General features: G+C 38.7%; 55 protein-coding genes, 2 tRNA genes and 1 rRNA gene (1 of these 58 running past the window's edge). 14 read left to right on the top strand and 44 right to left on the bottom strand.

Annotation, left to right across the window (positions count from 1 at the left end; all coding sequences use genetic code 11):
- The 9 genes from htpX to DV434_RS08910 form a co-directional block, all read right to left on the bottom strand.
- Positions 1 to 391, bottom strand: partial view of a protease HtpX gene (gene htpX, locus DV434_RS08950; RefSeq protein ID WP_421800595.1) — the 5' end (the start) only. The gene continues 464 nt to the left of window position 1, outside the view; 391 of the gene's 855 nt are visible here — the first part of the coding sequence; its start codon is at positions 389 to 391; its stop codon lies off the left edge, out of view.
- Between the two features lie 163 nt (positions 392 to 554).
- Positions 555 to 944, bottom strand: coding sequence for a RidA family protein (locus DV434_RS08945; protein ID WP_005630808.1), 390 nt, complete (start codon positions 942 to 944; stop codon positions 555 to 557).
- Between the two features lie 57 nt (positions 945 to 1001).
- Positions 1002 to 1754 (bottom strand): MlaA family lipoprotein, encoded by a 753-nt coding sequence (locus tag DV434_RS08940; RefSeq protein WP_118785778.1) that lies wholly within the window; start codon positions 1752 to 1754, stop codon positions 1002 to 1004.
- A 127-nt stretch (positions 1755 to 1881) separates the two neighbouring features.
- The gene (locus tag DV434_RS08935; protein WP_005643940.1) at positions 1882 to 2634 is read right to left on the bottom strand and encodes a DeoR/GlpR family transcriptional regulator; all 753 of its coding nucleotides are present in this window, start codon (positions 2632 to 2634) and stop codon (positions 1882 to 1884) included.
- Between the two features lie 29 nt (positions 2635 to 2663).
- Positions 2664 to 3242 (bottom strand): rhomboid family intramembrane serine protease, encoded by a 579-nt coding sequence (locus tag DV434_RS08930; protein ID WP_118785779.1) that lies wholly within the window; start codon positions 3240 to 3242, stop codon positions 2664 to 2666.
- A gap of 26 nt (positions 3243 to 3268) precedes the next feature.
- Entirely contained in the window at positions 3269 to 3928 is a 660-nt protein-coding gene (gene rluA / locus DV434_RS08925) for a bifunctional tRNA pseudouridine(32) synthase/23S rRNA pseudouridine(746) synthase RluA (protein ID WP_118785780.1), read from the bottom strand.
- 2 nt (positions 3929 to 3930) lie between these two features.
- On the bottom strand, positions 3931 to 6702 hold the full coding sequence (gene rapA / locus DV434_RS08920; protein ID WP_118785781.1) for an RNA polymerase-associated protein RapA: 2772 nt from the start codon (positions 6700 to 6702) through the stop codon (positions 3931 to 3933).
- A gap of 110 nt (positions 6703 to 6812) precedes the next feature.
- A tRNA-Arg gene (locus DV434_RS08915) sits at positions 6813 to 6889 on the bottom strand.
- Positions 6890 to 6937: 48 nt separating this feature from the next.
- A tRNA-Pro gene (locus DV434_RS08910) sits at positions 6938 to 7014 on the bottom strand.
- 178 nt (positions 7015 to 7192) lie between these two features.
- On the opposite strand from DV434_RS08910, the gene folD reads away from it, so the two are divergent.
- Entirely contained in the window at positions 7193 to 8041 is an 849-nt protein-coding gene (gene folD / locus DV434_RS08905; RefSeq protein WP_118785782.1) for a bifunctional methylenetetrahydrofolate dehydrogenase/methenyltetrahydrofolate cyclohydrolase FolD, read from the top strand.
- A 105-nt stretch (positions 8042 to 8146) separates the two neighbouring features.
- Here the strand turns inward: folD and DV434_RS08900 are convergent, their stop codons facing one another.
- The 3 genes from DV434_RS08900 to menA form a co-directional block, all read right to left on the bottom strand.
- On the bottom strand, positions 8147 to 9532 hold the full coding sequence (locus tag DV434_RS08900) for a DASS family sodium-coupled anion symporter (protein ID WP_118785783.1): 1386 nt from the start codon (positions 9530 to 9532) through the stop codon (positions 8147 to 8149).
- A 154-nt stretch (positions 9533 to 9686) separates the two neighbouring features.
- Positions 9687 to 10184: a ribonuclease E activity regulator RraA gene (gene rraA, locus DV434_RS08895; protein ID WP_118785784.1), complete on the bottom strand. Its 498-nt coding sequence runs from the start codon at positions 10182 to 10184 to the stop codon at positions 9687 to 9689.
- Positions 10185 to 10235: 51 nt separating this feature from the next.
- Positions 10236 to 11147: a 1,4-dihydroxy-2-naphthoate octaprenyltransferase gene (menA, locus tag DV434_RS08890; RefSeq protein WP_118785785.1), complete on the bottom strand. Its 912-nt coding sequence runs from the start codon at positions 11145 to 11147 to the stop codon at positions 10236 to 10238.
- Positions 11148 to 11208: 61 nt separating this feature from the next.
- Here menA and tsaA point away from each other — a divergent pair, with 61 nt between their 5' ends.
- Positions 11209 to 11928, top strand: coding sequence for a tRNA (N6-threonylcarbamoyladenosine(37)-N6)-methyltransferase TrmO (gene tsaA, locus DV434_RS08885; RefSeq protein WP_118785786.1), 720 nt, complete (start codon positions 11209 to 11211; stop codon positions 11926 to 11928).
- 51 nt (positions 11929 to 11979) lie between these two features.
- Here the strand turns inward: tsaA and tehA are convergent, their stop codons facing one another.
- From tehA to DV434_RS08815, 13 genes are all read right to left on the bottom strand, one after another.
- Complete coding sequence (gene tehA / locus DV434_RS08880) at positions 11980 to 12924, bottom strand: dicarboxylate transporter/tellurite-resistance protein TehA (RefSeq protein ID WP_192881505.1); 945 nt, start codon at positions 12922 to 12924, stop codon at positions 11980 to 11982.
- Positions 12925 to 13118: 194 nt separating this feature from the next.
- Complete coding sequence (rpoC, locus tag DV434_RS08875; protein ID WP_118785787.1) at positions 13119 to 17369, bottom strand: DNA-directed RNA polymerase subunit beta'; 4251 nt, start codon at positions 17367 to 17369, stop codon at positions 13119 to 13121.
- Positions 17370 to 17494: 125 nt separating this feature from the next.
- A complete protein-coding gene (gene rpoB / locus DV434_RS08870; protein WP_118785788.1) occupies positions 17495 to 21523 on the bottom strand; it encodes a DNA-directed RNA polymerase subunit beta in 4029 nt (1342 codons plus the stop codon).
- Positions 21524 to 21904: 381 nt separating this feature from the next.
- Positions 21905 to 22594 carry a 50S ribosomal protein L1 gene (rplA, locus tag DV434_RS08860; RefSeq protein ID WP_118785789.1) on the bottom strand — a complete coding sequence of 230 codons (690 nt, stop codon included), beginning with the start codon at positions 22592 to 22594 and terminating at the stop codon, positions 21905 to 21907.
- 4 nt (positions 22595 to 22598) lie between these two features.
- Entirely contained in the window at positions 22599 to 23027 is a 429-nt protein-coding gene (gene rplK / locus DV434_RS08855; protein WP_005627653.1) for a 50S ribosomal protein L11, read from the bottom strand.
- 170 nt (positions 23028 to 23197) lie between these two features.
- Entirely contained in the window at positions 23198 to 23914 is a 717-nt protein-coding gene (gene deoD / locus DV434_RS08850; protein ID WP_118785790.1) for a purine-nucleoside phosphorylase, read from the bottom strand.
- 69 nt (positions 23915 to 23983) lie between these two features.
- Complete coding sequence (locus DV434_RS08845) at positions 23984 to 25237, bottom strand: NupC/NupG family nucleoside CNT transporter (RefSeq protein ID WP_114908531.1); 1254 nt, start codon at positions 25235 to 25237, stop codon at positions 23984 to 23986.
- A 103-nt stretch (positions 25238 to 25340) separates the two neighbouring features.
- Complete coding sequence (locus tag DV434_RS08840) at positions 25341 to 26129, bottom strand: 4Fe-4S cluster-binding domain-containing protein (protein WP_118785791.1); 789 nt, start codon at positions 26127 to 26129, stop codon at positions 25341 to 25343.
- Between the two features lie 8 nt (positions 26130 to 26137).
- Positions 26138 to 27682 (bottom strand): YjjI family glycine radical enzyme, encoded by a 1545-nt coding sequence (locus DV434_RS08835; protein WP_118785792.1) that lies wholly within the window; start codon positions 27680 to 27682, stop codon positions 26138 to 26140.
- Positions 27683 to 27893: 211 nt separating this feature from the next.
- Positions 27894 to 28934: a glycosyltransferase family 9 protein gene (locus tag DV434_RS08830; RefSeq protein WP_118785793.1), complete on the bottom strand. Its 1041-nt coding sequence runs from the start codon at positions 28932 to 28934 to the stop codon at positions 27894 to 27896.
- A gap of 66 nt (positions 28935 to 29000) precedes the next feature.
- Positions 29001 to 30080 carry a class II fructose-bisphosphate aldolase gene (fbaA, locus tag DV434_RS08825; protein ID WP_118785794.1) on the bottom strand — a complete coding sequence of 360 codons (1080 nt, stop codon included), beginning with the start codon at positions 30078 to 30080 and terminating at the stop codon, positions 29001 to 29003.
- A 110-nt stretch (positions 30081 to 30190) separates the two neighbouring features.
- The gene (gene pgk, locus DV434_RS08820; RefSeq protein WP_118785795.1) at positions 30191 to 31351 is read right to left on the bottom strand and encodes a phosphoglycerate kinase; all 1161 of its coding nucleotides are present in this window, start codon (positions 31349 to 31351) and stop codon (positions 30191 to 30193) included.
- A 95-nt stretch (positions 31352 to 31446) separates the two neighbouring features.
- A complete protein-coding gene (locus DV434_RS08815) occupies positions 31447 to 32217 on the bottom strand; it encodes a ribonuclease T2 family protein (RefSeq protein WP_118785796.1) in 771 nt (256 codons plus the stop codon).
- A 77-nt stretch (positions 32218 to 32294) separates the two neighbouring features.
- On the opposite strand from DV434_RS08815, the gene DV434_RS08810 reads away from it, so the two are divergent.
- Positions 32295 to 32555 (top strand): YfhL family 4Fe-4S dicluster ferredoxin, encoded by a 261-nt coding sequence (locus tag DV434_RS08810; protein WP_118785797.1) that lies wholly within the window; start codon positions 32295 to 32297, stop codon positions 32553 to 32555.
- Positions 32556 to 32697: 142 nt separating this feature from the next.
- Here DV434_RS08810 and DV434_RS08805 read toward each other — a convergent pair whose 3' ends face one another.
- From DV434_RS08805 to tsaD, 3 genes are read right to left on the bottom strand one after another with little or no spacing between them, the layout of a single operon-like run.
- Positions 32698 to 33918 (bottom strand): aromatic amino acid transport family protein, encoded by a 1221-nt coding sequence (locus DV434_RS08805; protein WP_118785798.1) that lies wholly within the window; start codon positions 33916 to 33918, stop codon positions 32698 to 32700.
- Positions 33919 to 33954: 36 nt separating this feature from the next.
- Positions 33955 to 34536: a thymidine kinase gene (locus tag DV434_RS08800; protein ID WP_005627636.1), complete on the bottom strand. Its 582-nt coding sequence runs from the start codon at positions 34534 to 34536 to the stop codon at positions 33955 to 33957.
- A gap of 8 nt (positions 34537 to 34544) precedes the next feature.
- A complete protein-coding gene (gene tsaD / locus DV434_RS08795; RefSeq protein WP_118785799.1) occupies positions 34545 to 35573 on the bottom strand; it encodes a tRNA (adenosine(37)-N6)-threonylcarbamoyltransferase complex transferase subunit TsaD in 1029 nt (342 codons plus the stop codon).
- 231 nt (positions 35574 to 35804) lie between these two features.
- On the opposite strand from tsaD, the gene rpsU reads away from it, so the two are divergent.
- The 3 genes from rpsU to rpoD all read left to right on the top strand — a co-directional run bounded on the left by rpsU (position 35805) and on the right by rpoD (position 39890).
- Positions 35805 to 36020: a 30S ribosomal protein S21 gene (rpsU, locus tag DV434_RS08790; RefSeq protein WP_005627632.1), complete on the top strand. Its 216-nt coding sequence runs from the start codon at positions 35805 to 35807 to the stop codon at positions 36018 to 36020.
- A gap of 133 nt (positions 36021 to 36153) precedes the next feature.
- On the top strand, positions 36154 to 37935 hold the full coding sequence (gene dnaG / locus DV434_RS08785; protein WP_118785800.1) for a DNA primase: 1782 nt from the start codon (positions 36154 to 36156) through the stop codon (positions 37933 to 37935).
- A 71-nt stretch (positions 37936 to 38006) separates the two neighbouring features.
- Positions 38007 to 39890, top strand: coding sequence for an RNA polymerase sigma factor RpoD (rpoD, locus tag DV434_RS08780; RefSeq protein WP_118785801.1), 1884 nt, complete (start codon positions 38007 to 38009; stop codon positions 39888 to 39890).
- 101 nt (positions 39891 to 39991) lie between these two features.
- Here the strand turns inward: rpoD and rplI are convergent, their stop codons facing one another.
- The 5 genes from rplI to infA all read right to left on the bottom strand — a co-directional run bounded on the left by rplI (position 39992) and on the right by infA (position 41806).
- Complete coding sequence (rplI, locus tag DV434_RS08775; RefSeq protein WP_118785802.1) at positions 39992 to 40441, bottom strand: 50S ribosomal protein L9; 450 nt, start codon at positions 40439 to 40441, stop codon at positions 39992 to 39994.
- 16 nt (positions 40442 to 40457) lie between these two features.
- Positions 40458 to 40685 (bottom strand): 30S ribosomal protein S18, encoded by a 228-nt coding sequence (gene rpsR, locus DV434_RS08770; RefSeq protein WP_118811589.1) that lies wholly within the window; start codon positions 40683 to 40685, stop codon positions 40458 to 40460.
- Between the two features lie 12 nt (positions 40686 to 40697).
- Positions 40698 to 41024, bottom strand: coding sequence for a primosomal replication protein N (gene priB, locus DV434_RS08765; protein ID WP_005630861.1), 327 nt, complete (start codon positions 41022 to 41024; stop codon positions 40698 to 40700).
- A complete protein-coding gene (rpsF, locus tag DV434_RS08760) occupies positions 41011 to 41388 on the bottom strand; it encodes a 30S ribosomal protein S6 (RefSeq protein WP_005627620.1) in 378 nt (125 codons plus the stop codon). The genes priB and rpsF overlap by 14 nt, the downstream gene beginning before the upstream one ends.
- 199 nt (positions 41389 to 41587) lie before the next feature.
- Entirely contained in the window at positions 41588 to 41806 is a 219-nt protein-coding gene (infA, locus tag DV434_RS08755; protein WP_005627617.1) for a translation initiation factor IF-1, read from the bottom strand.
- Positions 41807 to 42133: 327 nt separating this feature from the next.
- Between infA and DV434_RS08745 the strand changes: the two genes are divergently transcribed.
- Genes DV434_RS08745 through DV434_RS08730 form a run of 5 tightly spaced genes read left to right on the top strand, consistent with a single transcriptional unit; the run spans position 42134 to position 45812 of the window.
- Positions 42134 to 42811 (top strand): glycosyltransferase family 25 protein, encoded by a 678-nt coding sequence (locus DV434_RS08745; protein WP_118785803.1) that lies wholly within the window; start codon positions 42134 to 42136, stop codon positions 42809 to 42811.
- Positions 42804 to 43835, top strand: a complete 1032-nt coding sequence (locus tag DV434_RS08740; protein WP_118785804.1) for a glycosyltransferase family 9 protein — start codon at positions 42804 to 42806, stop codon at positions 43833 to 43835. The genes DV434_RS08745 and DV434_RS08740 overlap by 8 nt, the downstream gene beginning before the upstream one ends.
- Positions 43836 to 43875: 40 nt before the next feature.
- Positions 43876 to 44739 (top strand): 16S rRNA (adenine(1518)-N(6)/adenine(1519)-N(6))-dimethyltransferase RsmA, encoded by an 864-nt coding sequence (gene rsmA / locus DV434_RS08735; RefSeq protein WP_118785805.1) that lies wholly within the window; start codon positions 43876 to 43878, stop codon positions 44737 to 44739.
- A 40-nt stretch (positions 44740 to 44779) separates the two neighbouring features.
- Positions 44780 to 44920 (top strand): hypothetical protein, encoded by a 141-nt coding sequence (locus DV434_RS10830; RefSeq protein WP_192881506.1) that lies wholly within the window; start codon positions 44780 to 44782, stop codon positions 44918 to 44920.
- 1 nt (position 44921) lies between these two features.
- A complete protein-coding gene (locus DV434_RS08730) occupies positions 44922 to 45812 on the top strand; it encodes a glycosyltransferase family 8 protein (protein ID WP_118811588.1) in 891 nt (296 codons plus the stop codon).
- A 146-nt stretch (positions 45813 to 45958) separates the two neighbouring features.
- Here the strand turns inward: DV434_RS08730 and DV434_RS08725 are convergent, their stop codons facing one another.
- Positions 45959 to 46807 (bottom strand): glycosyltransferase family 25 protein, encoded by an 849-nt coding sequence (locus DV434_RS08725; RefSeq protein WP_118785807.1) that lies wholly within the window; start codon positions 46805 to 46807, stop codon positions 45959 to 45961.
- Between the two features lie 161 nt (positions 46808 to 46968).
- Between DV434_RS08725 and apaH the strand changes: the two genes are divergently transcribed.
- The 3 genes from apaH (at position 46969) to DV434_RS08710 (ending at position 49866) form a co-directional block, all read left to right on the top strand.
- A complete protein-coding gene (apaH, locus tag DV434_RS08720) occupies positions 46969 to 47796 on the top strand; it encodes a bis(5'-nucleosyl)-tetraphosphatase (symmetrical) ApaH (protein ID WP_118785808.1) in 828 nt (275 codons plus the stop codon).
- A 9-nt stretch (positions 47797 to 47805) separates the two neighbouring features.
- Positions 47806 to 48429, top strand: a complete 624-nt coding sequence (locus DV434_RS08715; RefSeq protein ID WP_118785809.1) for a glucose-6-phosphate 1-dehydrogenase family protein — start codon at positions 47806 to 47808, stop codon at positions 48427 to 48429.
- A gap of 102 nt (positions 48430 to 48531) precedes the next feature.
- Positions 48532 to 49866, top strand: a complete 1335-nt coding sequence (locus DV434_RS08710) for an NAD(P)/FAD-dependent oxidoreductase (RefSeq protein WP_118811587.1) — start codon at positions 48532 to 48534, stop codon at positions 49864 to 49866.
- Between the two features lie 40 nt (positions 49867 to 49906).
- Here the strand turns inward: DV434_RS08710 and rseB are convergent, their stop codons facing one another.
- The 10 genes from rseB to rrf form a co-directional block, all read right to left on the bottom strand.
- Positions 49907 to 50854, bottom strand: a complete 948-nt coding sequence (gene rseB, locus DV434_RS08705) for a sigma-E factor regulatory protein RseB (protein ID WP_118785811.1) — start codon at positions 50852 to 50854, stop codon at positions 49907 to 49909.
- A 79-nt stretch (positions 50855 to 50933) separates the two neighbouring features.
- The gene (locus DV434_RS08700; RefSeq protein ID WP_118785812.1) at positions 50934 to 51521 is read right to left on the bottom strand and encodes a sigma-E factor negative regulatory protein; all 588 of its coding nucleotides are present in this window, start codon (positions 51519 to 51521) and stop codon (positions 50934 to 50936) included.
- Positions 51522 to 51538: 17 nt separating this feature from the next.
- Positions 51539 to 52117 carry an RNA polymerase sigma factor RpoE gene (rpoE, locus tag DV434_RS08695; protein WP_005627595.1) on the bottom strand — a complete coding sequence of 193 codons (579 nt, stop codon included), beginning with the start codon at positions 52115 to 52117 and terminating at the stop codon, positions 51539 to 51541.
- A 108-nt stretch (positions 52118 to 52225) separates the two neighbouring features.
- Positions 52226 to 52483 carry an FAD assembly factor SdhE gene (locus DV434_RS08690; protein ID WP_032803407.1) on the bottom strand — a complete coding sequence of 86 codons (258 nt, stop codon included), beginning with the start codon at positions 52481 to 52483 and terminating at the stop codon, positions 52226 to 52228.
- A 95-nt stretch (positions 52484 to 52578) separates the two neighbouring features.
- The gene (gene mscL, locus DV434_RS08685; RefSeq protein ID WP_118785813.1) at positions 52579 to 52965 is read right to left on the bottom strand and encodes a large-conductance mechanosensitive channel protein MscL; all 387 of its coding nucleotides are present in this window, start codon (positions 52963 to 52965) and stop codon (positions 52579 to 52581) included.
- 74 nt (positions 52966 to 53039) lie between these two features.
- A complete protein-coding gene (gene trkA, locus DV434_RS08680; RefSeq protein WP_118785814.1) occupies positions 53040 to 54416 on the bottom strand; it encodes a Trk system potassium transporter TrkA in 1377 nt (458 codons plus the stop codon).
- A 12-nt stretch (positions 54417 to 54428) separates the two neighbouring features.
- On the bottom strand, positions 54429 to 55781 hold the full coding sequence (gene rsmB, locus DV434_RS08675; RefSeq protein WP_118785815.1) for a 16S rRNA (cytosine(967)-C(5))-methyltransferase RsmB: 1353 nt from the start codon (positions 55779 to 55781) through the stop codon (positions 54429 to 54431).
- Positions 55781 to 56737, bottom strand: a complete 957-nt coding sequence (gene fmt, locus DV434_RS08670; protein ID WP_118785816.1) for a methionyl-tRNA formyltransferase — start codon at positions 56735 to 56737, stop codon at positions 55781 to 55783. The genes rsmB and fmt overlap by 1 nt, the downstream gene beginning before the upstream one ends.
- Positions 56738 to 56812: 75 nt before the next feature.
- A complete protein-coding gene (gene def / locus DV434_RS08665) occupies positions 56813 to 57322 on the bottom strand; it encodes a peptide deformylase (protein ID WP_005633001.1) in 510 nt (169 codons plus the stop codon).
- A 223-nt stretch (positions 57323 to 57545) separates the two neighbouring features.
- Positions 57546 to 57660 (bottom strand): 5S ribosomal RNA (gene rrf, locus DV434_RS08660).
- Between the last annotated feature and the right edge of the window lie 11 nt (positions 57661 to 57671).

The following is a 57671-nucleotide window of genomic DNA, read 5'->3' as shown; positions in this document are numbered from 1 at the left end:
CTGTCATGTTGTTTAATAATCCCGTACTCACTGCTACCAAAGAATTGCTTTTCGTTGCACCTGTAGCAAAAGCATTCACATCGGGTGAATGATAAATCGCCACGTCTGGCATGGGAATACCCGCTTTCTGCGCTTGGCAACTAACGGTATCAATTAACCAACGTTCAGTTTGATTACGAGGTTGAGTAATCACCTCTCCATCTACAGAACGCAATGCCATCGTTTTAGACAGGAATAATGAAATTAATGAACCAGCAAAACCAAATAGCAACGCCATAATTAAAATGCCACCAGTGCTATTTCCTGCAATACCAGTCACACTTAAAATAATACCTAATACCAGCATTACAGCCATATTGGTTGCCAAGAAAAGAAGAATACGCATCATAATGTGTTCTCTCAAAATTAGGGTTAAGTATTTCCTTAGTGGGGAAAATTCACAAAAATTCAAGGTGTAATGTAAAATTTTTGTTATCAGTATACAAACAAAAAGTGCGGTCAAAAACATGCGAGTTTATGACCGCACTTTTAAGCAGAAATTACCAAACAGAAAATTATTTTCTTACAGCAATCGCTTCAATTTCTAATCCCACATCTTTTGGTAAACGCGCTACTTCTACGCAAGAACGAGCAGGGAAGTTAGGATGATTATTTTCTTTAAAGAAACGTTCATATTCTGCATTAACTGCTGCAAAATCATTAAGATCTTTCACAAAAACTGTCGTTTTTACAATATCTGCGGCAGTTAAACCCGCTTTCTCGATAATCGCTTTCACGTTTTCTAAAGATTGTCGCGCTTGCGCAACGATGTCAGCTGGCACTTCGCCTGTTGCAGGATTCACGGGAATTTGTCCTGAGGTTAAAACTAAATTGCCAAGATCAACCGCTTGAACATAAGGGCCGATAGCTGCAGGTGCTTTTTCAGTATGAATAATTTGAGTCATCATTTTCTCCTTGGTTGATAAAAAGTGCGGTTATTTTTCACCGCACTTTTTTGTTTATTAATCAATTTCTTTTAGCACGTCATCAGAAAGCGATTCTTTATTTTCTGTTGATTTGCCATCACTTACTTTAAATTGTAAATTTTGGTAATACGCTTCTCTAAAGGTTACATATGGATCTTGTGCTTGGCGTAACAACTCAGCGTTATCAATATTTTTCGCACGAGCATCCACTGCTTGCACACCATATTTCACTAACGACCACGGGCCGCCAACCCATTCCCAGAATGGATACATATAAGCAGCATCAACCACAGCACCGGTTAATTGACGTGGCGTTGTTGCATTATAAATCGGTAGCACAATATAAGTGCCTGCATCTACGCCGTAACTACCTAAAGTTTCCCCAAATCCACGTTGGTTATCTACGCGTAGCTCTTTGCTTACGCTCGCAAAATCAATAAAACCGCCTAGACCAAATACGGTGTTAATCCAAAAGCGATTAAAGTGAACAAATGCTTTTTTCGGTTCACCTTCAATTAAGCGGTTCACAAAGCTTACCGGCTCATCAAGATTATTGGCAATGCCAGCAAGACCAGAAGAAATCGGCTTAGGCACATAGTTATTCCAACCTTTTGCAGCGGGTTCTAACACATAACGATCCATAACATTATAGTTAAATTTCCACATGGTTCGATTGAACCCTTCAAGGGCATCGTTACGCTCACTTGCTTGTTTCGTGTCGTTGTTATTTGCACAATCTGTCAGCACAATTACGCCGAAAAGTGCGGTCAGAATCGTCTTTATTTTCATTTTGAATCCTTATATAAATATGGGCTTATTCTACCTAATTTGCCAAGTAACAACAAAATAAATCTTACCCATAAAACATATAAAAAGTGCGGTAAAAACACGTTATTTTTACCGCACTTTCTCATTTCTAACATAAAACTAATTTCGTTTTCTGACCTTTCAGATAATTGACAATTCCCTCGGGAACATCATCCGTAAACAAATATTCCACATCACTTAATTCGCCCAATCGAACAATTGCTTGGCGCGTAAATTTAGAGTGATCGGTCACTAATAAGGTCTGACGTGAACTTTCAATAATCGCTCGTTTTACTTGTACTTCATGGTAATCATAATCCAATAATGAACCATCAGCATCGATCGCACTAATCCCTAAAATCCCGAAATCTAGGCGAAATTGAGAAATAAAATTCACCGTAGCTTCGCCGATAATTCCACCATCCATTCGTAATGATCCGCCCGCCATGACAATATCAAAACTTTCATTTTGGCGTAAAAGATGAGCGGCATTCAAATTGTTCGTCACAATTCGGAGTTTTTCGTGGCCAAGCAATGCATTGGCGACAGCCTCAGGCGTGGTACCAATATCAATAAACAAAGATGCACCGTTAGGAATCAACTTCGCGACTTCCTGTGCAATATTATTTTTTTGTAATGAAAAGAATTGCTTACGATCCACGTAATCAGAATTTTCAGCAGAAGATGGCGATGCCGCACCACCGTGATGACGACGGATTAAATCTAACTCCGCCAAAATATTCAAATCACGGCGAATTGTTTGAGGGCTAACATCTAAGGCAGCAACCAGTTCTTCCGTGCTTAAATAGCCGGATTGTTCCACCAGTTTAATAATTTGTTGATGCCGTAACGATTGTTTCATAGCGAATCCTTTATCCAAATTAAACGGACTTACTCTAGCGAATTTTTGCGCAATTTGCTATCAATAAATCCCCAAAGAAGACCGACAATCAAGCCTGAAATATGTGCTGTATTTCCCATTTCAACACCAAATAAGGGGCTAATAAAACCTAATGCGATCCCCACCAATAACATGGTGAAAAAACCTTCTGGCAGATCAAATAAATGATGATTCAATTTATCGCATATAAATACATAACCCAACACAGCATATACAACACCAGAAAGCCCAAAGAAAGCGGGGCCAGACACATAATTTTGCACATACCCTGTTATAGCAGATGCTACAACATACAACATCAATAATTTGACCGAACCAAAAGTGCGCTCAATCATGCCACCAAAAATAAAAAACCAAGACAGATTAAACAAAATATGCAAATTAGATAAATGTACCAATGTATGTGAGATATAACGCCACACTTCACTATCTTGCTCTTCGTAAGCGGGGTAATGCATCAAATACATAATATCGTCTTCAAAACCCAGCTGTTGAGCAAGATAAATAAGCGCGCAAAGTGCGGTGAGAATTAAGGTGATTTTTCCTTGTTGAGCTAAAAAGTTTTTCATTCGTGATCTCGTGCTTCTGCGCAAATTTAAAAATCGGACTTCGCATTAAAAGTCATTGTTTCCCCTGTAATGGGGTGGGTAATCGTCAATTCTTCTGCGTGCAAGCATAATCTTGGCGACATAGCTTTAGCCTGAGGATGAGAGTAAAATTTATCGCCTAGAATTGGATGCCCCAATGCTAACATGTGTAAGCGTAATTGATGAGATCGGCCTGTCACGGGCGTCAGTTTCACGCGAGTACTGTTATTGGGCAAACGTGCTAAAACTTCGAATTTTGTGACCGCTCTTTTTCCTAAAACGAAATCCAAACGTTGGCGAGGTCGATGTTCCCAATCACAAATCATCGGCAAATTTACCTCGCCATAATCTTTCTCCAAATGCCCCCAAACAATCGCTTGATAATGTTTTTTCGGTTCACGTTCGCGAAATTGACGTTTTAATTCACGATCTGCCGCCTTACTTAAAGCAAACACAATAATACCGCTCGTTGCCATATCCAAACGATGAGCCGGTTCACAAAAACCGAATTTTTCTTTCACTCGAGCCATTGCGCTATCGTAATATTGTGGTTGATTGCCCGGTACGGAAAGCAAACCGCTCGGTTTGTTCACCACGCACAAATGATTATCTTGATAAATAATATCTAAATAAGGTTCAAGAGGCGGATTATATTCAATCAATGCCATTTTTATTCCTTGTTCGTCACAATGATACGCAAGCAATCCAAACGCCAATTTGCTTTAGAAAGCTCATCCAGTGATTGTGTTCGTTGTTGTTCCAAAATATCAATTTCGCTTTGGCGAATATTTTGATTTACCGCTCGCAAAGCCTGCAAACGATTAATTTCTGCGCTTAATTGTTGATCTGCCTGATTTTTAGCTTCGGTAATAATCGGTTCAGCTAAAGATTTTACGAGTTGATCGCCTCGTGTAATCAAGGCTTCAATATTACTCCGTGCCATTTTCACCATTTGATTAGCAATATTTTTACCAAGCGGTTTCAATTTGCTATGCAATGTTTCAAAGGCAACCTGCTCACCAATGTTATTTCCTTTGTTATCAAGCAACAGGCGAATAGGCGTTGGCGGCAAGAAACGATTGAGCTGTAACCCTTTTGGCGATTGACTTTCCACTATATAAATCAATTCAATTAATAAGGTTCCAGCGGGCAGTTGTTTATTCACAAGCAATGCCATTGTGGCTTTGCCAATATCACCAGAAGCAACAAGATCAATACCTTGACGAATCATTGGATGATCCCAAGTCAAGAATTCCATTTCTTCGCGAGCAAGGGCAAGTTCTCGATCAAAGGTAACCGTCACACCTTCTTCTTTTAAACCAGGGAAATCTGGCACAAGCATTGTCCCTGTTGGGCTAATCACAATACTATTTGCGCCAAGATCTTCTTGCTCTACGCCAATAATATCAAATAATTTTAAAGCAAAATTCACAAGCTCAGGCGAATTATCTTCATCCGCAATTTGATCCGCTAACGCCTGTGCTTGCTCACCGCCATGGGAATTTAGCTCTAATAAACGATCACGACCTTTTTCTAACTCAATCTTGAGTTTTTCCCGAGCGGTTTTAGTTTGTTTTAATAATTCAGAAAATTCATTCTCTGAAAGTGCGGTAGAATTTGACCGCACTTTTTCTAACTCATCAGAAAACTGGGCAAATAATGCCATTCCCATTGGACAAGTTTGTTCAAAAGCATTCAGCCCGTCATTGTACCAATGCGCTAAACGACTTTGAGGCGAATCTTTCGCACAAGGCACATAAATTTGTACATCACGTTTTTGTCCAATACGATCTAATCGACCAATACATTGTTCCAATAAATCAGGATTTGTCGGTAAATCAAATAACACTAAATTTGCTGCGAATTGGAAGTTACGCCCTTCCGAGCCAATACTCGAGCTCAGTAAAACCTGTGCACCGTTTTCTAAATCCGCAAAATAAGCGGCGGCTCTATCTCGTTCAATAATCGACATTTTTTCGTGAAACACTGCGACGCGAATCGCCTCACGTTCACGCAAAATTTGTTCTAACTGAATCGCCGTTGCCGCTGTCTGACAAATCACAAAAATTTTTTTATCGCGATGGAGTTTGAGGAAATCAATCAGCCAATCAATTTTATCATTCTCTTCCGAGAGTGTAATTTGGTGGTAAACACGGTGTGGAAAACCTTTCACGCCTTGACGTGTATTGCGAAATAACATTCGACCCGTGCCGTGACGATCAATTAAGGCTTGAATCAATTCCTGACGGGCACGATGCTGTTCTTCATCATTATTTGATGCAATCGCTTTAAAAAGTGGCTCGACATCTTGTTCAAGCAACAAATCAGAAATATGATTTTTTTCTACCGCACTTAATGTCTTATTTGCCAGCAAAGATTCAACAGCATTAACCACAGGTTGGTAGCGTTCCTGCTCTTTCACAAAGGTTTGATAATCAAAGAAACGTTCTGGATCCAGTAAGCGCAAACGAGCAAAATGACTTTCTTGCCCAAGTTGTTCTGGGGTTGCAGTAAGTAACAAGACGGATGGAATGATACGAACAAGCTGTTCAACTAATAAATAAGCCGCACTTGGCGAGTTTTCGGACCACACGAGGTGATGTGCCTCATCCACAATTAAACAGTCAAATTGAGCATTGAGCGCCTGCTCTACTCTGTTTGGATGCGTTTCTAACCAGTTCAGCGAGCAGATAATTAAACTTTCAGTTGTAAACGGATTAACGGCATCAAGATCAAAATCGTTGCAACGTTCTTCATCAAAAAGTGCAAAATGCAAATTAAAACGACGAAGCATTTCTACCAGCCATTGATGTTGCAAGGTTTCTGGCACGATAATAAGAACACGTTGCACTTTCTCAGCAAAAAGTTGATTTTGCAAAATCATTCCTGCTTCAATGGTTTTCCCTAAACCAACCTCATCCGCCAATAACACGCGAGGATTAACTCGATTACCAACCTCTGTTGCAATATGAAGCTGATGGGGAATTAAACTTGCACGCGTTCCGTGTAAACCACGCAATGGCGATTTAAATTGTGCTTGCTGATGACAAAGCGTGCGATAACGCAATGCAAAATGAGTGCTGCGATCAATTTGCGCTGAAAAGAGGCGATCTTTTGCTTGGCTAAAAGAAATAATCGGTGAAATATCACGTTCTTGCACAATAACATCTTCATCTTGTGGATTTTTAACTAAATAAAACAACAAACCGTTCATATTTTGAACGTCTAAAATCTCGCCTTGCCAGCCAGCTTGATGGGATAATGTTTCGCCTTTGCTAAATACAATTCGACTTAAAGGCGCTTGTGCAGCGGCATATATACGCGTTTCATCCGCCGCAGGGAAATAAATCGTGACGGTTCGTTGATCTAATGCGGTAATGATACCTAATCCTAAAGCGTTTTCACTTTCACTTAACCAACGCTGACCAATAGCAAAGGGCATAATTATTCTCTTTCTGATTTACATTGATAAAACTTGGGGGCGTATTGTAGCTTGCTTAAATAGCAAAAGAAATTAATAAAAGAGAATAAAAAATAGATTGAAGAGATAAATGGCACGCCCTAAAGGATTCGAACCTTTGACCCACGCCTTAGAAGGGCGTTGCTCTATCCAGCTGAGCTAAGGGCGCATTCAAAGGATTTCTTTTGTACGGAATTTCAAGACAATATAAAAGAAGTGGTCGGCGAGATAGGATTTGAACCTACGACCCACTGGTCCCAAACCAGTTGCGCTACCAAGCTGCGCTACTCGCCGACGAGTGCGGTCAATTATAGGTTTGTTTTTATCTCAGTCAATTAATTTTTTGATTTTTTAATTTAATTGTTCAAAATTATTCCAGTTTAGGAAAAACGTCCCCTTTTTCGTTGTAAAAAAATCATTGTCCGCTAAAATAGCAAACGCTTTCTTTCCCATCATTCAAAAGGACAGCTCAATGACCGCACAAATCATCTCTGGTACCGCACTTTCAAAAAAGATTAAAGCCGATGTGGCAAATAAAATCACCCATTACATTAAGCAAGGAAAACGCGCGCCTGGACTTGCAGTCATTCTCGTGGGTGCAGATCCCGCTTCGCAAGTCTATGTCGGTAATAAACGTAAAAGTTGTGAAGAAATTGGTATTCTCTCTAAATCTTATGATCTGCCAGATACAACCACGCAAGAGGAATTGTTAGCAGTTATTGACCAGCTTAATGCAGATAAAAATATTGATGGTATTTTGGTACAGCTACCGTTACCCAAACAAATTAATACAGAAGCAATAATTGAAAGAATTGACCCGCAAAAAGATGTGGATGGTTTCCATCCTTACAATGTTGGGCTTTTATGCCAACGCATTCCGACTTTGCGTGCTTGCACCCCTTATGGCGTAATGAAGCTATTAGAAACAACAGGGATTGACCTACATGGCAAACACGCAGTAATTGTAGGCGCATCCAATATTGTCGGACGCCCAATGTCTTTAGAATTATTATTAGCAGGGGCAACGGTCACAGTAACTCATCGATTCACTAAAGATTTAGAAAGCCATATTCGCCAAGCAGATATACTTGTCGTCGCGGTAGGTAAGCCGAATTTGATCCCCGGAGATTGGATCAAAGAAAGTGCGGTAGTCATTGATGTCGGAATTAACCGCCTAGATGGAAAATTAGTAGGCGATGTAGAGTTTGACAAAGCAGCCGAAAAAGCAGCCTATATTACCCCCGTTCCTGGCGGTGTTGGACCGATGACCGTTGCTATGTTAATGAGCAATACGCTTTACGCTTATGAACACAACAAATAGCTTTGTATAAAAGAATCTTATCACAAGAAAAATGGGTTAAAGCCTTATTTGCTTTAACCCATTTATTTTAATCACTAAAGAATTCTGTAAATAATCAAATCTAAATTAGTTCAACCAGAACATATAACCGACAGTCGCAATCACAACGATACACACTAAATTCAATACGAAACCAGCTTTTACCATTTCACTTTGTTTCACTTGACCAGAACCGAATACAATAGCATTTGGTGGCGTTGCAACCGGTAACATGAAGGCACAAGATGCACCAAGACCAATAATTAATGCTAAACCAATTTCTGGCATACCCAATGATTGGGCAATAGAAATAAAGATTGGAACGAGCAGTGCCGCACTTGCTGTGTTAGAAGTAAATTCAGTTAAGAAAATAATGAACACCGCAACTAACAAGCCAATAAGATAGAAATGTTGTCCTTCAATCATAAAGACAATGCTATCAGCTAAAATTTTACTTGCTCCGGAATCCTTCAATACCGCACTTAATGTTAATCCACCACCGAAAAGCATTAATACGCCCCAATCGGTACTTTCTTGAATTTGTTTCCAGCTTGCAATGCCCGTAGAACAAATCACAATAGCCGCTAATAAAGCGACAACACTATCGAAGCTCGCAATATTTTTCTGCAAACCAAGTAAGCCTGAAATCAGCGGATTAATTTGCCCACTAAATACCCAAGTTAAAGCAATTACAACAAAAATAACAAGTGTTAATACACGCACTGAATTCATTTCAATGTTTTCAAAAGATTGCTCAAAATTAAGATGGAGTTTTGGTTTGAAAATAATATAAAGCGTACCAATCATAATTGGTAACAAAATAATCATAATAGGTAAACCATACCATAACCAATCTGCAAAAGTTAAATGTAGGTTACTTGCCACGATGGCATTCGGCGGACTACCTACAAGGGTTCCCATACCACCAATTGATGCACTATAAGCAATCCCTAACAACACAAACACATAAGTATTATGTTCTTTCTCACGATCAAGTTGGCTTAAAATCCCCATTGCGAGTGGTAACATCATAGCTGCAGTTGCCGTGTTACTCATCCACATAGAAAGGAAGGCTGTAATCAAAAAGAGATAAATAATGGCAATAAATAAATTACCGCGCGCTAACGCCATAATCTTATTAGCAATCATTTTATCAAGTTTTTGAATATGTAAGGCTGTAGCCAAAGAAAAGCCACCAAAAAATAAAAAGATTGTAGGATCAGCAAAAGCCACTAAAGCTTGCTTAGTACTCACTAAATCTAGCGCAATCGCCAATAATGGCACCAATAATGCGGTAACCGTAACATGCAATGCCTCAGTTAACCAAAGCACTGCGACAAAAGCCAATAAAGCTAAACCAGCATTTGCTTTTGGCTCATAAGGCAGCACTTTTAATAACACAAAAAACAGCACTATATCTAAAATAAAAATAATGCCATTTTTGTGGTTTTTGAAAGATTTCATCTCACTCATAAAGTTCCTCCGTTAGTGTTCTAACTCAAACAGCCTATAATGTTAAATGAATGTTAATAAGTTGCAACGCCCAATTTTCAGAAATGTGATCTAGTGCAATAAATTTCGATAAAAAAAGTGCGGTTATTTTTAACCGCACTTTTGCTCTTTCGTATTATTCGTCCGAATCTTCTAAATCTAGAGGCTCTTGCGAAAGTATAATTCCTGTCAGATCTGCGTAAATATAATCTTCTGGAAAAAAGGTGACACCACCAAAATTTACTGGAACATCACTCTCACCAGCGCTGCTTTCATCTGCACTGACTGGAATTGGTGCAAGAGCATGAATACCAATATCGAGGTTTTCTAATTGCTGAATTTGGCGTACTGCACCATATACAATAATGCCTTCCCAACCATTATCAACGGCAAGTTGAGCCAATTCTGCATCAATCAAACCACGGCGTACAGCACCGCCACCATCAACGACAAGCACTCGACCTTCGCCGTTTTCCTCTAATACTTCAGCAATTAACCCATTACTTTCAAAGCATTTTACCGTAGTGACTTTACCGTAAAAATGACTTACGCCACCAAAGCTTGAAAAAATTGGCTCCACTACATCCACTTGTTCTGCATAAAGATCGCAAAGTTCTGAAGTATCAATAAACATAACTTTCCCCTATCGATTGTTGAAATTTTGTTTGCTTTAGTATATGCCGATTTAGCCGATAAGCAAGCCTAAACTAAACAAGATATTGATTAATAACGAAATCATAGACATTTGAGCCAACATTGGACGCAATTCACTTGGCTGCTGACTGCGATAAACAAAGATCGCATGTTTAGCTAACAGCGGCATTGCCAATACAAATAAATAATTTGTCCAAGAAATGGCCGTTGTTAAAGCAAATACTAAATAACATAAGGCCGCCACACTTAATAAAATACAATGATAAACTCGCCCTTTATACGCACCTAAACGAACGGCTAGGGTATTTTTGCCAGCTTTCACATCCTGTTCAATATCGCGTAAATTATTGATATTTAATACCGCACTTGCCAATAAGCCAGAACCAATAGCAGGCAAAATAATGTGGCTATCAATACTGTGAGTTTGCAAATAATAAGTGCCGCCAACTCCAAGCAAACCAAAAAATACCAATACGGAAATATCGCCCAATCCCATATAGCCATAAGGTTTAGCCCCAACCGTATAAGTAATGGCAGCAACAATAGCTAAAATGCCAAGCGCAGCGAAAACGAATAAATCGGAGAGGCTTTCATAAGCGATTCCAATCAAGAAACTTCCTGAAAAAAAACTTGCCATCACCATTAGAATTAATCCCCATTTCAGTTCTTTTGCTGAAATGGCGCCTTTTTGAATGCCACGTAATGGCCCAATACGCTCTTCAGTATCTGAACCTTTTTGATGATCCCCATAATCATTGGCAAAATTAGAAAGCACCTGTAATAAAATTGTCGTGAGTAAACAAAGCGCCATTACAAGCCCATTAAAACCTTGTGGATTCGCCCAATAACCTAATGCCGAACCCGTGAAAATCGATGCCAACGCTAAGGGCAAAGTTTTCGGTCTAGCCGTCTCCCACCACATTTTCAATTTTTCATTTGTCATTTTTTTTGACCGCACTTTTGATTACAATAAGCCGCGTATTCTACACTAAGACACCCAATTTATGAATGATTTAACCTTATCGCCTATCGCCATTATCCACACGCCTTATAAAGAAAAATTCTCCGTACCACGCCAACCTAATTTAGTTGAAGACGGAGTAGGCATTGTAGAACTCTTACCACCGTATAATTCGCCTGAAGCCGTGAGAGGATTGGAACAATTCAGTCACCTTTGGTTAATTTTTCAGTTCGACCAAATCCAACAAGGAAAATGGCAACCCACCGTACGCCCTCCGCGGTTAGGCGGTAATCAACGAGTTGGCGTGTTTGCCTCACGCGCAACGCACCGCCCAAATCCTCTCGGTTTATCCAAAGTCGAATTACGTCAAGTAGAATGCATCAACGGTAACGTTTTTCTCCATTTAGGTGCGGTGGATTTAGTGGATGGCACGCCCATTTTCGATATCAAACCCTATATTGCCTATGCGGATAGTGAATCCAATGCGCAATCGAGCTTTGCCCAAGAAAAACCACCAGCAAAATTGACGGTTGAATTTACCGAGCAAGCCCAAAGTGCGGTAAAAAAACGAGAAGAAAAACGACCGCACTTAAGTCGTTTTATTCGCCAAGTGCTAGAACAAGATCCGCGCCCCGCCTACCAACAAGGTAAACCTAGTGATCGTATTTATGGAATGAGTTTGTACGAATTTAATGTGAAATGGCGAATTAAAGCGGGCACGGTGAATTGTGTAGAAGTGATTGAAATAGAAAAAGACAAATAGATGACATATATAAATAAGGCAGGGAATCCCTGCCTTAGTCGATTTAATGCCTTATTTTAAGAAAAACTGCCCTTTAGCTAATTTAATAACTGTCATTAGAACTAATAAGCCAATCATTAAATTTGAGAAAACAAAGGCAAAAATAGACACGCCTTGTAAAACATTGCCATGATAGAAAGCGATAGCACTGTTTGCCATAGACGCTAATCCGAATGAGAATCCCCATAAGCCAATGTTAAGTCCTTTTTCCACAATCCAAGGGAATAATCGCAATAAGAAAAATAATTGCAAGAATCCATATCCCCAAAGAATTTTAACTAAAGTATCCACTTCGCCATGATTGAGTGACAAATAAGCGGATGCGCCCACAAATGCTGGTGCAAGAATAATGCCCATTGTGGCTCTAAATGGTGGCTCAAGAGATGAAATTCGCAAATGTTGTAATAATACGGGCTCGAAAATAATCCATGCAACCATTCCTGCGCCGAAGAACAAATAACCTAAATCATAGTAACCGAGTAATGCCAATGAGCTTGCACTTGTGAAATTTGCTGCTACCGCAGGCAAATAAAACGGAGGACGAGTGGATTTTTGTTCAAATACACCACCTTGCCATAGTTCACTGATACGCAATGATGAGAAAAGTAACTGTCCTACAGTACCAATCCAAATCATCACTTCAGCTATTAAAGGATTCCAACGATAAATAATATCGCCCACCAACATGGTTGTAATAGGAATCAACGCAATAAAGGAAAAACGAACTGGGCAATGATACTCTGCACGAACTTCATCAAAGTAATAACGAAGTTTATACGCATACATTAAAATAAATAAAATCCAGACCGCACTTGCTACGATACCAAGAACATCACTTACCATTCGCGCAGCAGGAAATAAGTTTTCTAGATGAAACCAAGCCAAAGATAAAGCTGCTAAACCAAGAGGAATACCGAAATATCCCGTTGGAAGAGGAAAAGGTTTTGTTGTACTCATAATATTATCCTTATTTTGAAAAATTTGAGCGAAGTGTAGCACAGCCATCAACAACGGACTTTTCTAAAAATCTCAAATTTTTGTGAAATTTCTATAAAGAAACAAACTTATTGTTATGGAATAAAACGTCTACTAATTTTCATTCAAATAAAAAACCCGAACTTTCATTCGGGTTTTCTCATATAGGGAATTAATTATTCCGCATCATCTGCCATATTAAGCATTTCAGCTAAGTTTGCACTTGCATCATCTGCAGTCATGACAAACTCATCAGCAATAGCAGCTTCATCTTCTTCAGATAATTTCGCTACGACATCATCAACTAAACGATGTTTGTGACGATTTTGATGATACGCAAAACCTGTACCCGCAGGAATTAATCGACCTACGATTACGTTCTCTTTTAAGCCACGTAATTCATCACGTTTACCTGCCACTGCTGCTTCGGTAAGAACACGAGTAGTTTCTTGGAACGATGCGGCAGAGATGAAGGATTCAGTCGCAAGAGACGCTTTGGTGATACCCAATAATTCGCGCTCAAACTCAACTGGTGGTTTGCCTTCTGCTTCACGTTGACGGTTAACGATTTTCACGCGAGCGACTTCGACTTGTTCCCCTTCTAGGAATTCTGAGTCGTAAGCTTTAGTAATTACCGCTTTACGTAACATTTGACGAACGATAACTTCGATATGTTTATCGTTGATTTTTACCCCTTGTAAGCGGTAAACATCTTGTACTTCGTTCACAATGTATTCAGTTACTGCACGCACGCCACGTAAACGTAAAATGTCATGTGGTGTTTCAGCACCATCAGAAATTACGTCACCACGTTGTACCATTTCACCTTCAAATACGTTGAGCTGACGCCATTTTGGAATCATTTCTTCGTAAGTTTCGCCTTCCGCAGGAGTAATTAATAAACGGCGTTTACCTTTGGTTTCTTTACCGAAAGACACAATACCAGAAATTTCAGCCAAGATAGCTGGTTCTTTTGGTTTACGTGCTTCAAATAAATCCGCAACGCGCGGTAGACCACCGGTAATATCTTTAGTACCCACAGATTCTTGCGGAATACGTGCTAATGGTTCACCTACTTTCACTGCTGCGCCATCGTCTAAACTTACAATTGCTTTACCAGGTAAGAAGTACTGTGCAAGAACATCAGTTTCAGGTAAGAAAATGTCGTTACCATTTGCATCAACTAATTTAATGGTTGGACGTAAATCTTTACCAGCAGTAGCACGTTCACCCACATCTTGAACCACGATTGATGATAAACCTGTTAATTCATCAGTTTGACGCGTTACAGTTAAGCCATCAATAATATCAACGAATTTCACAAAACCAGATACTTCAGAGACGACTGGCATTGTATGTGGATCCCAATTTGCGATAGTTTCGCCAGCCGTTACATCTTGACCGTCACCTTTGCTTAACACCGCACCGTAAGGCACTTTATAGTGTTCTTTAGTGCGACCAAATGCATCGGTAATAGTTAATTCAGTATTACGAGAAGTTAATACTAATTTACCTTCATCATTAGTAACGAATTTCGCATTCATTAAGTGTAATGTACCAGTGTTTTTAACTTGTACACTAGATTCTTTAGCTGCCGCAGATGCCGCACCACCGATATGGAACGTACGCATGGTTAACTGTGTACCCGGCTCACCGATAGATTGAGCAGCAATAACACCCACAGCTTCACCTTGGTTAATTAAATGACCACGCGCAAGATCACGACCATAACATTTCGCACATACACCAAAATCAGTATCACAAGTTACAACAGAACGTACTTTTACGCTGTCTACAGAGTTTGCATCCAACACATCACAGAGTTTTTCATCTAATAACGTGTTACGAGGAATTAATACTTCTTCTGTACCCGGTTTTAAAATATCTTCTGCTGCTACACGACCTAACACTAATTCACGAAGTGGAACTTTTTCATCACCACCTTCGATTAATGGGGTCATGACTAAGCCTTCGTGCGTACCACAGTCATCTTCTACGATCACTAAGTCTTGTGCTACGTCAACTAAACGACGAGTTAAGTAACCTGAGTTCGCTGTTTTTAATGCGGTATCCGCCAAACCTTTACGCGCACCGTGGGTTGAAATAAAGTACTGTAATACGTTCAAACCTTCACGGAAGTTTGCTGTAATTGGGGTTTCAATGATCGAACCATCTGGACGAGCCATCAAACCACGCATACCTGCTAACTGACGAATCTGAGCTGCAGAACCACGCGCACCAGAATCAGCCATCATAAAGATACTGTTAAAGGATGCTTGTTTTTCAGGATTACCTTCGCGGTTGATGACTTCTTCTTGAGATAAGTTTTCCATCATCGCTTTCGCTACGCGCTCATTCGCTGCAGCCCAAATATCGATTACTTTATTATAGCGTTCGCCTGCAGTCACAAGACCTGATTGGAATTGTTCTTGGATCTCTGCCACTTCTTCTTCCGCTGCAGAAATAATTTCGTATTTCTTCGCTGGAATTTCCATATCATCAATACCAACTGATGAACCAGAACGTGCCGCATAAGCAAAACCGGTATACATAATTTGGTCAGCAAACATTACCGCTTCTTTTAAACCTAAACGACGATAAGCTTCGTTAATCAGTTTAGAAATTGCTTTTTTACCTAATGTTTGATTAAACAATGAATAAGGCATACCTTGTGGTGCAATCATCCATAAAATCGCACGACCTATAGTTGTATCAGTCAGCGTGGTTTTCGCATCAAATTCGCCAGCTTCATTCTTCACATATTCAGTAATACGTACTTTCACGCGAGAATGTAATTCTGCTTCGCCTGTACGATATGCTTTTTCAGCTTCGCGAGGATCTTGCAATAACATGCCTTCGCCTCTACCGTTCACTTTTTCGCGGGTCATATAGTAAAGACCTAATACCACGTCTTGTGATGGAACGATAATAGGATCACCGTTTGCTGGTGAAAGCACGTTGTTGGTTGACATCATCAACGCACGCGCTTCTAATTGAGCTTCAAGCGTTAATGGAACGTGTACCGCCATTTGGTCACCATCGAAGTCCGCGTTGAACGCCGCACAAACGAGTGGGTGTAATTGAATCGCTTTACCTTCGATTAAGATCGGTTCAAACGCTTGGATACCCAAACGGTGAAGTGTTGGAGCACGGTTCAATAGAATTGGGTGTTCACGAATAACTTCTGCAAGAATATCCCAAACGATCGCATCTTCACGCTCAACCATTTTCTTCGCTGCTTTGATTGTCGTTGCATAACCACGGCTTTCTAATTTAGCGTAGATAAACGGACGGAATAATTCCAAGGCCATTTTCTTCGGCAAACCACATTGGTGTAAGTGCAAGTATGGACCCACAGTGATTACAGAACGACCGGAATAATCAACACGTTTACCTAATAAGTTTTGACGGAAACGACCTTGTTTACCTTTGATCATATCCGCTAATGATTTTAACGGACGGCGGTTAGAACCCGTAATTGCACGACCACGACGACCATTATCTAATAATGCATCAACAGATTCTTGTAACATACGTTTTTCGTTGCGCACAATAATATCTGGCGCAATTAAATCTAATAAACGTTTTAAACGGTTGTTACGGTTGATCACACGACGATATAAATCGTTCAGATCTGAAGTCGCAAAACGACCGCCGTCTAACGGCACTAACGGACGTAAATCTGGTGGAAGAACTGGTAATACAGTCATCACCATCCACTCTGGTTTATTACCAGATTGAACAAATGCTTCTAATAATTTTAAGCGTTTAGTGATTTTTTTACGTTTAGTTTCAGAGTTAGTTTCTTGTAATTCTTCACGTAATTTTTCACATTCAGCTTCAAGATCCATACCTTTTAAAAGATCTTGAATCGCTTCAGCACCCATTTTCGCTTCAAATTCATCTTGCCAGCGATCTTCAGCATCAAGGTATTGTTCTTCAGTTAATAATTGACCGCGCTCTAAGTCCGTCATACCTGGTTCGGTCACGATGTACATTTCAAAATAAAGTACACGTTCGATATCACGCAATGGCATATCTAAAAGTAAACCGATACGAGATGGTAACGATTTTAAGAACCAAATATGCGCAACTGGCGATGCAAGTTCAATGTGGCCCATACGTTCACGACGAACTTTAGTTTGAGTGACTTCAACACCACATTTTTCACAAATTACACCACGGTGTTTTAAACGTTTATATTTACCACATAAACATTCGTAATCTTTTACAGGCCCGAAGATACGCGCACAGAAAAGACCATCACGTTCAGGTTTGAACGTACGGTAGTTAATGGTTTCAGGTTTCTTCACTTCACCAAATGACCAAGAACGGATCATATCTGGGGAAGCTAACCCAATTTTAATCACATCAAAATCTTCACTGGTTTTTGACTGTGCTTTTAAAAACTTAACTAAGTCTTTCACAAATGTTCTCCTGTCGGAGTTAAAGGTTTAAAGTGCGGTTAAAAATTTCGATGTTTTTCCACCGCACTTCGGCGATTTTTCTTTCGTAAAGCGAGTGAATCATAAATTCTTCACTCCCCTACTGATTACTCTTCGTCTAACTCGATATTTAAACCAAGTGAGCGGATTTCTTTCATAATTACGTTGAAAGATTCCGGTGTGCCTGGGTCCATGTGTTGGTTACCACTTACGATGTTTTTATACATCTTCGTACGACCATTCACATCATCCGATTTCACCGTTAACATTTCTTGTAAGGTGTAAGCTGCACCGTATGCTTCAAGTGCCCATACCTCCATCTCACCAAAACGTTGACCACCGAATTGAGCTTTACCACCCAATGGTTGTTGCGTAACAAGGCTATAAGAACCCGTTGAACGCGCATGCATTTTGTCATCAACTAAGTGGTTCAATTTGAGCATGTACATATAACCTACTGTTACTGGACGCTCGAATTTCTCACCTGTACGACCATCATATAAAGTGATTTGACCTGAAGTTGGTAATTCACCAAGTTTTAATAGCTCTTTAATTTCAGCTTCAGCTGCACCATCAAATACCGGTGTCGCAACTGGTAAACCTTTACGGAGATTTTCAGCTAAACGCAATACTTCTTCATCGGTGAAGGTACTTAAATCCACTTTTTGTGAGCCATTACCTAAATCATACGCTTTTTGGATATAACCACGTAATTTTTCCACTTCTTGTTTTTGTTTAAGCATTGTATTGATTTGATCACCAATACCTTTCGCTGCTAAACCTAAGTGAGTTTCAAGGATCTGACCGATGTTCATACGAGATGGTACGCCCAGTGGATTCAATACGATTTCAACTGGTTGGCCATTCTCATCGTATGGCATATCTTCAACTGGGTTAATTTTCGAGATAACGCCTTTGTTACCATGACGACCCGCCATTTTATCACCCGGCTGGATTTGACGTTTCACCGCGAGGTAAACTTTAACCACTTTTAACACGCCTGGTGCAAGATCATCACCTTTGATGATTTTCTTGCGTTTCACTTCAAGTTTATGTTCAAACTCTTTACGAAGTTCTTCGTATTGCTCTGCAAGCTGTTCCAATTGATTTTGTTTTTCTTCATCTGCAATGGTTTGTTCTAACCATTTAGTGCGATCTAATTTATCTAATTGCGCTGCATCAGCACCACTAGAAATAAGAAGATTACGAACACGAGCAAATAAGCCAGCTTCTAAAATCTCTAACTCTTCAGTTAAATCTTTTTTCGCTTCACGAAGCTGCATTTCTTCGATTTCTAATGCACGTTTATCTTTTTCTACGCCATCACGAGTGAAAACTTGAACATCAATAACCGTACCTGATGTACCGTTTGGCACACGTAATGAAGAATCTTTAACATCAGAAGCTTTTTCACCAAAGATTGCACGTAAAAGTTTTTCTTCTGGGGTTAATTGAGTTTCACCTTTAGGCGTTACTTTACCGACTAAGATGTCACCACCTTTAACCTCTGCACCAACATAAACAATACCAGATTCATCAAGTTTGCTTAACGCTGACTCACCTACGTTTGGAATATCTGCAGTAATTTCTTCTGCACCTAACTTGGTATCACGCGCAACACAAGATAATTCTTGAATATGGATGGTAGTGAAACGGTCTTGTTGAACAACACGTTCAGAAACTAACATTGAGTCTTCGAAGTTATAGCCGTTCCAAGGCATGAACGCCACGCGAATATTTTGACCTAATGCAAGCTCACCTAAGTCAGTAGAAGGACCGTCTGCTAATACTTCACCACGATTGATTGGATCGCCTAAATTCACACAAGGAATTTGGTTAATACACGTATTTTGGTTAGAACGGGTATATTTGATTAAATTATAAATATCAATACCTGCTTCACCTGCAATGGTTTCATCTTCATTTACTTTAATAACGATACGAGAAGCATCGACGTACTGAACTGTACCACCACGTTTTGCAACAACCGCAACACCTGAGTCAAGTGCGATTGGTTTTTCCATACCTGTACCAACTAATGGTTTGTCAGCACGTAATGTTGGAACTGCTTGACGTTGCATGTTCGCACCCATCAACGCACGGTTCGCATCGTCATGCTCAAGGAATGGAATCAATGCAGCCGCAACAGATACCACTTGTTGTGTCGAAACGTCCATATAGTGAATATCTTCAGGTTTATATAAACCTGATTCACCACGTTCACCACGTGCAGTAACAAAGGCATCAGTAAAGCGGTTATTTTCGTCTAAGTTTGAGTTTGCCTGTGCAATGATATAGTTTGCTTCATCAATTGCAGATAAGTATTCGATTTCTTCGGTTACTTGACCATCAACCACTTTACGATATGGGGTTTCTAAGAAACCATAATCATTAGTACGTGCAAACGCAGAAAGTGAGTTGATCAAACCGATGTTTGGACCTTCAGGGGTTTCAATCGGACATAAACGACCATAGTGGGTATTATGTACGTCACGCACTTCAAAGCCTGCGCGTTCACGCGTTAAACCGCCTGGACCTAATGCAGAAATACGACGTTTGTGTGTCACTTCTGATAATGGGTTGTTTTGGTCCATGAATTGCGAAAGTTGTGAAGAACCAAAGAATTCTTTCACCGCTGCAGAAATTGGTTTTGGATTAATTAAGTCTTGCGGTGTGATTGCATCTAAATCACCTAAAGATAAGCGTTCTTTCACCGCTCTTTCCACACGCACTAAACCAATACGGAATTGGTTTTCCGCCATCTCACCTACACTACGGATACGACGGTTACCCAAGTGGTCAATATCATCCACTTCGCCACGACCATTACGGATATCGATCAATTTACGCATTACCGCAATAATATCTTCATTGCTTAAAGTCCCAGCGCCTTCACCTTCTGTGATCGCTAAAGAACGATTGAATTTCATACGACCGACAGCAGATAAATCATAACGCTCTGCAGAGAAGAATAAATTATTGAATAACGCTTCTGAAGATTCTGGTGTTGGAGGCTCACCCGGACGCATCATGCGATAAATTTCATAAAGCGCACTGGTTTTGTCATAAGTTGGATCGACACGTAGCGTTTCAGAAATATATGGACCGTAATCTAAATCATTAGTAAATAAAGTTTCGATCGTGGTGTAACCTGCTTGTGCTAATTTTGCAAGAGTCTCTAAAGAAATCTCACCATTTGCAGGGCAAATAATTTCACCTGACTCTAAATCAACATAATCTTTCGACGCAACTTTACCTAAAATATATTCAGAAGGCACAACGACTTGTGAAATTTTATCTTTTTCTAATGCCTTGATATGGCGTGCGGTAATACGACGACCACGTTCAACATAAACTTTGCCATTTGCTTCAATATCAAAAGAAGCCGTTTCACCACGTAAACGTTCTGGCACTAAAGTCATTAACAATTTATCGCCAGCGATTTCAAAGGTAATTTTATCAAAGAATAGGTTTAAGATTTCTTCAGTGGTGTAGCCTAATGCACGAAGAATGATTGTTGCCGGTAATTTACGACGACGGTCAATACGCGCAAATAAGTTATCTTTTGGATCGAATTCAAAATCTAACCAAGAACCACGGTAAGGAATAATGCGTGCGTTATAAAGCACTTTACCTGAAGAATGGGTTTTACCTTTGTCAGAATCAAAGAATACGCCTGGACTACGGTGTAATTGTGAAACGATAACACGCTCGGTACCATTAATTACAAAAGTACCGTTATCAGTCATTAATGGGATTTCACCCATATAAACTTCATTTTCTTTAATATCTTTAACTGTGCGTGAAGAAGATTCTTTATCGTAGCTCACTAAACGTAATTTTACACGTAAGCCTGCTGCATAAGTTGATCCACGAATTTGGCACTCACGTACATCAAATTCAGGTTCTTCTAAACGATAATCTACATATTGTAATTCTGTATAGCCATTATTGCTTACAATAGGGAATACAGAACGGAATGCCGCTTCTAAACCTTGCTGACCTTCAGGATCTTTTTGAATAAATTTATCAAAAGAATCCAACTGAATGGTTAATAAATAAGGAACATTTAAAACTTGCGGACGTTTACCGAAATCTTTACGAATTCGTTTTTTTTCAGAATAGGAGTAACCCATTGGTTTTCCTCTGCTAACTGTTCAGTGACCTAGCCACAAACTAACTGTGACGTGAATGACCGTTAAAATGACCGCACTCTGAACCTTACTTCTGTAGTGGGGTGACAACTCAAATTACATAGGACGACAACTTGAGCAAAACAACGACAAATAACGGTGAATTTATCATTGTATAGATGTGCTTTCTATCAAAACACGGTTAAATTAAACAATTAAAGGTCAAAATTGATTAAAAATCAATCTAAATCTTTGCTAATTTTAAGGCGGTAAATTTTAAATGAATGCGGCTTTCTCGTCAAGTTTAAAACTTATATAGAAATTTTATGAAACAAAAAACCGCACTTTAAAAAAGTGCGGTTTAAATTCTAGCGATTCTTTAAATTATAAAGAAGCTTGATCAACAGCAACACCTGCACCCATAGTGGTAGAGATGCTTACTTTCTTGATGAAGATACCTTTAGCAGTAGTTGGTTTTGCTTTGTTTAAAGCAGCCAATAATGCTTGAAGGTTTTCTTTTAATTGAACTTCAGAGAAGTTTGCTTTACCGATAGTGGTGTGGATGATACCGTTTTTATCATTACGATAACGGATCTGACCAGATTTAGCATTTTTAACTGCTTCAGCAACGTTTGGAGTTACAGTACCAACTTTAGGGTTTGGCATTAAACCACGTGGGCCTAATACTTGACCTAATTGACCAACAACACGCATTGCATCAGGAGAAGCGATAACAACATCAAAGTTCATTTCGCCTTTTTTGATTTGCTCTGCTAAATCTTCCATACCTACTAAATCAGCACCAGCTTCTTTAGCTGCATCTGCGTTAGCACCTTGAGTGAACACAGCTACGCGTACTTCACGACCAGTACCGTATGGTAATACAGTTGCACCACGAACGTTTTGGTCAGATTTACGAGGATCGATACCTAAGTTTACTGCAACGTCAACACTTTCAACGAATTTAGCAGTTGCGAATTGTTTTAATACCGCGATCGCTTCGTTGATTTCGTATGCTTTAGTAGAATCTACGCCAGCTTTGATTGCTTTCATTTTTTTAGTCAATTTAGCCATCGTATTATTCCTCCACCACTAAGCCCATAGAGCGAGCAGTACCAGCAATTGATTTCATTTTGGTTTCGATAGACGCGCCAGTCATATCTGCTGCTTTAGTTTCAGCAATTTGACGAACTTGATCTAAAGTTACTTTACCCACTTTATCTTTGTTCGGTTTACCAGAACCAGATTTGATACCTGCAGCTTTTTTCAATAATACTGCTGCTGGTGGAGTTTTAGTTACGAAAGTAAATGAACGGTCTGCATATACAGTGATAACAACTGGAATTGGTAAGCCTTTTTCTAAGCTCTCGGTACGAGCGTTGAATGCTTTACAGAATTCCATGATGTTCACACCTTGTTGACCTAATGCAGGACCTACTGGTGGTGATGGGTTTGCCATACCAGCTGCAACTTGCAACTTAACGTAGGCTTGGACTTTTTTTGCCATTTTAGTTTTCCTCTAATTGGGTAATAACGCTATTAAATAGCTCCCCGATAATTTTCAGTGCAACATATTGCACCACACAAAAATATGAGCCGCGAACGGCCCATAATGGGTGCGGATTATATAAAAAGTGCGGTTGTTTTTCAAGCACTTCTTCAATCCACTATAAGAAATTATTGTGCATCACCAATTAATACTGAATCCAATGCAATTTCAATCATATCATTGAATGTTAGTTGACGTTCTTCTGCTGTGGTTTGTTCATGTGTACGAATATGGTCAGACACAGTACAAATCGCTAATGCTTTTGCACCATATTCTGCAGCTACACCATAAATTCCAGCAGCTTCCATTTCCACGCCTAAAATGCCGTATTTTTCCATCACGTCGAACATTTCTACATCAGGTGTATAGAATAAATCCGCCGAGAATAAATTACCGACACGAACGGCCTTGCCTTTTGCTTTTGCAGCTTGAACAGCGGCTTGTGCCATATCAAAGTCAGCAATAGCCGCGAAATCGTTATCTTTGAAACGAATACGGTTTACTTTTGAATCAGTACATGCACCTAAACCGATAATCACATCACGTACTTTTACGTCCATACGAACAGCACCACAAGAACCTACACGGATAATTTTTTTCACACCGTATTCAGTGATTAATTCTTTCGCGTAAATAGAGCAAGATGGAATCCCCATACCATGGCCCATAATAGAAATTTTACGACCTTTGTAAGTACCGGTATAACCAAGCATATTACGAACATTTGTTACTTCTACTGCATCTTGCAAAAACGTTTCTGCAATATATTTTGCACGAAGTGGATCGCCTGGCATTAAAACAACATCAGCAAATGCACCTTCAGGAGCGTTAATATGTGGAGTCATTATTTTCCTTCCTTTTTTCAAATATAAAAATAAAAAGTGCGGCCATTTTTCACCGCACTTATCCGAGAATTAAAGCGCTGCTGCACCGAGTCCGATGAACAAGCCAGCAATCGTTGCACTCATTAAGTTTGCTAAAGTACCTGCGATTACCGCTTTTAAGCCTAAACGAGCAACATCACTACGACGGTTTGGCGCCATTCCACCTAAACCACCGATTAAGATTGCAATAGAGCTGAAGTTAGCAAAACCACAAAGTGCGAAAGTAATAATTGCTTTGGTTTTTTCAGTTAATACAATCGCAGAATCTGGTTGCAAGTATTTTGCAAATTCGAGGTAACCTACGAATTCGTTAACCGCTAATTTCATACCGATCATTTGTCCTGCGATACCCGCTTCGGTACCGTCAGTTACACCGATTAAGTATGCTAATGGTTTGAAAATTAAACCAAAGATAGATTGTAACGTTAAATCGCCATAGCCGAACCAGCCACCAACACCACTTAAAATACCGTTAATTAATGCAATTAAACCAACAAATGCGATTAACATTGCACCTACGTTTAACGCAAGTTGCATACCTGCACTCGCACCGCCCGCCATTGCTTCAAGTACATTAGTTGGTTTTTCTGAATCATTGTCTTCCGGTTGTTTATCAGAGAATTGTTCTGTTTGTGGGAACATTAATTTCGCAAATAACAAACCTGCTGGTGCCGCCATAAATGACGCCGCGATTAAGTATGTCAATGGCACGCCCATTCCTGCGTAACCCGCCATTACTGAACCTGCGATAGATGCTGTACCACCTACCATGATGGCAAATAATTCAGATTGGGTCATATTTTTAATGTAAGGGCGAACAACTAATGGTGCTTCAGTTTGACCGACGAAGATATTCGCCGCCGCTGACATGGATTCAGCTTTTGACGTACCCAATGCTTTTTGCAATGCACCACCCAATACTTTAATCACCACTTGCATAATGCCAAGATAGTAAAGCACAGAAATTAAGCCAGAAAAGAATACGATAATCGGTAATACTTTCACGGCAAAAATGAAGCCTGATGGTTTACTTGGATCCGCTAATCCGCCGAAAACGAAATTAATCCCGTCATTACCATAGGCAATAACATTGGATACCATATCCGCAGCGGCACCCAATGCTTGTTTACCTGCAGGCACATATAAAATAAGGGCGGCAAATCCTACTTGGATTGCTAACGCCCCCACGACAGTTCGAATACTAATCGCTTTACGATTATTGGAAAGTAACACGGCAATAGCGATTAATACGACCATTCCCAAAATGCTGCTTAACACACTCATTTGATTCCCCTTAGTTGGTGAAGTTGATAAAAATAAAACGGCACTATTTTACTTATTTTTGATGAAAAAGTCGGTGAAATTTCACCGCACTTAACACAAACGACTACAAAATAGTCAGGACTTTTTCAATCCCATATTGATAAGCCAGCTTCGCCAGCTCATTTGTTTCCTCCGCACTTGGGATATGTGCGGATAACCCTGCTTCATCACGCGCACCTTTGCTATGCACACGGATAATTTTTAATGCCACGTCAGGATAATTTCGTAGCAGTTGAGCAACCTCTCTCACTAAATATTCAGCATTAAAAAAATGCTTTAAAAAAACCAACCGCACTTCTTCCACTTTATTTAATGGCAACAAGGCAGCTAAATTTTGCAAATTCCGCTCCAGTTTATCGTTTTTTATATGCAAACGTTCTGGTATCACTTGTTGTGGTACAATACCCGCTTGATTTTTCCGATCGAAGCAAAGTGTTTGCAAGCCAAAACCCTCTCCTTTCAGATCGAATAAAAATTTATCAGTGACATCAATTAACGAACGAATACGATCAAACTCAAAAAAGCCACTACTATCCAAATAACAAGTCAATCCTTGTGAACGTAAAGCCTTAAAGAGTGGCACAAGTTTTTTGTGATGAATAGTCGGTTCACCGCCTGAAATTGTGACACCTCGAATAAATGGAACCGCCTCCATAACCTGCTCATACAAATACTGCAAACTAACCAATTTCGCATTTTCCGTATAACGTGGGATAGTTTCCGGATTATGGCAATACAAGCAATTTAACTTACAACCTTGCAGAAAAATACTCGAACGATTGCCTTGCCCCTCTACATTTGAAAAAGGAATAATCCGATGTAACGGCACAAAAATCTCAGATAGTGCGGTCATTTTTCTAATTATTTTTCAGCAGTGACATCTTTTTCATCGCGTAATTGGCGATCAAACACGTTGGCACATTCATCCGTACCCGAGCCATACCAGGTTGTATCGCGTAATGCGACTTCGCCTTTACGGTATTTTTCAACTTCGCTTTTCTTCACCAGATAACCTGTAACACGAATTAAATCTGTATTTTTCAAATAGGTGGTAATGTAGCGATAACCCAAAGAGAATGCCCCATCAATAATATCCACCACCGCATCGCAGTGATCCACATAGGTTTGATCAAAGGCGAATAAATCCCCTGTACCAGATGGAAAATATTTATGGAACGGTGCAGACTGTTTCAAATGTGCAAGTAGCGTTGGTTCTTCGCCTACACGAATACGGTGAGCCGGTGCGTTACGTTTGTCTTCTTCGTGGTTGCTTGCGCCCACTTGTGCGTGTAATAAATAACGATTGCCAGTGCGTTCTGCGTAAACCCCTTCATGGGCATCAGTGATTTCTTTTAGTTTATCCATAATTGCTGTCGCAATTTCATCACCACGAGCACTCTTACCAAAGGTTTCATTTAAGCCTTCACATTGCAATAAATGGTTTGCGGCATCTGCCAAGCCCACAATTGCGAACATCCCCGTAAAATTAGTACGTTTGATAAAGCCTTCTTTTTCGAGGAATGAACTGTTAAAGAAATTACTTTCTTCCACTACAAATTTGTGTCGTTTATCCATGGTTGAAAGAGCACATTTCGCCACACGTGGTAATAATTCGTTCACCATTTCATCCGCACTTTTACACGCACGAGCAATCGTACCTAGACGTAAACGCGTTAATGTGTAAGCACCGCCACATTCAGGCAGTGCGTTATAGCAACTTGCTACGCCGTATGCTTCACCTAGATCGGAAATATAGTAAGCATCGTTTGCAAAAGATGGTTTAGAAACTAATAAACAGGCTTTTGCTGCAAGTTCAGCAAATTCACGGCTCGTTTTGGATTTATCATAACGAATGGTCATATTCGGTGTTGGCGCTTCAAGCTCAATCACCGCGCGTAAAATCAAGCGACCCGCTTTCGTATCATAAGGTCCAATATTGGCATGACAGAATGAATCAGGCACAGTTTTGTCGATATGATTTAAGAAACGTTTAATTTTTATGTAGTCTTTTTCTTCATCTGTAATGAAAGGATCGAGCAACACATCAAGACGACCAACATAAACGGGATAAGTTGTGATAGATGGCACGTGGGAGTAAAGAATCAATAATCCATCAAGTGCTTCATCAAGATCTTTTGGTGGCGGCAACTCTAAAAATTCGCAGCCCTTTTGGATATACACATTGTAATCAGGCAGGATATAACGAGGGCGATAAATCGCGTAACCTTCACATAAATCACAGATCATCTGATTCTGTAAAAAGCCCCATTCTTCATCGGTATAACCAAGCAAATCGCGAGGATCAAATAAACGCTCGGCAATATTGCCTAATGTCATTAATTTTTGATGATAAGTCAGATTATTGGCTTTAACCGTATCGAGAATATCTTGAAGTGAAGCTAACATAACGTCCCCTTTGAAAATGGTTTTGTATTGTACGCAATGGTAACAAAATAGACAATTTTGAAAACGTGAGCGAGATCACATTTTCAGAAATAAAAACTCAAGCAAACGATTAACCATTAAAATAAGAAATATAGAATTTAGATGGTAGAGAGAAAAGAATTTTACCGGCAGAACAGAAAATGTCCGCCAGTTTTAATTTGATTGGTGAATTTTAAATGTTATCACTTGAATAACACATTTTCTTAACAAAAGGGATTATCTCTTGTAATGCTTGTTGAATAGAAATTAACCCTAGATTCATTTGAGTCTCTTTTCCTGCGGGTGGGCAAAATGCAAGATGTTTATCGACATCATTAATCGGTTTCCAGCGTCTCGGCTGAGAAGAACGGCTATTTGGATAAAACCCGATTGTCGGAATATTAAACGCACTACTCAAATGCAATGGCCCTGTAGATCCAGCAATAAATAAATCCGCACAAGCTAAAGAATGAGCAAAATCCACTAAACCTTTATTCTTATCGTAAATGGCTACACGTGAATCATCCACCAAATTTGCCAATTCATGGGCTTTTTCACTTTCGCCAGGCCCTGCTGTCAGCACAACATTGCAATCAAACTCAGCTAATAAGCCTTTAATTAAATCTGCATATTGCTCTAAAGAAAGATTCGTGGCTGAACCACCAGAACCGCTATGCACAAAGATCCATTTTTTATTTGCGGAAAGTCCTAAACTCTCTTGCAAGAAAATTCGTTGATTTTCCACCGCACTTTTCTCAAAGGTTAAATAAGGCGGTTTAGGTTCAACAACTGGCATATTATGCTTGTGCAAAAAAGCGCGGACTAAATCTTGATTGTATTCCGCTTCTGATTTTTCAGAACGAGAACGGCGTTGTGTTAGACGGTGATTATAGAGAATTTGAACCCATTTAGTCGCCGGTGCAAGGCGATATTTAATTCCGCTTTTCCAAGCGAGTTTACCATTATGGGTATTGGAAAAGAAACTAATCATTCCATCAAACTGCTGTGCTTTGATTTCCTGCACAAGACGATTGAAATCCGTTTTATCATTTTTTTTGCTATCAATAATAACATGATCAATAAACGGACAAACTTCCGCTAGAGGCGCTGTGTAACTCGGCACAAGTGCGGTTAATTTTAAAGAAGGATTCGATAGCTTCAACATAGCAAAAGCGGGCCATGCTTGCATAAAATCGCCTAATTTATCGTTACGAATAACTAAGATCTTTTCCATAATTTCTCCGCTAAAATAAAAAACCGCACTCAAAAGTGCGGTCGTATTTTATGTTATTTTTGTGGATTATAAAACATCAACACAATTTAAGTCTTCGAAAGATTGCTCTAAACGTTTAGACATAGATTCTTCCATTTTACGTAACCAAACACGTGGATCGTAGTATTTTTTGTTTGGTGCATCTGGGCCTTCAGGGTTACCTAATTGACCTTGAAGATAAGCTTCATTTGCTTTATAGAAATTCAAAATACCATTCCAAGACGCCCATTGCGTATCAGTATCAATGTTCATTTTGATTGCACCGTAGCCAATTGCTTCGCGGATTTCTTCGCGGCTAGAACCTGAACCACCGTGGAATACAAAGTTAATTGGTTTTGCAGGAAGATTACGTTCTTTAGAAACGAACTCTTGTGATGCACCTAAAATAGATGGTTTTAATTTTACATTACCTGGTTTGTAAACACCGTGTACGTTACCGAATGCTGCAGCAACGGTAAAGTTAGGGCTTACTGGATGCAATTGATCGTAAACATAAAGCACATCAGAAGGTTGTGTATATAAACGTGATTCATCTACATCAGAGTTATCAACGCCATCTTCTTCGCCACCAGTAATGCCAATTTCGATTTCAAGGGTCATCCCCATTTTATCCATACGAGCAAGATATTCACGGCAGATTGCCATATTTTCTTCCATTGACTCTTCAGATAAATCGATCATATGTGAAGAGAAAAGTGGACGACCCGTTTCGGCAAAATGTTTTTCGCCTGCATCTAATAAACCGTCGATCCAAGGTAATAATTTTTTCGCTGCATGATCAGTATGAAGAATAACAGGCACACCGTATTCTTTCGCTAAAGTATGAACCTGTTTCGCTCCAGCAATCGCCCCTAAAACATCTGGACGAGTACCACTCGTTGGTTTGATACCTTTACCTGCGTAGAAAGCCGCACCACCGTTAGAAAATTGAATAATAACTGGCGCTTTTACGCGTGCAGCAGTTTCTAACACGGCATTAACTGAGTCAGAACCTACGCAGTTTACCGCAGGGATAGCAAAGTTATGCTCTTTTGCATAAGCAAAGATTTTTTGCACATCTTCACCTGTTACGACACCAGGTTTCACGATATCTAATAATTTAGCCATACTTGTGTTTCCTTTTTATGTTTAGCGGGATAAGCCCACAATTTGAAGAATTTGTATTGATGATGGCATTTTTGATGCCACCATCAATATGTTATAGAGGAAAAGTGCGGTTAGTTTTTCGCACGTTTTTCAAGAATTTCTACTGCTGGTAATACTTTGCCTTCTACGAATTCTAAGAACGCACCACCACCCGTTGAAATGTAAGAGATCTTGTCTGCAATACCGAATAAATCGATAGCCGCTAATGTATCACCGCCCCCTGCGATAGAAAATGCATCGCTGTTTGCAATAGCGTGAGAAATGATTTCTGTCCCTTTACGGAAGTTAGGGAACTCAAACACACCAACTGGACCATTCCATAAAACAGTTTTTGCATTTTTGATGATTTCAGCTAATTGTGCTGCAGATTTATCACCGATATCGAAGATAGATTCATCATCTTTCACTTCAGTCACTGATTTTTCTGTTGCTGCTGCAGTTTCAGTGAACTCCAAACCAACACGTACATCAACTGGAACAGGAATATCTGTATTTGCTGCTAATTCTTTCGCAACTGGGATTAAATCAGCTTCATGTAAAGATTTACCTACATTGTGGCCTGCTGCCGCAATGAAAGTATTTGCAATACCACCGCCCACAATAATTTGGTCAGCGATTTTTGAAAGAGAATTTAATACTTCTAATTTGGTTGAAACTTTAGAACCACCAACAATAGCCACCATTGGACGAGCCGGTTCTTTTAATGCTTTACCTAATGCATCTAACTCAGCAGCTAATAATGGACCTGCACAAGCGATTGGTGCAAATTCTGCAACGCCATAAGTTGAAGCTTGCGCACGGTGAGCAGTACCGAATGCATCCATCACAAATACGTCGCAAAGTGCGGCATATTTTTTACCTAATTCTGGATCGTTTTTCTTTTCACCTTTGTTCACGCGTACGTTTTCTAAAACAACAATTTCGCCTTCTTTAACATCCACACCATTTAGGTAGTCTTGTTCTAAACGAACATTAAAGCCCGCGTCTTTTAAGTAATCAACAACTGGTTGTAAAGAATCTTCTGGTTTGAATTCACCTTCAGTTGGACGACCTAAGTGAGAAGTTACCATCACTTTTGCGCCTTTTTCTAAGGCTAATTTTAAAGTAGGAATGGTCGCACGAATACGCGCATCTGAGGTCACTTTGCCATCTTTTACTGGCACATTAAGATCCGCACGGATAAATACACGTTTACCGGCTAAATCTAAATCGGTCATTTTGATTACTGACATAATCTATCCTCTTGTTAAGTTAAAATTAAAATTGAAAGCTTTTCGTATTATACCTACTTCGCGCTAGGTTGTAACGATTTAGATCAAAGAAATTCTTATTTGCTTTGGCAATTCATTACCTGCCATTTTTTATCATAACAAATGAATAATTCGTTTCGACTTGCACCTAAATAAGCATTTTTTAATTGTGGATTATGTTGTTTCATCCAACGAAAAAGTTCATTACGGCTTAAATGTTGATTCGGTAATTTTAATGAGCTAAATAATTCCTGCTCCTTAGCAAAATATTGCTGGGCAGAATCAAATGCACAGCTACCATGTTTTTCCCATTCACCTTGCAATAATTGTTCACCTGGTGAGATAGCCAAATATTGTGCTAATAAATCTTTTGGCAATGCGGGTAAATCGCCCTTGCAAAAACGTGGATGATCCGTCACTGAAAGTGCATTTACATTTTGAGGCCATAATCCATGAACGACCCAACCTAAAGTGCGGTTACTTCCACATTGATATTGAGAGGAGGAAGGCAACTGATTACCATATTTTTCACGCTGAATATCACAAAATCCAGGCGACCAAGATAATGCCAACATATAATAATCGACAGTCGCCTTTGCATTTTGCCCGATAGGATCATCGCGCATAATTACATCATAATTGGCAAAAACATTCGGATTTTTCACCGCACTTTTTTCAATATCCGTCCGCTTTGTCTCAAATTTAGGCTTAGATGCTTTTGTTTGCTTAGTTTGTTCGGTTACGGGAGAAGATGATTGATTTTTAGTTTTGGTTGAATCAGTAAAATACTGCCAAATTGCTAATACAACGAGGACAATAAGAGAAAGGGTGGAAGTGAATTTTTTCATAAATTTTGTTTAGTTTTTGTCAATCAAGTTTTTGTCGGCTATAATTCGCGGCTTTCAACTTTCTATTAAGGATCACAATGGCATTACTCATCACTAGCAAATGTACTAACTGCGATATGTGCTTACCAGAATGCCCGAACGAAGCCATTTCCATTGGCGATGAGATTTATGTGATCGATTCTGTACTTTGCACGGAATGTGTCGGCCACTACGACACCCCAACCTGCCAAAAAGTTTGTCCAATCACTAACTGCATTAAGCCCGATCCTGAACATCAAGAAACCGAAGAACAGCTTTGGGAACGCTTTGTGATGATTCATCATTCGGATAAATTGTAATTTTTAAAGCAACTGAAATATGACTTATTATCTTCTAAAAGAGTGCGGTTAATTTTGAGCTTATTTTTATTATCAAATAACTGAAATTTTTCACCGCACTTTTATCTATAAAAAGAACTATATTGAGTGACTTTTCTTCACATTATCCCGCTACGGCAGGTAAATATCCCCATTGAATTAAAAATGGAATGACCATAATCACCACGCCAATCAATAACGCAAACACCAAAGCAAAATTACCGCCAGCAACACGATATGGCAATGTTGGATTTTCAATACGTGTACGCCATGCCAAGCCAATTGGTAAAATTAAGCAATAGAAAGCACACAACAAACCAGCGTAACTTAATGCAGTAATAAATCCTTCAGGATAAAACAATGCAAATACAAGTGGCGGTAAAAATGCGGCAATGGTTAATACAACGCGATTATTTGGCAAATGATAGCGTTTGAATAAATCACCTAAGCCTTCAAACACACCAAGCATTACGCCTAAGAATGAAGTAATTAACGCAAGTGATGAGAACACGCGAACCACCTCCCCCATAAAATGAGAACCTGTAATTTCACGTGTTGCATTTACTAAGCCATTTAGCGTTGGGTCAGCTTGTAAAATACGCACAAATTCACTTTGACTTAATACACCATGAGTCGCTAACTGCCATACAAGATAAGCAGCTAATGGAATCGCGGTACCAATCAAAATAGCACGACGGAATTTTTCCACACTTCCACCTAAGTAGCTATTTACACTCGCCATAATGACGTGGAAACCGAAAGAGGTAAAAAATATCGGCGCCGCAGAAACTACAAAAGCATAATCCAAAGGCAATGCCATTAAATTATCTGTTGCCACTTTGGGAAGCATCATAAACAGTACAAAAGCAAAGACGACTAACTTACCAATAAATAACACGCGAGTTAAACCATCCACGCCTTTCGTTCCTACAACCACAAAAGAACCTAATACAACAGTAAAGATAATAATCGCCGTTTTAAGCGACATCGCCTCCATTCCGAAAGCCGTTGGTAAGCCTGAAAGCAGAGATCCGCCACCAGTAATATAAGCGGCTGAAAGCGCATAAAGTAAAATTAACAAACTCAACGTTGCTAAAATTCGTCCAGGAACTCCAAAATATTTTTCAGCAAGCGTGGCAACACCATCATCCAACTGATCCGCTGTTTGATACACTTCTACAAACAACAATCCACTGTAAACCAACAAAGCCCACAAGCCCACGAGCAATAACACGGTGTAACCAAAGCCCATGCCCGCTGATGTAAGTGGCATAGCAAGCATACCTGCACCAATGGTTGTGCCTGCAATAATCAGCGCACTCCCAAATGTTTTATTCTGTAACATAAAATTATCCTTATAGTGTTGTGTTTGAAAACTAATTTAAAGTTGACCGCACTTTTCTTTATAGTGTAAACGGCAAACAGAAAGGTAAGAGTCATTGCCACCAATTTGAATTTGCGCGCCTTCTTTAATCACCTCACCTTGATCATTTAAGCGCAAAACAAAGTTAGCCTTGCGGCCACAATAACAAATTGTTTTTAATTCTTCGAGTTGATCCGCCCAAGCCAGTAAATATTTACTTCCTTCAAAAAGCTCCGCTTGAAAATCTGTACGCAAGCCATAACAAAGCACAGGAATTTTGAGTTTATCGACGACATCGCTCAACTGGTAAACTTGTTGCTTGCTAAGAAATTGAGCTTCATCCACCAACACACAATGCACTTTTTCTTTTTTTAAATGCTCATTAATTTCATCAAACAAATTGGTTTCCGAGCGAAATAAAAAGGCATCTTGTGAAATGCCAATACGCGATGTGACTTTCCCCACGCCAAAACGATCATCAATCGCAGCCGTATAAACTAATGTGTTCATATCACGCTCACGATAGTTATAGGAAGATTGTAGCAACGTCGTTGATTTTCCGGCGTTCATTGTCGAGTAATAAAAATAGAGTTTCGCCATTTTTTCTCCTAAATTGCTGGTAATTCCGTCATTGCCCAACGAGGCTTAACATCAATAGCCAGATCGCTATGCTGACCTTGTTTTAAACGTAAAAAACCTGTGTAAGCAATCATTGCGCCATTATCTGTACAAAATTGAGGTTGAGGATAAAACACTTCGCCACCTAAATTTTGCATTAAGTGCGCAAGCGTTTCTCGGAGTTTTTTATTTGCGCTCACCCCTCCCGCAATCACTAAACGTTTATAACCTGTTTCTTTCAATGCGCGCTTACATTTAATGGCAAGAGTATCCACCACCGCATCTTGGAAAGCATAAGCAATATCCGATTTAGTTTGTTCTGTCAGTTCACCCTCGTTTTTTATCGCTTGATTAATCGTATTCGCGGCAAACGTTTTTAAACCTGAAAAGCTAAAATCAAGGCCTGCACGATCTGTCATTGGACGTGGAAATGTGAAACGATTTGGTATGCCTTTTTCTGCTAAACGAGAAAGTGCCGCGCCACCTGGATAATCTAGTCCAAGTAATTTTGCTGTTTTATCAAAGGCCTCACCTGCTGCATCATCAATGGATTCGCCAATTACTTCATATTTTCCTACGCCATCTACACGCACTAATTGAGTGTGACCACCCGATACCAACAAAGCAACAAAAGGAAAGTGCGGTGAATTTTCATCAAGCATTGGCGCAAGTAAATGCCCTTCCATATGATGAACACCAATCGCAGGAACATTCCACGCATAAGCCAAAGAACGCGCAATCGTAGCGCCGACGAGCAATGCACCGACAAGCCCTGGGCCACTCGTATAAGCGATGCCATCAATATCGCTCGCCGTTAAATTAGCTTCTTCTAACGCTGCTTTAATAAGAGGAGCTGTTTTACGAATATGATCGCGCGATGCCAATTCAGGAACTACGCCTCCATAATCTGCATGCAGGGCAATTTGAGTATAAAGTTGATTAGCAATTAACCCTTTTTCTTCATCATAAATTGCCACGCCCGTTTCATCACAGGAGGTTTCAATGCCTAAGATTTTCATTGATTTTCTTAATTTATTACCTAAAATGTTGCGCGATTTTACCCTGTTTAAGCGGTTTTAACCAGTTGAAACCACAAATATTAAGGTGAATTGGCATTCTTTCCTTTACTTTTTCCCTAAAAGTAGATTAGAATTGCGTCCTTTATTAAATTTACCATTTGCACAGTGGTGCTTTGGTGAAAATAAAATTTTAAATTGCAATTAAATTAAACTCATTGAGGTGATTGGCTTATGCCTGTAATTAAAGTACGTGAAAACGAATCATTTGACGTAGCTTTACGTCGTTTCAAACGCTCTTGCGAAAAAGCGGGAATCTTAGCTGAAGTACGCGCTCGCGAATTTTACGAAAAACCAACTACAATTCGTAAACGTGAAAATGCAACACTTGCAAAACGTCACGCAAAACGCAACGCTCGCGAAAACGCGCGCAATACCCGTTTATACTAATTTATAGTATTTTCTGACTCGAGTTAAGACAAACCGTGAATCCTTTGGACTCACGGTTTTGTTACTTTAAGCACAACAAAAATCTACGCCAAAAACGACCGCACTTTCACACCACAATCACGGAGGCTCGACAATGAAAGGTTCTATTCCACGCCCCTTTATTGATGATTTGCTGACAAAGTCCGATATTGTCGATGTGATTAACACGCGCGTAAAACTAAAAAAAGCTGGCCGCGATTATCAAGCCTGCTGCCCTTTCCATCACGAAAAAACACCATCCTTCACGGTTAGTCAAAAGAAACAGTTTTATCATTGCTTTGGTTGTGGCGCGCATGGTAATGCGATTTCCTTTTTAATGGATTATGACAAGCTTGAATTTGTAGAGGCGATTGAAGAACTTGCTGCTATGGCTGGGCTTGAAGTACCTTACGAAAAACGTGCTAATAACAGCGGGAAACCTCAAGCTAATTATCAAACCAAACGAAATCTCTATGAATTAATGCTAGAGATTGCCAAGTTCTATCAAAGCCAATTACCATTAAATACGCAAGCGCAAGAATATTTACAACAACGTGGGCTTTCGGCTGAAATTATTGAGCGTTTCCAAATTGGGTTTGTACCGAATGCAATGGATACTGTACTGCGTAAATTTGGTATCAATCGCGAAGAACAACAAAAACTCATTGAGTTAGGCATGCTTTCTCGAAATGATCGTGGCAATATTTACGATAAATTCCGAAATCGCATCATGTTTCCTATTCGCGATAAACGTGGTCGTACCGTCGCTTTCGGTGGGCGGGTATTAACAGATGAAAAACCGAAATACCTGAATTCACCAGAAACCATTACTTATCATAAAGGTAACGAGCTTTATGGTTTGTACGAAGCCTTACAAGCCAACGATGAACCGAAACAATTACTGGTTGTTGAAGGTTATATGGATGTGGTGGCATTAGCACAATTTGGCGTGGATTATGCGGTAGCTTCTTTAGGTACGTCCACGACATCAGAACAAATTCAACTTATTTTTCGTTCAACCGAGCAAGTTGTTTGTTGTTACGATGGTGACCGTGCAGGGCGTGATGCAGCGTGGAGAGCATTAGAAAATGCGTTACCTTATTTAGAAGATGGCAGACAACTCAAATTTATTTTCTTGCCAGAGGGAGAAGATCCTGATACTTACATTCGCCAATATGGCAAAGAAAAATTTGAAGAATATATCGAAAGTGCACAATCTTTAAGTGAGTTTATGTTTGCTCACTTAAGTCCACAAGTTGATTTTTCTAGCAAAGAAGGGCGCGGAAAATTAGTTGCTTTGGCTGCACCGTTAATTCGCCAAATTCCTGGAGAAATGCTACGCTTGTCGCTACGCAATATGCTTGCTCAGAAACTTGGGATTTTTGATCAAACTCAGCTGGAAAATCTGATTCCAAAACAATTAGAACAAGCCAATACACAACAAAAAGCCGCTAATAATAAGATCAAGAAGACACCAATGCGAATAGTCATTTCATTGCTTCTGCAAAATCCTGAATTAGTAAAACGTATGTCTGAAAGCGGCGTGCAAGCATTACGTGCAGAAGCTGGTTTTGAAATTCTGGAAAAATTGACCGCACTTTGTCGCCAACGAGAAGGTATTACAACAGGGCAAATTTTAGAGCACTTCCGTGATACGCCTTACAGCAATCCCCTTGAAATACTGGCAACTTGGGATCATTTATTGGACGAAGCAGAAATGATCAATGCATTTTCACAAAACTATCGTCGCTTAAATATTCAAGCCATTGAGCGAGACATTGAAATGCTTATAGCTAAAGAACGAGCTGAAGGGCTTACTGACGAGGAAAAAACAGTGCTCGTTCACCTTTTGGCAGGTAAAGAACAGCAGAAAAAACAGTTAGTTAATCCTCAATAACAATGATAAAATTCTAAGTTCATAACAAGAATTATATTGCTACTATCACATCAAGCAAAACGGACATAAAAATGGAAAAAAACCAACAATCTACAGCTGAACAATATTCAGAACAAATTGAACAACTGATGGAATTAGGTCGCACTCAAGGTTATTTAACCTATGCAGAAATTAATGACTTATTACCAGAAGATGTAATTGATCCTGAATATTACGATAAATTGCTACAAACGCTGCAAAATGATGCAGGGATTCCTGTCTTGGACGAAGCACCAGAAAGCGATGAGATGATGTTGAATGACACCATTCCAGATGAAGATGCGGTGGAAGAGGCAACCCAAATTCTTTCAAATGTAGAATCTGAAATTGGTCGAACAACCGATCCTGTCCGTATGTATATGCGTGAAATGGGAACAGTTGATCTTCTTACTCGTGAAGATGAAATCAGCATTGCAAAACGTATTGAAGAAGGAATTGATGAAGTTCAAACATCCATTGCCGCCTATCCTGAAGCTTTAAATGGGTTGCTAAAAAATTATGATGATGTGGAAAAAGGAAACTTCCGTTTAGCTGACTTAATTACAGGTTTTGTCGATCCAAATGCAGAAATAGAAGAACATAATGTCATTGATGAGAACTTTTCTGAAGACGGAGAGGAATCAGAAAGTGCAGATGTTGAAGACAATGAAGATGAAGACGAAAGCGAAGCAGAATCTACATCAGATTCAACCGAATCTGATAATAGTATCGATCCAGAAGTCGCGAGAGAAAAATTCCAACAGCTAAAAGAGCAACACAGCAAAACGCTTGCTGTTATTGAAAAACATGGTCGCTCAGGAAAACGTGTCCAGGATCAAATTGCACTGCTTGGTGAAATCTTTAAACAATTCCGCTTAGTACCAAAACAATTCGATTTACTCGTTTTATCAATGAAAGAAATGATGAAACGTGTGCGCTACGAAGAACGTCAATTACAAAAAATATTAGTTGATATTGCAGGAATGCCAAAAGATGATTTTGAAAAACTCATTACGACTAATGGCAGCAATACTGAATGGGTACAAAAAGCCTTAAAATCCAGTAAACCATGGGCAAAACGCTTACCAAAATATGAAGAACGTATCCTAGAAGCATTAAGTAACTTAGCTAGCATTGAAGAAAATACGAAACTTACCATTACCCAAATGCGCGATATTTGTGATGCAGTCGCTCGAGGTGAACAAAAGGCTCGTCGTGCTAAAAAAGAAATGGTAGAAGCTAACTTACGTTTAGTAATTTCCATCGCAAAAAAATACACGAATCGCGGTTTACAATTCCTTGACTTAATTCAAGAAGGGAATATTGGTTTAATGAAAGCGGTAGATAAATTTGAGTATCGCCGTGGTTATAAATTCTCTACATATGCGACTTGGTGGATTCGCCAAGCAATTACACGATCTATTGCGGATCAAGCGCGTACAATCCGTATTCCGGTACATATGATTGAAACAATCAATAAACTTAACCGCATTTCTCGCCAGTTATTACAAGAAATGGGACGTGAAGCAACGCCAGAAGAATTAGCTGAACGTATGGGAATGCCTGAAGATAAAATCCGTAAAGTATTGAAAATTGCAAAAGAGCCAATTTCTATGGAAACGCCTATCGGTGATGACGATGACTCACATTTAGGTGATTTTATTGAAGATTCAACCTTAGAACTTCCTTTAGATTCTGCAACAGCACAAAGTTTAAGAGTCGCGACCCATGAAGTTCTTGAAGGCCTAACACCACGAGAAGCAAAAGTATTGCGCATGCGTTTTGGTATCGATATGAATACTGACCATACGCTTGAAGAAGTGGGTAAACAATTCGACGTTACACGCGAACGTATTCGTCAAATTGAAGCAAAAGCGTTACGTAAATTACGTCATCCTAGCCGATCAGAAACATTAAGAAGTTTCCTTGATGACTAAAAGTTACAAATAAAAAGGAGCTATAGCTCCTTTTTTATTACGTTAAACTAATAATAAAAAACCCGATCTAAGACCGGGTTTTATTTTGCCTATCTGACAAATTATTCTGCAACAACGATTACATCTAATGTTGCAAATACTTCACCGTGAAGTTGGAAACGAACATCGTGGTCACCAAGAGTACGGATTGGACCGTTTGGTAAACGAACTTCACTTTTCGCAATTTTAACGCCTGCTGCAGTTACTGCTTCTGCCACATCACGAGTAGTGATTGCGCCGAATAAACGACCTTCATCACCTGCTTTAGATGCAATAGTCACAGAACCTAATGCAGTAACTTCTGCTGCACGAGCTTGAGCTGCTGCAAGATTTGCTGCTGCTACCGCTTCTAATTCTGCACGACGTGCCTCAAAGTGTTCAATGTTAGCTTTAGTTGCCATAACTGCTTTACCTTGTGGGATTAAGAAGTTACGTGCAAAACCTGATTTAACATTTACTTGATCGCCCACTTGACCTAAGTGAACAATTTTATCTAAAAGAATTACTTGCATTACCGTATCTCCTTAATTACTGATGATTGTCAGTGTATGGAAGTAACGCTAAATAGCGAGCGCGTTTGATTGCACGAGCTAATTGACGTTGGTACTTCGCACGAGTACCGGTAATACGGCTAGGTACAATTTTGCCGCTTTCTGAAATATAGTTCTTTAATGTAGCGATATCTTTGTAATCGATTTCAGCAACATTTTCCGCTGTAAAACGGCAGAACTTACGACGACGGAAATAACGTGCCATTTGGCTAGTCTCCTAATCTATAAATTCGATTTGCTCGGCATGTAAAACTAATTGGCATAACCCACTTTGGGTTTTATGTGATGTAATAAATCCCACCACCAAAATTTTACTACCGACCGTAATGCTTTGAGTTTTTTCTATCAATTGATTACCACTAATTTGAACTGGCATCTTTAACCAAGCTTGACGTGTGAAACCACCTTCAATCTGATCAGAACGATGTTCTAACAAAAACTTGCAATGCTCAATTCCACTAGGGCTCTTTAATCGCTTTGGTAACTGAGAAACGACTCCCATAACCGAAAAACGATTATCAATTTTCAAATTACTCTTCAGCATCCTCAAAATCGTTGTTTTCAACTTCAGCTAAAGGTTTACGTTCTTCTTTAGCCGCTTTCATTGGGGACGCTTCTGTTACGGCGTGCTTAGTATGGATAACAAGACTGCGTAATACAGCATCGTTATAACGGAAAGTCGTTTCTAGCTCGTCGATGACTTGTTGAGGCGCTTCTACATTCATAAGCACATAGTGTGCTTTGTGTAATTTATTAATTGGGTACGCTAATTGACGACGACCCCAATCTTCTAGGCGATGAACTTGACCACCAGCTTCTTTTACAGAACCGGTGTAACGTTCGATCATACCTGGTACTTGCTCGCTTTGGTCCGGATGAACCATAAACACGATTTCGTAGTGACGCATTACTGCTCCTTACGGGTTAATCAGCCTTTGACGTAGATCAGCCACCAATCTGCAAAGGCAAGGAACGAAAAATTCAATGTGGCTAAGGGTTGCGGATTATACCGATTTTTTTACGTTCCGCAACCAGTTTGAGTTCTTTTTGAACAAAAAAAGAAGGCCGATATTATAACAATATCGGCCTATCTCAAGTCTTCTGTGATTAACGACTGCGGAAAATAATACGACCTTTACTTAAATCATAAGGGGTCATTTCTACAGTCACTTTATCCCCAGTCAAAATACGGATATAGTTTTTACGCATTTTTCCAGAAATATGCGCAGTAACCACGTGACCGTTTTCCAACTCCACGCGGAACATAGTATTCGGTAAAGTCTCTAAAATTGTGCCTTGCATTTCAATGCAATCTTCTTTCGCCATTGTGTCCTCTAAAAATAATCGATTTTTTATCCGCACTTTAAGCGGAAAAGTTAAGAAAAACGGGCGGATTATAGCCGTTTTTGGCGTTAGACGAAAGATTAAAATGGTATTTTGTTGAAATGCACATTATTTTTTTAATAATTCGATTATAATGTTCCACTAAAGTCGATTAGATAAAGAATTTAATTTAGCATACGAGGCCAAGATGTAGCCTTATGCGGTATCACCTTTCCCAAGGTGGCACCCTATCTAAAAAACTAAAGCAAACTTTATTATGATGTTCGTTAATCTGTATGTAAAACAATAGCTTCAACTCAAGGGTTATTTATGGCTATACCTAAAATAATTGTAATTAGTTTAAAACATTCAACAAGAAGAGAAAATATTGCTAAGCGCCTTTCTGGTTTGGGGTTAGGATTTAGCTTTTTTGATGCGACAGATGGGAAAAAACTTCCTGCTTCCGTATTAGAATCTGTCGATTATGATTTCTATCCGAAACACTATTTATCACCTAAGCCCTTAACGCTCGGTGAAATTGGCTGTGCAATAAGTCATATTAAAGTTTATGAGTACATGGTAGAAAACAATATTAAAAGTGCCATTATTCTTGAAGACGATGCGATCGTTTCACAGCACTTTAAGGAAATTGTTGAAGATACGCTCAATAAAATTAATAAAAATCATGAGTTGATCTTTTTTGATCACGGAAAAGTTAAATCCCATTTCTTTAAGAAACGGATTGTGGAAAGATATAGACTTGCACATTACAAGGCACCTTCAAAAAATTCAAGAAGATGCATTATCTATGCAACCGCTTATTTAATTACACTATCAGGTGCTAAAAAATTACTTAATTACGCTTATCCAATAAGACTGCCTGCAGATTATCTAACGGGATTAATCCAAAAAACACGCGTTGAGACCTATGGTATTGAACCTCCATGTGTATTTAGAGGATTAAACAGCGACTCAGAAATAGACAAAATTGAGCATCGATATGAATAAGCTAAAAGTACTAAGGTTAAAAGTGGGGAAATGGATGCTCGATAAATCATCAAGATCAAACAATCCCCAAGGTTTAGAACATCCTAAGAGTTTATTATTTTTGCGACAAGATGGGAAAATTGGCGACTATATCGTGAGTTCTTTTGTTTTTCGGGAAATAAAGAAATTTAACCCTTTGATAAAAATTGGTGTCATCTGCACGAAACAGAACGCTTATCTGTTTCAAAGAAACCATAACATTGATGAGATTTATCTTGTAAAGAAAAGAAACATTCTCGACTACGTCAAGACGGCACTGTTCATTAGAAAAGAAAGATATGATGTTGTCATTGATCCAACTCTTGTACTTAGAAACCGAGACTTGTTGTTATTGAGAATACTCAATGCCCGTAATTATATCGGCTATAGAAAAGCAGATTATAATATTTTTAATATAAATATTACTAAAGACGGCCATTTTTCAGAAATTTACAAAGAAGCTTTAGCTCTGTCAAATATTAGTCTAATTGATGATCGCTATGACGTTCCGCAAGATGACTTAATTAAAAAAGAAATTCTTCAGTTTATTACGGACAACAAGTTAAATAACTTTATTGCCATTAACTTCTATGGAAATGGCAAAAATAGAAAGTTTGATGAGGCTCACATTGTAGATTATTTAGCATATATTAGAGACTCTCATAAACATCAGTTAGTCTTACTTTCAACGCCTAATACTCATGAGCATTTAAATAGAATCGCTAATCAATTTGATGATGCATTTGTTTATCCAAATCCTCACACAACGATCTATCATACAATTGAGTTGATTAGAAACTGTGCTCTACTTATTTCGGTTGATACATCAACGGTTCATATCGCTTCGGGGTTAAATAAACCTATGATTTGTTTTTACTCGCAAGACAAAGAAAATTTTACGCATTGGCACCCTAATTCTAAGAATACATGCCATATTCTTTATTATCACGATAATGTTAATGAGATCTCTCCGAAAAAAATAAAACCAGAGTGGCTAGATATTTAAAGATGCCAACCACAAACTTTATCATTTACTAGACTATTTTATGAACTCAAAAAAACACTTAGGCCATACGGCACGTAAACGCTTTGGTCAAAACTTTTTACATGATACTTCTGTAATTCAAGGTATCGTGGCGGCGATTTACCCACAACCTAATCAATTCTTAGTGGAAATTGGTCCTGGACTTGGTGCATTAACAGAGCCTGTTGGTGAACTTATCGATCATCTGACAGTGGTAGAGCTTGACCGAGACTTAGCAGAACGTTTACGTCACCATCCATTTTTACATCAAAAGCTCACCGTTATTGAAACGGATGCGATGCAATTTGATTTTGGTGAGCTTTATACAAAAGAAAATTTAGCAGAAAAAGGCCAGAAATTACGTGTGTTTGGTAACTTACCTTACAACATTTCCACGCCATTAATGTTCCACTTGTTTAAATATCATGATGTGATTCAAGATATGCACTTTATGCTGCAAAAAGAAGTGGTAAAACGCCTATGTGCCGCACCAAATAGCAAAGCTTATGGTCGTTTAACGATTATGGCGCAATATTTCTGCCAAGTGATGCCTGTGCTTGAAGTACCGCCTTCTGCATTTAAACCTGCACCGAAAGTAGATTCAGCCGTTGTGCGTTTAATTCCGCATAAAGAATTGCCGCATCCTGTAAAAGATTTATATTGGTTGAACCGTGTTTGCTCCCAAGCGTTCAATCAACGCCGTAAAACTCTGCGCAATGCGCTATCAACACTATTTTCAGCCAAAAATCTGACCGCACTTGGTATTGATTTAAATGCACGCGCAGAAAATTTAGCTATCGCAGATTATGCCCGTTTAGCGAACTGGCTGGCGGATAATCCACCTGAAAATGATGAAAATAATCTTTTTGAATCAACTGAGCTATAAATTGCCCAGTACATATTAATAAATAACCTAAGGATTCATAATGAAAAAAATAAAAGTTGGTTTGATTATAGATGAGTTTTTGGGTGGTGCTGGAACTGCTTATGTCAAAAATATTCATAATATAGCTGACTTCACAACAAACCTTAGAAAGGTAATAATTGATACAGTTAAAGAAGACTAATATGAATATCGCGTTTTCATCTGATAATAACTATGCACCATATTTAGCCGTTAGCATATTAAGTATATTAAAAAATAATTCGAAATCTGAAATTTGTTTCTATATTTTGGATTTTGGTATTGATAATAACAATAAAGAAATTATAGAAAATATCGTTTGCAATTATAGAAAAAGTATCAAGTTCATAGGCATAGATAAAGATAAATTTGCTAATTTTCCCATTACAATAAATTATATTTCTTTAGCAACCTATGCCAGATTAAATATAACTCAATATATCCCTGATGTAGATAAGTTACTTTATATTGATGTTGATACGCTAACAAATGGCTCATTAGATGATTTATGGAATACTGATATCGAACAGTATTCACTTGCCGCATGTAAGGATTTCTTTATTGAAATTGAGCAAGCCGATTACAAGACCCAAATTGGCTTAGAAAATCATCAGTATTTTAACGCTGGAGTGCTTCTTATCAATATGCGAAGATGGCGAGAATTGAATGTTCTAGAGATGAGTCTGACTTGGTTAAATAAATATAAGAATGTTATAAAGTATCAAGATCAGGATATCTTAAATGGTATTTTCAAAGACGATATTAAATTTATAAATACAAGATTTAACTTCACGCCATCTGAATCTGGCTATATAAAATATCGAAAAGAACGAGAAATTCAATTTCCTGCAGTTATTTACCATTATCCTGGACCAGATAAGTTTTGGTCTAGCCGAAGTTCTCACTTAAAAGCTAATTTAGGATATTCACTATTTAAGGAAATTAGCAATAGTTATCTTGGTTTTAAGGCTAATTTTGATGTTGTTGGCTTTAGCACAAAAGTAAGAAGACTCATTAGAGAAATTAAGTATAAATTTGTCTATCATATCTTTTAATTTTCTAAAATGAGAACCAGCTTAATTAGTGTTTTTAAGGTTTAAAGTATCATCACTTTGATTTTGCGTGTAAATTGATTTTTAGCCGTTCATTTACGAATATGCTTAAGAGATTAAGCCTATATAAAGAGTTTCATCTGATTATACTACCTAAAACGAACAATTTCTTTACCTTGTATTTCTTTCAGGCATTGTTGTTCTTTCCATTTATCTTTATTCAGTGCCCTAATAATATTTTCTTTTATCCGTACTAAGCGTTGCTTCAATGTTTTATTTTTCTTAATTTTAGGCTTGTTTTTTCTTTCTTGTTCTAGGTCGCTAACTAACAAACTTTCTTCTTGATTTAATTGTAATTCTTGAACACAAATGGCTGGGTTGAGTTGATATACTTGATAGATACCAACATTAACCTGTTCATTAAACATGATCTCATCAATTGCTTTGACTTTATCTACAGCGAGGTTTTCAAATAAATTAATGAGATATCTCGCTGCACCATTAGAGATAATATAACCTGCTGTACCAAAATGCTTTGATTTTAAAATATCCATGTTTCTTTCTTGGAAAGGTAAAATTTGTTGCTGGTGCTCCAGCTGAACAGGCATTAAAAATGTTTCTAAACGCAAAACAAAAATCTCTTGAAAATTGAACCGCATTTTTAGCCATTCATCATTAGCAAGAAACTGTTCTGCATTCTCACCAAGCAGAATATCATCCTCAAAAATAGAAATATAATCTAAATTATCGTCAACACACTTTTTCCATAACATAAAGTGACTCACCAAACAGCCCTTCTCTCCTGCTGTGAGCTTTGATGTAGCTTCAACATTTGGAAGATAACGCTGTAAATGAGCATCAAGTCGATCAGAAGGTGTGAATGCATCAAAAAATTCAAAGGGAATTTGTTTCTGACCGAATTGATCGATAATGTGATTTCGACGTTTATCCGCCGTTGAAATACTAATCACTACATTTTTATGTTCAATAGAATACATAGAAAAACATCATATCTGCCTTAAATTGCAGGCTATCTTACTATTTTAAGATCATGAAATGAATAGTATCTTCACAAAAAATCTATGCTAGAATTTATGGTAAATTTTTAGCATAAAGACTGCCAAAACCTAATAACCATAACTGGAGCATTGTAGAAAGAATGGCAACCTATTTTGTCGGTGACTTGCAAGGCTGTTATGATGAATTACAGCTTTTATTAGAATGTGTAGATTTCAACCCTACGCAAGATAAACTTTATCTCGTGGGGGATCTTGTGGCCCGTGGGGATAAATCACTTGAATGTCTTCGTTTTGTAAAATCACTTGGTAATGCCGCGCAAACCGTACTCGGCAATCACGATTTACACTTAATTGCGACCGCTCTGGGTATTAAAAAAGTAAAACCGCGTGATCGTGTTGATGCCATTTTTAACGCGCCCGATTTTGATGAACTGATTCATTGGTTACGCCACCAGCCATTACTTGTGCATAATGAAGAATTAAGCTTCCTGATGGCACACGCAGGTATTTCGCCTGATTGGGATTTGGAAACTGCTAAATCTTGTGCGGCTGAAGTTGAACAGATTTTACAGCACGGCGATTTTCATTATCTTATTGAAAATATGTATTCTGAACAGCCAGATCGCTGGTCGCCAGATTTGCAGGGCTTAGCGCGTCATCGTTACATTATTAATGCTTTCACTCGAATGCGTTTTTGCTATTTGGATCATCGCTTTGATTTTGCTTGTAAATCCCCTTTAAAAGATGCGCCAGCAGAGCTCACGCCTTGGTTTAATTTAGATAATCCACTTTATAAACAAATTCCCGTTGTCTTTGGGCATTGGGCAAGTTTAGTGGATGAACCTACGCCACAAGGTATTTATGCTTTGGATACTGGTTGTGTGTGGAATAATCGAATGACCCTGTTGCGTTGGGAAGACAAACAATTCTTCACGCAAAGTGCGGTCAAAAATTACAGTGATTTTTAAGGAAACACTATGCTCTCGCTTACTACTGAATCTTGTGAACTGTTCAATATTCCTTTCTATCAATTTGCCCAAATGAAAAAATTCTGTCCGGAAGAGATTCCGGCAATTAAAGCTGATTACAAATTACATTGGGATAATTGGAAAGCGATTATTCAAGAAGTGGCAAAGCAACTTGGCATGCCTTTTGCGAAACCGCATATTGAAAGCTGGACAAATGGCTGGCAGGTACGCGCGCATTTCTTCGCTTATTTTAAATACGAGTTCAACCAAAATTCTGCAGCAATCTTTTCTGTGCTATTAAATCGTCGCCGACTAAGAGTGTGTTTAGATTGGCATTGCTATCGTGCGGATCGCTCACAAATTAATGTGCAACAATATAATCAGTGGCTTGATCAATTTGATTTCAAACAATTTGCTGATTTTGATATTTGGCGAGAAGATGAAAGCGAATATGATGATTTTCGCCAAGTAAAAAGCATTTCTGAAAAAGATCTTCTCTTGCGTTCAGATGAGGATTTTTGGTGCATAGGAAAAAGCATTGAAAAATCGGAACTCAGTCAAATAAATCCCGTATCTTTTATCACTCAAACTATTCAAGCATTACAACCAATCTACGAATATTGCCATCAATAAAAGTGCGGTTATTTTCATGAAAGTTTTTCGCCCTGTTTAGTTGTTATGTTATCATCACATTAATTTAACATTTTTAACAATTTAAACTTTTAGGAGAGCTTTATGAAAAACGTCGTGATCGTTGGCGGGGGTGCTGGCGGCATTGAATTAGCGACATTCTTAGGTGATAAATTAGGTCGTAAAAAACAGGCTAAAGTGACGCTTGTGGATCGCAATGCGACCCACTTGTGGAAACCCTTATTACATGAAATTGCCACAGGTGTAATGGATGATGGCACGGATTCTCTGAGCTATCGTGCACACGGTAAAAACCACCATTTCAGTTTTGAACAGGGTTCAATCACACGTATTAATCGTGAACAAAAATATGTTGAACTCGCCCCTGTTTATAGTCAAGAAGGCGATATGCTCGTCGTTGCTCGCCGAATTCCTTACGATTATTTAGTGGTTGCAATTGGTAGCAAATCAAATGATTTCAACACAAAAGGTGTAGCTGATAACTGTATTTTCTTAGACAGCTCAGATCAAGCGTTGCGCTTTCAGCAAAAAATGTTGGAATTATTCCTTAAATTCTCTGAAAACCGTGCTTTAGATGATATTGGTGAAGAAGAATTTAAACAAAAATTAGTGGATGAAAATAATGTGAATATCGCCATTGTCGGTGGCGGAGCAACTGGTGTGGAATTAACAGCTGAGCTTTATCATGCTACGGAAGACTTATCTTCTTACGGCTATGGCAAGATTGATAACTCATGTTTACAAGTCACACTCGTTGAAGCTGGGCCTCGCTTACTGCCAGCTCTACCAGAAGATTTATCTGCTGCGGTATTAGACGAGTTGCAAGAAATGGGCGCGAACGTAAAATTAAATACAATGATCACCGAAGCTCAACCAAACACCCTTATCACCAAAGATGACGAAGAAATCAAAGCTGATCTGATTGTGTGGGCGGCGGGTGTTCGCACCTCAACAGTGACACAGCAATTCGATGGATTAGAACTCAATCGAATCAATCAATTAGTGGTAAGAGACACGCTTCAAACAACCGTTGATGACAGTATTTTCGCGATTGGTGACTGTGCAGCATTAATGCAACCAAACGGTAAATTAGTCCCGCCAAGAGCTCAAGCCGCACATCAAATGGCAAAAGCTTGTGCAAAAAATATCTTTGCACTTCTTGAGCAAAAACCATTAAAAGCATTTAAATATAACGATAAAGGAACCTTAGTTTCTCTGTCAGATTTCACCGCACTTGGTAGCTTAACCAATAAATTCGGTAAAAATCCACTTACCGTTCAAGGTAAATTTGCACAATTTGCCTATGTATCTTTATATAGAATGCATCAACATGCTTTGCACGGTTGTATTAAAATTGGTTTGATTATTCTGGTTGATAAACTAAATCGTTATTTAAAACCAAGATTAAAATTACACTAATCTTTAAAGATAAAAATGCGGTGAAAAATCACCGCACTTGTTATCGAAATTTAACTTCTTGTACAATTCGCTTAGCTGCAGCTATGGGCAATTGCCCAATAAAAGTAATTTCTTTTCCGCCACTCACTTCACTATAAATCGTATAAGCTCCTTGTTTCCAAGTATTTTCTGGTAGATTATTAGAGCCTGCATTAGAAACAAACAACGTAAAAGTAAATAAACCGTCGCTATATAATGCGCTATCTATGATTTCATTTTCCAATGTTTCTTGAGTATATCGAATTAAAGAAAAACCTTGTGGCAACCAACCTGCAGACCAAGTTATATCTGAATTTTGTTCATTTTTACTTTCTTTCAACAAAGGGGGCGTTGAGACTTTGTTAATATACTCCGTCAATCCTCTTAGTCTATCATCGATATAAAGTGTTACGACTCTGAACTGATCAAGTAATTTACCTTCACGATCAAGCATATCGCCGCGTAATAATAAACCATTTTCTTCATCTATAAACACTAAATACTGATATCGGAAATCATCTTTAGGGATAATACGAATCGTGTCAGCAAAACGACCAGCCACTCGATCTTTGCCTAGTTTTATAAAATCATAAACTGAAGAAAGTTTATCAAAATTAGCGCGAACAACTGCAGGCATTGCATCGACGATATTGCCACTATTAAGCGTAAATGCTTGAGTATTTGGTTGAAAATAACTAACTAAGTTATCACGCTGAATAATTTCTTGCTGACGGCCATCTAAAGTGACTAATTGTGCGTAGGTTTTCTTATCTTGTTTGATATGTCGATAACGAAACGAATCCATATTTGCTGGAGTAGTTTGCACAAAGGCAATTTCATAATTGAGATTATCCAATGCTTGTGTCATTTTATCTAAAGACTGCTTCGCAGAAAGCTCTTCAGCAGAAGCAATGCTACTTAATAGCAAAGAAAGAGAAAGTGCGGTAAATTTTAATGCGATTTTTTTCATAGAAATCTAAAGGATAAAAATTCACCACACTAAATAACAATTAGGTGGTGAATCAATAATCTGAACAAAGGAAACCAATTTATCTTACTTGACTGCTACTTACATCTAAAGCATCAGAGTGCATACGACGTTGTAATTCATAGTTTTGCAACATTGCGCCAATGCGACGACTTTTTTTCTCAAGCTGATCTGGAGTCAATGTATCTTTACTTGGCGCATTGTAGCTAACTTCTTGAACTGCATTATTAAATGGCAAGGTTTGCAACACCGGCACTTCTGGTAAATTAGACGCTTCGTTTTTACTATTGAAAGATTGAACACCAAGTACTGCCACTAAACATACGCCAGCAGCAACCGCAACTTGTGTCATTGGCGCAAAAAATGCCTTTAATTTTTGCATAAATACAGAATTATGCACATCTTCTGGTTCAGGTTGAGACACGGCAATGAGATCGACTTTCTTCACTTCTTCAGATTCAATTAAACCTGCCATTTTAGCGGTAAAATCAGCCCCTAAAAAGACCGCACTTTCTTTACGCATCACTGCACGTACAGCATGGAATGCCTGCCAAGATTCTTGTAATTCTTCGTCTTTCAATAAAGCATCTGTCAAGCCAGCCTCGACTTGTTCGCCATCCATATAGGCTGAAAGTTGCTCTTTTTGCATAGTAAACTCCGACTTTTTTATTCGCGTTGCATCAGTGGTTGAATTTTATTCTCAATAATTTCCCTTGCGCGGAAAATACGAGAACGAACCGTACCAACAGGACAATCCATAATTTCTGCAATCTCTTCATAACTTAAGCCTTCTAGCTCTCGCAAGGTGATTGCTGTTTTTAAATCTTCTGGCAAACTGTGAATCGTACTAAACACGATTCGTTCAAGTTCACTAGATAACATTTCATTTTCGGGTGTATCTACATCCCGCAAGTGCGTACCCACATCATAATTTTCAGCATCCTCAGCTAAAATATCTTCATTAGGTGGACGACGCCCTTGAGCCGTTAAATAATTTTTTGCCGTATTAACGGCAATTCGATAAAGCCATGTATAGAAAGCACTTTCGCCACGAAAAGATTCAATTGAGCGATAAGCCTTTATAAAGGATTCTTGCACTACATCAGGAATATCGTTACGTGATACATAGCGAGTCAAAAGCCCCGCTACTTTATTCTGATAACGAGAAACCAACAAATTGAAGGCTTTCTTATCCCCTTGCTGCACTCTTTCTACCAAAGCCTGATCTGTTAGCTGTTCAGCCATATTTCTCCTATGCCAATATCTAACACGCCTTAATATTCAAGACAGCAAGCTCTTGTTGCAATCTCAGACACAAGTGTGTGAAAAAAGTTCATACGTATCTTAATAATTTTAATTAGTTGTGATTTTTTGTACGTTTTGGATATATTCTACCATAGATTGAATTTCTGAATCTGATGATTGACCACGATTAAAAAACCAAGAAAACAGCTGCAGATCTGTACTTGCTAATAAACGAATAAATATATCTTTCTTGTCATCCGTTAATTCATCAAAATGCCCCAAATAAAAAGGCATAATGATTTTATCCAACTCTAACATTCCTCGGCGACAATCCCATTCAATACGGAGTTTATTATATTTTTCCATTTTTAATTCCTTAAATTTTAAGGGGCGATTATAGCCTAAAAAAATAACAATAAAAAAAGGTTGGCATATTTACCAACCTTTATTTTTCAATTTCATTATTTATTCTTTAATAAATCACGAATTTCTGTGAGCAAATCTTCTGATGTAGGACCTGCTTTTTTCTCTTCTGGTTTTCTCACTTTATTAAGAGCCTTAATCATTATAAAGATTGCAAAAGCAATAATAATGAAATCAATCACATTCTGAATAAACACACCGTAGTTTAAAGTAACAGCTGGAACATCGCCTTGTGCTTGAGCTAATACAAATTTCATATCTTTGAAATCAATACCACCCGTTAAAATACCTAACACAGGCATAAAAATATCACTGACAAGTGAGCTTACAATCTTACCAAACGCACCACCGATAATCACACCGACAGCCATATCTACAACATTACCGCGCATTGCAAATTCGCGAAATTCTTTAATAAAACTCATAATAATTTTTCCTTTAGAGATTGAATAAAAAGAGCGACGATTATAATGAGCCGATCTTAAAAGTAAATAAATCGTTAAATGAAGAATGCACTTGGCTGGAACAATTTTTCAATTTCAGGCACATTCTTCTTATCACTCAAATAAATCACCACATGATCGCCTTCTTCAATCACAACTTGGCGTCGTGCAACAATTACATCATTTCCACGCAATAAAGCACCAATAATGGTCCCCATAGGCAAACGCAGCTCACCAATTTTGCGCCCGACCACATTGGAGGTGCATTCATCACCATGCGCTACAATTTCAATAGCCTCAGCAATACCATGTCGTAATGTAGCCACATTTTTCACATCCCCTTTACGAACATGCCCAAGCAAAGCAGAAATTGTCGCTTGCTGTGGTGAAACTACAATATCAATACTTCCACCTTGAATCAGGTTTATATACGCAATTCGTTGAATCAACACCATGGCTTTCTTCGCGCCCAAACGTTTTGCCAATAAAGCGGACATAATATTCGCTTCATCATCACTACTCAATGAAAGGAACACATCGACATTTTCAATATGCTCTTCAAACAATAAATTTTGATCAGACGCATCACCATAAAAAACCAAGGTTTTTGAAAGTTTTTCAGCTAACAAATTAGCCCTTTCTTCATCACGCTCAATTAATTTTACAGTACAAACATTTTCCAAACATTTCGCAACGCCAGCGGCAACATTTCCGCCACCGACGATCATTACGCGTTTATAAGGTTTTTCTAAGCGTTGAAGTTCGCTCATTACTGCTTTTATATGCTCAGTTGCACAAATAAAAGTAATTTCATCACCGGCTTCAACAATAGTAGATCCCTGCGGACGAATCGGTTTGCCGTTACGCAAAATAGACATAATACGACAATCAATATGTGGCATATGTTCACGAAATGCGGAAAGCGCATATCCAACCAAAGGCCCACCATAATAAGCTCTTACCACAACCATGCTAATACGATTATTCGCAAAATGGGCGACTTGCAATGCCCCTGGATAAGTAATTAAGCGTGTAATTTCATCTGTTACAAGATTTTCAGGCGAAATCAAATGATCAATAGGTACATTCTCATCATTGAATAACTTATCTTTTTCACGTAAATATTCTGAATTACGAATACGGGCAATACGCGTTGGTGTATTAAATAATGTATAGCCCATCTGGCAGGCTACCATATTGATTTCATCAGAAGCTGTTACGGCAACCATTAAATCGGCATCGGCCGCACCTGCATCACGAAGCACTTTTGGTGATGATGGCGAGCCTTGCACCACACGCAAATCATGCTTTTCTTGTAAGGCTTGTAACTGTGGGGATTCGTTATCAACGAGTGTGATATCGTTATCTTCACTAACCAAATTTTCGGCAAGCGTTGTTCCTACCTGACCTGCGCCCAAAATGATAATTTTCATTATCGCTCTCCTTTATGCTCGTTTAAGCAATTTCGCATAATAGAACCCATCACCACTATTTGGTTGCGGAATGAATTGAAAACCCACCGCACTTTTATCATCACTAAAGGGTAATGGCAGTAACTCCGCATCCGCGTGAGCATTTAAAAACACTTGGATTTGTTCGCAATTTTCTTCGGGCAATACAGAACAAGTCGCATAAAGCAAAACACCATTTGGCTTCAGTTTTTCCCAAAGTGCACTCAGAATTTTCTTCTGTAGTTCAACAAGCTGAGCGATATCGGTTTCTTTACGTAACCATTTTATATCGGGGTGACGTCGAATCACTCCTGTAGCAGAACAAGGAGCATCAAGTAAAATTCGGTCAAATTTCACCGCACTTTTACCGATTTCAGCTAACCATTCGTCAGGTTGACTCGCATCACCACACACCACTATCGCTTGCTGATTTAAACGTTCAAGATTTTCTTCCACTCGTTTTAAGCGATGGGATTCTACATCTAATGCAATCACATTAGCTTGAGGTGCCAGTTCTAAAATATGGGTCGTCTTACCGCCCGGTGCCGCGCAAGCATCGAGGATCCACTCCTCATTTTTTGGCTCAAGCAACATTGCCGCCCATTGAGCACTCAAATCTTGTACCGTTACAGCACCTTCTTCAAAGTGCGGTAATTTTTGCACAGCAATCGGTATATCTAAACATAGCGCATTAGGATGATGGCTTGTTTTCGAAGAAATACCTTGTTCTTCAAGTAAAGTGCGGTAAGTTTCAAGGGCGTTTTTTTGTGAATTCACACGTAGCCACATTGGTGGTTTCTGATTGTTCGCCTCAATGATCTCACGCCAATTCGGATAGGCTTTTTTTAATTTATTCACGAACCATTCAGGGTGAAGCGTTTGCCAATTTTTATCGATAATGGCCAAAATTTCACCTTGCTCACGTAAAAACCTACGCAAAACCGCATTCACTAATCCTCTAAAACTATCAGATTTTAATGATTTTGTTGCGTTCACAACTTCATCAACTGCCGCATGAGCAGGCACTCGCATATAAAGCAATTGGTATAATCCCACAAGTAACAGGCAATGAACAATGCGAGTTTTACCTTTAAGCGGCTTATCCACAAGACGTTTGATAATTTGCTCTAAGCGAGGCAATACGCGACACACGCCAAAACAAATTTCTTGTAGTAAGGGCAAATCTTGAGCTTTTACAGAAAGTTGCACTTCTGGAATTAGCGCTGACAAGGATTTACCCTCATCTAATACTTGCAAAATTAAGTTTGCAGCAATAGCTCTGGTCGAAAGTGCGGTCATTTTTACTGAATTTTTTACTTTGATAGTTTTAGAAGAAAATTTTTTCATTATGCAAGCACCTTACCAATAGTAAACCATTCTGCACGGCCATTTAATAAATCTTGTGCAGACATAGGCTTTTTACCTGCAGGTTGCAATTGCAATAAGTTTAATACACCATCGACAGTCGCAATTTGAATGCCATTTTTATCCGCACTTAAAATAGTTCCCGCTGGTTTATCTTGATGAGGCAATACCTCCGCTTGATACACTTTTAAAGTTTGTGCATTGCCATCCTTATCTTCCGTTGAAAAATAGGCAATTGGCCAAGGATTAAAAGCGCGGATATTACGCTCAAGTTGCATTGCAGGAAGTGACCAATCTAATTGTGCCTCTTCTTTGGAAAGTTTTTCTGCATAATTACTTTGGCTGCCATCTTGTTTTTCCGCTATAAATTTACTGTTTTCAAGATTATCTAAAACATCGATTAATGCTGATGGAGCAAGCTCTGCCAGTTTGTTATAAAGACTTGTTGAAGTTTCAGTCGGTAAAATATCACAATAGACTTTGTGTAACATATCACCTGTATCTAAACCTTCATCCATTTGCATAATGGTTACACCAGTTTGTGCATCACCAGCCCAAATTGAGCGCTGAATAGGTGCCGCGCCTCGCCAACGAGGAAGAATAGAACCATGCACATTCAAACAACCTAAACGAGGGGCATCTAATACAGCTTTCGGTAAAATTAATCCATAAGCCACAACAACTATTACATCTGCATTTAACGCTTTTAGTTCAGACTGTGCCTCTTCTTTACGTAAGGATTTAGGTTGATAAACGGGAATGTTATTTTGCTCAGCAAGTTGCTTAACAGGGCTTGCTTGCAGTTTTTTACCGCGACCAGCTGGTTTATCAGGTTGAGTATAAACAGCGATCACATTATGTTGAGAATTTAGAATAGCTTGTAAATGCTGTGCAGCAAAATCTGACGTACCAGCAAAAATAATATTAAGTGATTTCATAATGTTCTACGTTATGGTAATTGATAGGAAAAAGTGCGGTTAAAATCAACCGCACTTTAATTAAGAATCAGAAGCTTATTGTTTCGCAATTTGTTTTTTATATTTCACCAATTTTTCTTTAATACGTTGGCGTTTAAGTGGAGAAAGGTAATCAACAAATAAAATGCCATTTAGGTGATCGATCTCGTGTTGAATACAGATCGCAAGCAAACCATCCGCATCTAAAGTAAATTCTTTACCATCACGATCTAACGCTCTCACTTTCACTTTTTCTTTACGAGGAACCAACGCACGGAACCCTGGAATGGATAAACACCCCTCTTCAATTCCTGTTTCGCCTTCAGAAGCCAAAATTTCAGGATTAATCAAGACAAGCTGATTTTGTTTATCACCTTCAACATCAATAGTAATAATACGTTGCAAAATATCTACTTGAGGTGCAGCTAAACCAATACCTTCCTCTTGATACATCGTATCAAACATATCATCAACAATTTTACGAATTGCATCATTAACTTCAGTAACAGGCTCACAAACAACCTTTAAGTGATCATCAGGATAAATTAATACATTAAGTGCGGTCATAATTTCTCTTGTTTTAAGGATAGAATTTTAGCGGGATTGTAGCACAGCTAATAAAACATTTATAGGAATGTGACTTCATATGAGTTGAAAAATCACTTACTTATTGAAAATTAAAATTAGAGTCTTATTTATTTAAATCATAAATAGATTATAAAAAACAAAAACCCCAGCTTTTCAAACTGGGGTTCTTCTGTTTTTATTTAATTTAGATATGTATTTGGTAACCTGGCGGTGCCCTACTCTCACATGGGGATGCCCCACACTACCATCGGCATTACAGCGTTTCACTTCTGAGTTCGGTATGGTTCAGGTGGTTCCACCGCACTATCGCCGCCAGGATAATTCTTTG

Source organism: Haemophilus haemolyticus, assembly GCF_003493685.1.
GTDB classification, from domain to species: Bacteria; Pseudomonadota; Gammaproteobacteria; order Enterobacterales; family Pasteurellaceae; genus Haemophilus; species Haemophilus haemolyticus_O.
The sequence above is the reverse complement of the archived record's forward strand: the minus strand, read 5'-3'. Positions and strand labels throughout refer to the sequence as shown.

What these genes read in the sequence shown, in the direction of transcription:
- DV434_RS08730 (WP_118811588.1), top strand. Translation starts at nt 44,922, where the DNA reads ATGAATATCGCGTTTTCATCTGATAATAACTATGCACCATATTTAGCC.
- DV434_RS08815 (WP_118785796.1), bottom strand. Translation starts at nt 32,217, where the DNA reads ATGAAAAAATTCACTTCCACCCTTTCTCTTATTGTCCTCGTTGTATTA.
- deoD (WP_118785790.1), bottom strand. Translation starts at nt 23,914, where the DNA reads ATGACTCCACATATTAACGCTCCTGAAGGTGCATTTGCTGATGTTGTT.
- rplK (WP_005627653.1), bottom strand. Translation starts at nt 23,027, where the DNA reads ATGGCAAAAAAAGTCCAAGCCTACGTTAAGTTGCAAGTTGCAGCTGGT.
- mscL (WP_118785813.1), bottom strand. Translation starts at nt 52,965, where the DNA reads ATGAGTTTTATTAAAGAATTTCGCGAATTTGCAATGCGCGGTAATGTT.
- DV434_RS08690 (WP_032803407.1), bottom strand. Translation starts at nt 52,483, where the DNA reads ATGGAAAAATATAATAAACTCCGTATTGAATGGGATTGTCGCCGAGGA.
- DV434_RS10830 (WP_192881506.1), top strand. Translation starts at nt 44,780, where the DNA reads ATGAAAAAAATAAAAGTTGGTTTGATTATAGATGAGTTTTTGGGTGGT.
- rpsF (WP_005627620.1), bottom strand. Translation starts at nt 41,388, where the DNA reads ATGCGTCACTACGAAATCGTGTTTATGGTTCATCCGGACCAAAGCGAG.
- rpoB (WP_118785788.1), bottom strand. Translation starts at nt 21,523, where the DNA reads ATGGGTTACTCCTATTCTGAAAAAAAACGAATTCGTAAAGATTTCGGT.
- DV434_RS08725 (WP_118785807.1), bottom strand. Translation starts at nt 46,807, where the DNA reads ATGTATTCTATTGAACATAAAAATGTAGTGATTAGTATTTCAACGGCG.
- DV434_RS08745 (WP_118785803.1), top strand. Translation starts at nt 42,134, where the DNA reads ATGGCTATACCTAAAATAATTGTAATTAGTTTAAAACATTCAACAAGA.
- infA (WP_005627617.1), bottom strand. Translation starts at nt 41,806, where the DNA reads ATGGCGAAAGAAGATTGCATTGAAATGCAAGGCACAATTTTAGAGACT.
- DV434_RS08805 (WP_118785798.1), bottom strand. Translation starts at nt 33,918, where the DNA reads ATGTTACAGAATAAAACATTTGGGAGTGCGCTGATTATTGCAGGCACA.
- DV434_RS08935 (WP_005643940.1), bottom strand. Translation starts at nt 2,634, where the DNA reads ATGAAACAATCGTTACGGCATCAACAAATTATTAAACTGGTGGAACAA.
- DV434_RS08900 (WP_118785783.1), bottom strand. Translation starts at nt 9,532, where the DNA reads ATGAGTGAGATGAAATCTTTCAAAAACCACAAAAATGGCATTATTTTT.
- fbaA (WP_118785794.1), bottom strand. Translation starts at nt 30,080, where the DNA reads ATGGCTAAATTATTAGATATCGTGAAACCTGGTGTCGTAACAGGTGAA.
- DV434_RS08840 (WP_118785791.1), bottom strand. Translation starts at nt 26,129, where the DNA reads ATGACCGCACTATCTGAGATTTTTGTGCCGTTACATCGGATTATTCCT.
- priB (WP_005630861.1), bottom strand. Translation starts at nt 41,024, where the DNA reads ATGCTGAAGAGTAATTTGAAAATTGATAATCGTTTTTCGGTTATGGGA.
- DV434_RS08715 (WP_118785809.1), top strand. Translation starts at nt 47,806, where the DNA reads ATGCTCTCGCTTACTACTGAATCTTGTGAACTGTTCAATATTCCTTTC.
- def (WP_005633001.1), bottom strand. Translation starts at nt 57,322, where the DNA reads ATGACCGCACTTAATGTATTAATTTATCCTGATGATCACTTAAAGGTT.
- rpsR (WP_118811589.1), bottom strand. Translation starts at nt 40,685, where the DNA reads ATGGCACGTTATTTCCGTCGTCGTAAGTTCTGCCGTTTTACAGCGGAA.
- DV434_RS08800 (WP_005627636.1), bottom strand. Translation starts at nt 34,536, where the DNA reads ATGGCGAAACTCTATTTTTATTACTCGACAATGAACGCCGGAAAATCA.
- DV434_RS08740 (WP_118785804.1), top strand. Translation starts at nt 42,804, where the DNA reads ATGAATAAGCTAAAAGTACTAAGGTTAAAAGTGGGGAAATGGATGCTC.
- rsmA (WP_118785805.1), top strand. Translation starts at nt 43,876, where the DNA reads ATGAACTCAAAAAAACACTTAGGCCATACGGCACGTAAACGCTTTGGT.
- DV434_RS08835 (WP_118785792.1), bottom strand. Translation starts at nt 27,682, where the DNA reads ATGTTAGCTTCACTTCAAGATATTCTCGATACGGTTAAAGCCAATAAT.
- folD (WP_118785782.1), top strand. Translation starts at nt 7,193, where the DNA reads ATGACCGCACAAATCATCTCTGGTACCGCACTTTCAAAAAAGATTAAA.
- rpsU (WP_005627632.1), top strand. Translation starts at nt 35,805, where the DNA reads ATGCCTGTAATTAAAGTACGTGAAAACGAATCATTTGACGTAGCTTTA.
- dnaG (WP_118785800.1), top strand. Translation starts at nt 36,154, where the DNA reads ATGAAAGGTTCTATTCCACGCCCCTTTATTGATGATTTGCTGACAAAG.
- tsaD (WP_118785799.1), bottom strand. Translation starts at nt 35,573, where the DNA reads ATGAAAATCTTAGGCATTGAAACCTCCTGTGATGAAACGGGCGTGGCA.
- tsaA (WP_118785786.1), top strand. Translation starts at nt 11,209, where the DNA reads ATGAATGATTTAACCTTATCGCCTATCGCCATTATCCACACGCCTTAT.
- DV434_RS08710 (WP_118811587.1), top strand. Translation starts at nt 48,532, where the DNA reads ATGAAAAACGTCGTGATCGTTGGCGGGGGTGCTGGCGGCATTGAATTA.
- rsmB (WP_118785815.1), bottom strand. Translation starts at nt 55,781, where the DNA reads ATGAAAAAATTTTCTTCTAAAACTATCAAAGTAAAAAATTCAGTAAAA.
- rplA (WP_118785789.1), bottom strand. Translation starts at nt 22,594, where the DNA reads ATGGCTAAATTGACTAAAAAAATGAAAGCAATCAAAGCTGGCGTAGAT.
- DV434_RS08700 (WP_118785812.1), bottom strand. Translation starts at nt 51,521, where the DNA reads ATGCAAAAAGAGCAACTTTCAGCCTATATGGATGGCGAACAAGTCGAG.
- fmt (WP_118785816.1), bottom strand. Translation starts at nt 56,737, where the DNA reads ATGAAATCACTTAATATTATTTTTGCTGGTACGTCAGATTTTGCTGCA.
- DV434_RS08930 (WP_118785779.1), bottom strand. Translation starts at nt 3,242, where the DNA reads ATGAAAAACTTTTTAGCTCAACAAGGAAAAATCACCTTAATTCTCACC.
- tehA (WP_192881505.1), bottom strand. Translation starts at nt 12,924, where the DNA reads ATGAGTACAACAAAACCTTTTCCTCTTCCAACGGGATATTTCGGTATT.
- DV434_RS08830 (WP_118785793.1), bottom strand. Translation starts at nt 28,934, where the DNA reads ATGGAAAAGATCTTAGTTATTCGTAACGATAAATTAGGCGATTTTATG.
- rraA (WP_118785784.1), bottom strand. Translation starts at nt 10,184, where the DNA reads ATGTTTATTGATACTTCAGAACTTTGCGATCTTTATGCAGAACAAGTG.
- rplI (WP_118785802.1), bottom strand. Translation starts at nt 40,441, where the DNA reads ATGCAAGTAATTCTTTTAGATAAAATTGTTCACTTAGGTCAAGTGGGC.
- rluA (WP_118785780.1), bottom strand. Translation starts at nt 3,928, where the DNA reads ATGGCATTGATTGAATATAATCCGCCTCTTGAACCTTATTTAGATATT.
- rseB (WP_118785811.1), bottom strand. Translation starts at nt 50,854, where the DNA reads ATGAAAAAAATCGCATTAAAATTTACCGCACTTTCTCTTTCTTTGCTA.
- pgk (WP_118785795.1), bottom strand. Translation starts at nt 31,351, where the DNA reads ATGTCAGTAATCAAAATGACCGATTTAGATTTAGCCGGTAAACGTGTA.
- rpoD (WP_118785801.1), top strand. Translation starts at nt 38,007, where the DNA reads ATGGAAAAAAACCAACAATCTACAGCTGAACAATATTCAGAACAAATT.
- DV434_RS08810 (WP_118785797.1), top strand. Translation starts at nt 32,295, where the DNA reads ATGGCATTACTCATCACTAGCAAATGTACTAACTGCGATATGTGCTTA.
- apaH (WP_118785808.1), top strand. Translation starts at nt 46,969, where the DNA reads ATGGCAACCTATTTTGTCGGTGACTTGCAAGGCTGTTATGATGAATTA.
- DV434_RS08945 (WP_005630808.1), bottom strand. Translation starts at nt 944, where the DNA reads ATGACTCAAATTATTCATACTGAAAAAGCACCTGCAGCTATCGGCCCT.
- menA (WP_118785785.1), bottom strand. Translation starts at nt 11,147, where the DNA reads ATGACAAATGAAAAATTGAAAATGTGGTGGGAGACGGCTAGACCGAAA.
- DV434_RS08940 (WP_118785778.1), bottom strand. Translation starts at nt 1,754, where the DNA reads ATGAAAATAAAGACGATTCTGACCGCACTTTTCGGCGTAATTGTGCTG.
- trkA (WP_118785814.1), bottom strand. Translation starts at nt 54,416, where the DNA reads ATGAAAATTATCATTTTGGGCGCAGGTCAGGTAGGAACAACGCTTGCC.
- rpoE (WP_005627595.1), bottom strand. Translation starts at nt 52,117, where the DNA reads ATGGCTGAACAGCTAACAGATCAGGCTTTGGTAGAAAGAGTGCAGCAA.
- DV434_RS08845 (WP_114908531.1), bottom strand. Translation starts at nt 25,237, where the DNA reads ATGAGTGTGTTAAGCAGCATTTTGGGAATGGTCGTATTAATCGCTATT.
- rapA (WP_118785781.1), bottom strand. Translation starts at nt 6,702, where the DNA reads ATGCCCTTTGCTATTGGTCAGCGTTGGTTAAGTGAAAGTGAAAACGCT.